This is a genomic window from Cutibacterium namnetense (assembly GCF_001642025.1).
GTDB lineage: Bacteria > Actinomycetota > Actinomycetes > Propionibacteriales > Propionibacteriaceae > Cutibacterium > Cutibacterium namnetense.
Window position 1 is genome coordinate 57,672 of the sequence record NZ_LWHO01000009.1, and the last position, 51,484, is coordinate 109,155.

The 51,484-nt window shown below is 61.5% G+C and carries 38 protein-coding genes, 4 tRNA genes and 6 pseudogenes (1 of these 48 running past the window's edge); 18 read left to right on the top strand and 30 right to left on the bottom strand.

Going from position 1 to position 51,484, the window contains the following annotated elements:
* Nucleotides 1-411: the final stretch of an isochorismate synthase gene (locus A5483_RS09245; protein WP_063811691.1), read on the top strand. The gene continues 753 nt to the left of window position 1, outside the view; only the last 411 of its 1,164 coding nucleotides appear in the window; the start codon falls outside the window, past its left edge; the stop codon is at nt 409-411.
* Between the two features lie 64 nt (nt 412-475).
* Here A5483_RS09245 and A5483_RS09250 read toward each other — a convergent pair whose 3' ends face one another.
* The gene (locus tag A5483_RS09250) at nt 476-2,212 is read right to left on the bottom strand and encodes a DUF6297 family protein (RefSeq protein WP_063811666.1); all 1,737 of its coding nucleotides are present in this window, start codon (nt 2,210-2,212) and stop codon (nt 476-478) included.
* Nucleotides 2,209-2,862 carry an ABC transporter ATP-binding protein gene (locus A5483_RS09255; protein WP_002519588.1) on the bottom strand — a complete coding sequence of 218 codons (654 nt, stop codon included), beginning with the start codon at nt 2,860-2,862 and terminating at the stop codon, nt 2,209-2,211. Before A5483_RS09255 ends, A5483_RS09250 begins: the two co-directional genes overlap by 4 nt.
* Nucleotides 2,863-2,962: 100 nt before the next feature.
* Here A5483_RS09255 and A5483_RS09260 point away from each other — a divergent pair, with 100 nt between their 5' ends.
* The 3 genes and pseudogenes from A5483_RS09260 to A5483_RS09270 all read left to right on the top strand — a co-directional run bounded on the left by A5483_RS09260 (nt 2,963) and on the right by A5483_RS09270 (nt 7,363).
* Nucleotides 2,963-3,682: a demethylmenaquinone methyltransferase gene (locus A5483_RS09260; protein ID WP_002515408.1), complete on the top strand. Its 720-nt coding sequence runs from the start codon at nt 2,963-2,965 to the stop codon at nt 3,680-3,682.
* A gap of 1 nt (nt 3,683) precedes the next feature.
* The gene (locus tag A5483_RS09265; RefSeq protein ID WP_002514942.1) at nt 3,684-5,432 is read left to right on the top strand and encodes a TM0106 family RecB-like putative nuclease; all 1,749 of its coding nucleotides are present in this window, start codon (nt 3,684-3,686) and stop codon (nt 5,430-5,432) included.
* A gap of 143 nt (nt 5,433-5,575) precedes the next feature.
* Nucleotides 5,576-7,363, top strand: a pseudogene (locus A5483_RS09270) (ABC transporter ATP-binding protein).
* Between the two features lie 102 nt (nt 7,364-7,465).
* Here the strand turns inward: A5483_RS09270 and A5483_RS09275 are convergent.
* The 4 genes from A5483_RS09275 to A5483_RS09285 all read right to left on the bottom strand — a co-directional run bounded on the left by A5483_RS09275 (nt 7,466) and on the right by A5483_RS09285 (nt 11,766).
* Nucleotides 7,466-9,751 (bottom strand): ABC transporter permease family protein, encoded by a 2,286-nt coding sequence (locus A5483_RS09275; protein WP_063811667.1) that lies wholly within the window; start codon nt 9,749-9,751, stop codon nt 7,466-7,468.
* Nucleotide 9,752: 1 nt separating this feature from the next.
* Nucleotides 9,753-10,451 (bottom strand): ABC transporter ATP-binding protein, encoded by a 699-nt coding sequence (locus A5483_RS09280; RefSeq protein ID WP_002549026.1) that lies wholly within the window; start codon nt 10,449-10,451, stop codon nt 9,753-9,755.
* Nucleotides 10,445-10,747 carry a hypothetical protein gene (locus A5483_RS11540; protein WP_082864042.1) on the bottom strand — a complete coding sequence of 101 codons (303 nt, stop codon included), beginning with the start codon at nt 10,745-10,747 and terminating at the stop codon, nt 10,445-10,447. Before A5483_RS11540 ends, A5483_RS09280 begins: the two co-directional genes overlap by 7 nt.
* Before the next feature lie 131 nt (nt 10,748-10,878).
* Nucleotides 10,879-11,766 (bottom strand): 1,4-dihydroxy-2-naphthoate polyprenyltransferase, encoded by an 888-nt coding sequence (locus tag A5483_RS09285; RefSeq protein ID WP_002515366.1) that lies wholly within the window; start codon nt 11,764-11,766, stop codon nt 10,879-10,881.
* Between the two features lie 204 nt (nt 11,767-11,970).
* On the opposite strand from A5483_RS09285, the gene A5483_RS09290 reads away from it, so the two are divergent.
* The 4 genes from A5483_RS09290 to dhaM all read left to right on the top strand — a co-directional run bounded on the left by A5483_RS09290 (nt 11,971) and on the right by dhaM (nt 15,402).
* Nucleotides 11,971-13,248, top strand: a complete 1,278-nt coding sequence (locus A5483_RS09290; RefSeq protein ID WP_063811668.1) for an MFS transporter — start codon at nt 11,971-11,973, stop codon at nt 13,246-13,248.
* Between the two features lie 90 nt (nt 13,249-13,338).
* Complete coding sequence (gene dhaK, locus A5483_RS09295; RefSeq protein ID WP_063811669.1) at nt 13,339-14,340, top strand: dihydroxyacetone kinase subunit DhaK; 1,002 nt, start codon at nt 13,339-13,341, stop codon at nt 14,338-14,340.
* Nucleotides 14,328-14,984 (top strand): dihydroxyacetone kinase subunit DhaL, encoded by a 657-nt coding sequence (gene dhaL, locus A5483_RS09300; protein ID WP_063811670.1) that lies wholly within the window; start codon nt 14,328-14,330, stop codon nt 14,982-14,984. Before dhaK ends, dhaL begins: the two co-directional genes overlap by 13 nt.
* Nucleotides 14,977-15,402, top strand: a complete 426-nt coding sequence (dhaM, locus tag A5483_RS09305; RefSeq protein ID WP_063811671.1) for a dihydroxyacetone kinase phosphoryl donor subunit DhaM — start codon at nt 14,977-14,979, stop codon at nt 15,400-15,402. Before dhaL ends, dhaM begins: the two co-directional genes overlap by 8 nt.
* Before the next feature lie 92 nt (nt 15,403-15,494).
* Here the strand turns inward: dhaM and A5483_RS09310 are convergent, their stop codons facing one another.
* The 3 genes from A5483_RS09310 to A5483_RS09320 form a co-directional block, all read right to left on the bottom strand.
* Complete coding sequence (locus A5483_RS09310; protein WP_063811672.1) at nt 15,495-15,953, bottom strand: deoxycytidylate deaminase; 459 nt, start codon at nt 15,951-15,953, stop codon at nt 15,495-15,497.
* Between the two features lie 85 nt (nt 15,954-16,038).
* Entirely contained in the window at nt 16,039-17,022 is a 984-nt protein-coding gene (locus tag A5483_RS09315; protein WP_193790471.1) for a cation diffusion facilitator family transporter, read from the bottom strand.
* Nucleotides 17,019-17,216 carry a hypothetical protein gene (locus A5483_RS09320; RefSeq protein WP_063811692.1) on the bottom strand — a complete coding sequence of 66 codons (198 nt, stop codon included), beginning with the start codon at nt 17,214-17,216 and terminating at the stop codon, nt 17,019-17,021. The genes A5483_RS09315 and A5483_RS09320 overlap by 4 nt, the downstream gene beginning before the upstream one ends.
* On the opposite strand from A5483_RS09320, the gene A5483_RS09325 reads away from it, so the two are divergent.
* Nucleotides 17,199-18,164 carry an L-lactate dehydrogenase gene (locus A5483_RS09325; RefSeq protein WP_002549828.1) on the top strand — a complete coding sequence of 322 codons (966 nt, stop codon included), beginning with the start codon at nt 17,199-17,201 and terminating at the stop codon, nt 18,162-18,164. The two genes, A5483_RS09320 and A5483_RS09325, sit on opposite strands and share 18 nt — an antisense overlap.
* A gap of 32 nt (nt 18,165-18,196) precedes the next feature.
* A complete protein-coding gene (locus tag A5483_RS09330) occupies nt 18,197-19,699 on the top strand; it encodes a patatin-like phospholipase family protein (RefSeq protein WP_063811674.1) in 1,503 nt (500 codons plus the stop codon).
* A gap of 78 nt (nt 19,700-19,777) precedes the next feature.
* Here A5483_RS09330 and A5483_RS09335 read toward each other — a convergent pair whose 3' ends face one another.
* Nucleotides 19,778-20,557, bottom strand: a complete 780-nt coding sequence (locus A5483_RS09335) for an HAD-IIA family hydrolase (RefSeq protein WP_063811675.1) — start codon at nt 20,555-20,557, stop codon at nt 19,778-19,780.
* 138 nt (nt 20,558-20,695) lie between these two features.
* Nucleotides 20,696-20,769: transfer RNA gene (locus A5483_RS09340), tRNA-Lys, on the bottom strand.
* Between the two features lie 525 nt (nt 20,770-21,294).
* Here A5483_RS09340 and A5483_RS12710 point away from each other — a divergent pair.
* The 5 genes and pseudogenes from A5483_RS12710 to A5483_RS09360 form a co-directional block, all read left to right on the top strand.
* A pseudogene (locus A5483_RS12710) lies at nt 21,295-21,684 on the top strand (SH3 domain-containing protein); the annotation flags it as partial.
* A gap of 189 nt (nt 21,685-21,873) precedes the next feature.
* Nucleotides 21,874-22,419, top strand: a pseudogene (locus A5483_RS12715) (C40 family peptidase); the annotation flags it as partial.
* A 196-nt stretch (nt 22,420-22,615) separates the two neighbouring features.
* Nucleotides 22,616-22,688: transfer RNA gene (locus A5483_RS09350), tRNA-Glu, on the top strand.
* 427 nt (nt 22,689-23,115) lie between these two features.
* A tRNA-Asp gene (locus A5483_RS09355) sits at nt 23,116-23,189 on the top strand.
* A gap of 62 nt (nt 23,190-23,251) precedes the next feature.
* Nucleotides 23,252-23,325: transfer RNA gene (locus A5483_RS09360), tRNA-Phe, on the top strand.
* Between the two features lie 110 nt (nt 23,326-23,435).
* On the opposite strand, the pseudogene A5483_RS12720 reads toward A5483_RS09360, so the two are convergent.
* The 11 genes and pseudogenes from A5483_RS12720 to A5483_RS09410 all read right to left on the bottom strand — a co-directional run.
* A pseudogene (locus A5483_RS12720) lies at nt 23,436-23,539 on the bottom strand (carbohydrate ABC transporter permease); the annotation flags it as partial.
* A pseudogene (locus A5483_RS11550) lies at nt 23,532-23,773 on the bottom strand (sugar ABC transporter permease); the annotation flags it as partial. The pseudogenes A5483_RS11550 and A5483_RS12720, both read right to left, overlap by 8 nt.
* A 154-nt stretch (nt 23,774-23,927) precedes the next feature.
* Nucleotides 23,928-24,884, bottom strand: coding sequence for an alpha/beta hydrolase (locus A5483_RS09370; RefSeq protein WP_002549840.1), 957 nt, complete (start codon nt 24,882-24,884; stop codon nt 23,928-23,930).
* A gap of 15 nt (nt 24,885-24,899) precedes the next feature.
* Entirely contained in the window at nt 24,900-25,103 is a 204-nt protein-coding gene (locus tag A5483_RS09375; RefSeq protein WP_002527944.1) for a DUF3073 domain-containing protein, read from the bottom strand.
* 135 nt (nt 25,104-25,238) lie between these two features.
* Complete coding sequence (gene purM, locus A5483_RS09380) at nt 25,239-26,306, bottom strand: phosphoribosylformylglycinamidine cyclo-ligase (RefSeq protein WP_063811677.1); 1,068 nt, start codon at nt 26,304-26,306, stop codon at nt 25,239-25,241.
* Nucleotides 26,303-27,790, bottom strand: coding sequence for an amidophosphoribosyltransferase (purF, locus tag A5483_RS09385; protein ID WP_063811678.1), 1,488 nt, complete (start codon nt 27,788-27,790; stop codon nt 26,303-26,305). The genes purM and purF overlap by 4 nt, the downstream gene beginning before the upstream one ends.
* 71 nt (nt 27,791-27,861) lie before the next feature.
* Nucleotides 27,862-29,109 (bottom strand): MFS transporter, encoded by a 1,248-nt coding sequence (locus A5483_RS09390; protein ID WP_063811679.1) that lies wholly within the window; start codon nt 29,107-29,109, stop codon nt 27,862-27,864.
* A 184-nt stretch (nt 29,110-29,293) separates the two neighbouring features.
* On the bottom strand, nt 29,294-30,637 hold the full coding sequence (locus A5483_RS09395; protein WP_063811693.1) for a dipeptidase: 1,344 nt from the start codon (nt 30,635-30,637) through the stop codon (nt 29,294-29,296).
* 139 nt (nt 30,638-30,776) lie between these two features.
* Complete coding sequence (locus tag A5483_RS09400) at nt 30,777-31,544, bottom strand: slipin family protein (RefSeq protein ID WP_063811680.1); 768 nt, start codon at nt 31,542-31,544, stop codon at nt 30,777-30,779.
* Nucleotides 31,541-32,338: a hypothetical protein gene (locus A5483_RS09405; RefSeq protein ID WP_063811681.1), complete on the bottom strand. Its 798-nt coding sequence runs from the start codon at nt 32,336-32,338 to the stop codon at nt 31,541-31,543. Before A5483_RS09405 ends, A5483_RS09400 begins: the two co-directional genes overlap by 4 nt.
* Entirely contained in the window at nt 32,335-34,674 is a 2,340-nt protein-coding gene (locus A5483_RS09410) for a nitric-oxide reductase large subunit (protein WP_063811682.1), read from the bottom strand. Before A5483_RS09410 ends, A5483_RS09405 begins: the two co-directional genes overlap by 4 nt.
* Nucleotides 34,675-34,829: 155 nt before the next feature.
* Between A5483_RS09410 and pabB the strand changes: the two genes are divergently transcribed.
* Nucleotides 34,830-36,926 carry an aminodeoxychorismate synthase component I gene (gene pabB, locus A5483_RS09415; protein WP_063811683.1) on the top strand — a complete coding sequence of 699 codons (2,097 nt, stop codon included), beginning with the start codon at nt 34,830-34,832 and terminating at the stop codon, nt 36,924-36,926.
* A gap of 64 nt (nt 36,927-36,990) precedes the next feature.
* Here pabB and purL read toward each other — a convergent pair whose 3' ends face one another.
* Nucleotides 36,991-39,243: a phosphoribosylformylglycinamidine synthase subunit PurL gene (purL, locus tag A5483_RS09420; protein WP_063811684.1), complete on the bottom strand. Its 2,253-nt coding sequence runs from the start codon at nt 39,241-39,243 to the stop codon at nt 36,991-36,993.
* 140 nt (nt 39,244-39,383) lie between these two features.
* Here purL and A5483_RS09425 point away from each other — a divergent pair, with 140 nt between their 5' ends.
* A complete protein-coding gene (locus tag A5483_RS09425; protein WP_063811694.1) occupies nt 39,384-40,682 on the top strand; it encodes an MFS transporter in 1,299 nt (432 codons plus the stop codon).
* Between the two features lie 15 nt (nt 40,683-40,697).
* Here A5483_RS09425 and pepN read toward each other — a convergent pair whose 3' ends face one another.
* The 5 genes from pepN to A5483_RS09450 form a co-directional block, all read right to left on the bottom strand.
* Nucleotides 40,698-43,241, bottom strand: a complete 2,544-nt coding sequence (pepN, locus tag A5483_RS09430) for an aminopeptidase N (RefSeq protein WP_193790472.1) — start codon at nt 43,239-43,241, stop codon at nt 40,698-40,700.
* A 139-nt stretch (nt 43,242-43,380) separates the two neighbouring features.
* Nucleotides 43,381-43,818, bottom strand: a complete 438-nt coding sequence (locus A5483_RS09435; protein ID WP_063811685.1) for a hypothetical protein — start codon at nt 43,816-43,818, stop codon at nt 43,381-43,383.
* Between the two features lie 267 nt (nt 43,819-44,085).
* On the bottom strand, nt 44,086-44,523 hold the full coding sequence (locus A5483_RS09440) for a hypothetical protein (protein ID WP_063811686.1): 438 nt from the start codon (nt 44,521-44,523) through the stop codon (nt 44,086-44,088).
* The gene (locus A5483_RS09445) at nt 44,520-45,209 is read right to left on the bottom strand and encodes a hypothetical protein (RefSeq protein WP_193790473.1); all 690 of its coding nucleotides are present in this window, start codon (nt 45,207-45,209) and stop codon (nt 44,520-44,522) included. Before A5483_RS09445 ends, A5483_RS09440 begins: the two co-directional genes overlap by 4 nt.
* A gap of 13 nt (nt 45,210-45,222) precedes the next feature.
* A complete protein-coding gene (locus A5483_RS09450) occupies nt 45,223-47,601 on the bottom strand; it encodes a glycoside hydrolase domain-containing protein (protein ID WP_063811687.1) in 2,379 nt (792 codons plus the stop codon).
* Between the two features lie 544 nt (nt 47,602-48,145).
* On the opposite strand from A5483_RS09450, the gene A5483_RS09455 reads away from it, so the two are divergent.
* Nucleotides 48,146-49,507 carry a dihydrolipoyl dehydrogenase family protein gene (locus A5483_RS09455; protein ID WP_063811688.1) on the top strand — a complete coding sequence of 454 codons (1,362 nt, stop codon included), beginning with the start codon at nt 48,146-48,148 and terminating at the stop codon, nt 49,505-49,507.
* A gap of 72 nt (nt 49,508-49,579) precedes the next feature.
* On the opposite strand, the gene A5483_RS09460 is transcribed toward A5483_RS09455, so the two are convergent.
* Nucleotides 49,580-51,055 (bottom strand): phosphatase PAP2 family protein, encoded by a 1,476-nt coding sequence (locus tag A5483_RS09460; protein ID WP_002549830.1) that lies wholly within the window; start codon nt 51,053-51,055, stop codon nt 49,580-49,582.
* A gap of 235 nt (nt 51,056-51,290) precedes the next feature.
* Nucleotides 51,291-51,484, bottom strand: a pseudogene (locus A5483_RS12725) (hypothetical protein); the annotation flags it as partial.

Here is a 51,484-nt window from a genome sequence, read left to right on the forward strand (position 1 = left end):
ACGGTCCATGTTCCTGACTGTCCGGGATGCGTCTACAGCGACGCTTCAAACTACCTTGTCACCGACGTCACTGGTATCCACTCCCCCGCCCAGGGGTCCTGTCTCGCCCTCGTGCAGGCTCTGTGCCCGCCAGCTTTTGTCACCGGGCTGCCACCGCATTGCGCCAGGTCCGTGCTGGCCGAGGTTGAGCACGTCGACCGGGGCCGCGTCTCCGGCCCTACCGGCTGGGTCGATTCTTTGGGCAATGGCCAGTGGGTTACTGACTGCCGTGGCGGTCAGATCGACGCCACCGACCCCTCACTGGTCCATGTGTTCTCTGGCCACCCTGTCGGCCACGACGACGACACGGACGTCTTATCGGCCGAGGCGGAGCATCGCATCGATGCGCTGCGAGACCTCTTCTTGGCGTGAGTTGAGGCCTTGTCGTACAAAACGGCGAGACACGCCATCAGGCGACGCCGAGCCCGCCCACCAATCACCGCCGTTTGCGCTCGATGACCTTCTTCTCGGCATTGCCGCCCCGAGCTTCCTGACGAGCCTCGGCCAGTTGACGCTGCGACTCCTCACGCATTTCAGCCAAGTCCTGCTGATTCATACCGCCCATCCGCAGGAATCCGAATACCACCACGGCGATGAACACCGACACCCATGGCGACCACCCCAACACTAACGGGATGGTGATAAGAGCAACCATGTCGAGCCCGCGGATGAGGTTGAACATCAATCCGGGGGGCATTGAGCCGGCCTGAGTTGCCACCATCGGCGAGGAGTAATCGGCCGGTTTTGCACTGACCCACCGAATCGCACCAGCAAGACCGCCAGCAGCCGCCACCAAGCCATACATGATGGCCTGCTCCCACGGCCTTGATATCGCCGAGCCGACGCCGTGGAAGGCTGGGATGACGGCAATCGCCCACAACGCTGCTGCCACCGCAGGCACCACGGAGGCGGCCGAAATCACCTGGCTGGTCGTGAAAGGCAAACAGCGCACCAGCCCCTTGCTACGGGTGAGTACTCGCAAGCTGGTAAAGAAGGGAACCAAAGCCGCGATGAGCACCAAGGCCGACACCGGGACTGTCAGGGCACCGAATCCCAAGGCAGAGACGGCGTAGGGCACCACAGCCGTCACGATGAGGGTGAGCAGCGGCTTCGGGGACCGCATGACACGCTGCACATCGCGCCACACCAAAGCCCTCAAGCCCTCGCCCCGTCCGCGAGTGGGGCGCACCTGGCCGCGTTCGATGGCTTCTCGTTCCTGAAGAATGTCGCGTATGAGGGCGAAGTCGAGGGCGAAGGCGGCACCCTGCATACCGGAAGCCAGTGAACCCCCGGCCATGAGTCGGGCGCGTCGGATCTGGTTCAGGCGCAGTCGTGCTAGCAGAAAAGTGACGACAAGCAGTACCGCTCCAGCTCCGGCAACCACCCAAGCAGAAGTGAGGTTAGTGTCACTCGACATCGGCACTGCGTACCACCCTGACGCCGTCGATATGACTCCCAGCAGTACTACCAGACCAGCCAATCCGGCCAGCGTTTCGACCGCCTTCACCGACCACGTACGTTCGGCCCCCTGTTCAGCACTCGCAAAAGAGACAACTCCGGCAGCACCCAGGGCGCTCGCCAGGGTCCAGGCGACGACGGCCTTCCCAGCGCCCCCAGTAAGGGCAGCCACCAAGGCCCCCAGGACGGCACCACCGATCACCGAAACGAGCACCGCAGCTCGTAGCCGTTTGGCGAGAAACTTGGCCCGGTCAATCGGAGCGTCCATGAGCCAGAATCCCTCAGCTGCCGAGGCAAGTACCGGCCCAAACACCCGGGCCGCGGCCAGGGCAAAGGCCAACACTCCTGACAATGCCGCCCACGGCAGCAGACCGCGCGCCGTCCGGCATCCCGTCGAGGTGCAGCCCGAGGCCTGCCCTTGGGCCTGCACGATGAGGCTGATGACCATGGCAAGGACGACAACCAACGAAAAGACGAGCACGTAAGCGTCGCCAATGGCCTGCCAGATATTGCGGGTAGTACGGCCTTTACGCCAGTCGCCCATCAGTAGGGAGAGCTGACGTTCGTCAGCCTGACCGCCGAAGAACTCGTCGGGGCGGTGAGCGATGACCAGCTCAGGGTCGGGGACGACCGCCGCCTCCGTCCTGGCATTCTGCGATTCGGACGGGGACGCCTTAGAGCGAGACTTGGAGTGCTTACTGTTGCGCCGACTCATCCGCGCGGGCCTCCCAACTCGACAGTTCGGGCTCCCAGGGTCTCGACAAGGGCTGGCTCGTGGCTGGCCATCACAATTGCCAGGCCGTGATTCATCTCTTCGCGCAGCCTCTTACCAAGCCATGCGACACCTTCGACGTCAAGGCGGGCCTCGGGCTCATCCAAGACGAGGAGTTTGCGGGGGCGCACGAGGGCCGTTGCCAAGCCCAGTCGGCGCCGCTGACCGGAGGAGAGAGTGCCGGGAAGCTGACCGGACTGTGGGACGAGCTGGACTTCCTCGAGCACCTCGTCAACGAGAGCGTCCGCGTCGACCAGCCCGTGAGCGCGGGCAAGTAAATCGAGGTGTTCTACCACCGACAGATCGGGGAAGAAGTCAAGGTCGTCAATGACCGTAGCAACGTTGCGACGAAACTCCGGATTCGTCTCGGAAACCTTTTTACCAAGCACCTCGATCGTTCCAGAGCTTGGGCGGTCGGCTCCCACCAGCATTCTCAACACCGTTGACTTACCGGCTCCGTTGCGGCCAGTAAGAGCGACGGCTTCCCCCTCATGAACGGTGAGGGAGAGGTGATCAATAATGATTCGGTCACCATAAGACTTCGAGATGTCCTTAGCGATGAGGACAGTAGAGCGGGATGCCATGCTGGCCATTCTCCCGCACTTGCAAGACCCACCTCAACCGGCATTGACTCATGGACCAACCTGCCCGAGGGGGTCAAGGGGGAGTCGCCTCCCCCTTACAATAAAACCCGTGTTGACAACCCGAGCCACCCTGGACAAACACCACACTGACGTCGCATCGATGTTCGACGGGGTGGCGAAACGCTATGACCTCATGAACCAGATCATGACGCTCGGGGCGATCGACACTTGGCGCGACCTCGTCGTCGCTGCGGTAGAGCCGGAACCCGGCCAGACCATCCTGGATCTGGCGGCTGGAACCGGCACCTCCTCAGCTACGTTTGCCGCCCGGGGCGCGCAGGTCTATCCCACCGATATTTCCACCGGGATGCTGGCGGTGGGTAAGCAGCGCCAGCCGCATCTGCACTTCGTCGCCGGGGACGCCACCTGCCTGCCCTACGCCGACAACTCCTTCGACGCCGTGACGATCTCCTACGGTCTGCGCAACGTCGAGGACCCACAAAAGGCACTGCGCGAGATGCTGCGCGTCACCAAGCCTGGCGGCCGGGTCGTCATCTGCGAGTTCTCCTACCCCACCTGGGCACCGTTCCGCCACGTCTACACCAAGTACCTGCTGGCGGCGATCCCGGCCATGGCCAAGCTGGCCTCCTCGAACCGGGATGCCTATGACTACCTGGCCGAGTCGATCCTCGCCTGGCCCGACCAGCCTCATCTGGCAGACATGATGGCCGAGGCCGGCTGGCAGGCCATTGCGTGGCGCAATGTCTGTGGCGGCGTCGTCGCCTTGCATCGTGGTTGGAAGGGCAGTGACGAGAAGGAGATGGCCTGAGGTGAAAGGTCCCTCCTCCCCGATCCTCCTCGACGCCTGGGCAGCTCGCAGCTGCCCGGTCAAGACCCAGAACGCCTATGACCCCACCCTGTCAGAACCGGTCGGCGATCCGCGTGACGACGAGCTCTTCGCAGGGGCGGAGGCCCACCTGACGGTCATCTGTGACGCCCTGGCAGCCGTCACGGACGCCGTCGATCTGCGCTCGGTCACCTTGAGCGTGGCCGGTCGCCGGGTCGCCACCCGCAGGGCCATCGAGGCCGGTGCACCCGTCATCGTCTGCCCTGAGTTGCCGTCGTCCCCGCAGGAGCACCGCACCGGCTCCCCCAACGCCTTGGTGCTGGCCGGCAAGCGTGCCGACGGCGGGCCTGGATATTTGCCGGTCATCGTCAAGGACTACCTGGTGCTGGAGAGCCACCACACCCTGGCGGAATTCACCTGGGTGTCCCCCCTGAATGATCCGGATCCTCGCCACGCACGGATGTCACTGGACCAGACCTTCCGCGCCGGCCGGGAACGCGCCCTCATCCAGGCCGCCCATCACTGGAGGCTCCTCGAGGGCCTGGGCCTGGTCGCCACCCCTGACGAGTGCCCCAGCCATCGACGTCTCGTGGGGCTGGTCGGCCACGACGAGATTGGGATCCTCGACGACAACTTGGCCGTCTCCTGGCTCGATCTCGACCACAAGTTCATTCGCACCTTCTCGCGCTCGTCCGCCTCGGGATGGCGTCGCCGCAGCGTGCTGGACCGATACGACCACGAGCACACCTTCCGGGTGTCGGTGGCCGAGCACGCCATCGCCGGCGGCGAGCCGATGGTCGCCCCGATCGTCGTGCGTGAGTGCGAGTCCTGTCAGTGGTGGGCCATCTGTGAGCCACGTCTCGACGATGCCGATCTCTCCCTGCGCATCTCCAAGGCTCCCCTGGACGTCCGGGAGATCTCGACCCTGCGTCGTCTCGGGGTTTCCACCGTCGACGACCTGGCCGACGCCGACCTGGACGAGCTGCTGCCGGTCTACCTGCCTGAGGTTCAACACCGTCCCCGACCCGAACAACGACTCCGGGCGGCCGCCCGTCGCGCGCGCCTCATCCGTCAGGGAGTCCTGCTGGAGCGCAACGATGAGGGACCCATCGAGGTGGCCTCGTCCCGACTGGAACTCGACTTCGACATCGAGACCTCTCCGGATGGCCGGGTCTATCTGTGGGGTTTCGAGGTCAGTGATCCTGAACGCCTGCTCGACTCGACGACCGGTGACGTGCCCTATTACGTCGCCTTCAGCGAGTTCGCTGACATGGGCGACGACGATGAGAACGCACTGGCCGCCCGCGCCATCGCCTGGCTCGACGAGATCCTCTCGGCCCACCCGGAGACGATCGTGGTCCACTACTCCGACTACGAGATCGTCCATCTGCGTCATTTCGGCCACGTCTGCCAGGACGTGGAGACTCGTCAAGCGGTACGTCGGCTGCTGGACTCCGGCTGTTTCGTTGACCTCTTCACCACCATCAAGGCGCACTTCTTCGGGGTCAACGGGATTGGTCTGAAGGTCGTTGCCAACGCCGGCGCCGGGTTCTCCTGGCGTGACCCGGACCCGGGTGGCCTCAACTCCCAGACCTGGTGGGACCTCGCCGTCCATGACCCCGATCCGCAGGTCCGCGAGTCCTCCAGAACCCGAGTCATGGAATACAACGAGGACGACGTGAAGGCTACCCTCGCTGTTCGCCGTTGGCTTGCCGAGAGGCCCTCCGAGTAATCCTGGGACGCCTGGTCACGACGTTTCGCCGTGACGGGTGTCGCCATCGGCATGAGGTCAGGCAAAGATGATCCTGGCATGGCAAAGGTATACGGTTTTGTTGACACGTCCCTGACGATCCCTATCCGCTCATCTGGAGACCCATGCGTTCCTTGACACGAATCCTTCGATTCACCTCGCAGCTGTGGAAGTTCTACCTCGGGGTCGTCATCTCGGCTGTCATCGTCGCAATCACTCAGCTGGCCGTACCCTTCGTCATCGCCCGGGCCACCGACCTCGCCGTGGCAGGCGTGCGCGGCAACGACCACCACATCCGCGACATCATGCTTCTCGCGGTGGTCATCCTCGTCCTCGACGTCGTCAACTCCCTGCTCACCAACGTCAACGGATGGCTGGGCGACATCATGAGCGCCAAGATGCGCCAGATCCTGTCGACCCGGTACTTCAGCAAGCTGCTGGAGCTGCCGCAGTCCTGGTTCGACGAGGAGCTCACCGGATCGATCACCTCCAAGCTCACCCGATCGATCACCAATGTCACCGACTTCGCCAAGGCCTTCTCGAACAACTTCTTCACCCTGCTGCTGACGACGTTCGCCGTCCTCATCATTTCGGCCATCTACTCCTGGCCGCTGGCCCTGCTGTTGGCGATCGTCTTCCCGATCTACGTCTGGTTGACGGCCTTGACGTCACGCAACTGGCAGACCCATCGGGACGTCATCAACCACCACATCGACACCGCCGGCGGGCGGTTCCAAGAGGTCGTCTCGTAGATTCGCGTCGTCAAGTCCTACGTCACCGAGGCCAGCGAGCAGAAACAATTCAACAACCACTACGACGCCACCGTCGACGCCACCCGCTAGCAGTCCAACCACTGGCACCTCATGGACACCGTGCGGAGGGTGGTCCTCAACGTCATCTTCTTCGGTATCTACGCCATCATCTTCGTCCGAACGGCCAAGGGATACTTCGGCGTCGGGGACATGATCCTGCTCATCCAGCTCATGACGATGGCTCGCCAGCCGGTGCAGATGATGAGTTACATCATCGACGTCGCCCAGCGCGCCGTGGCCGGGTCCAAGGACTACTTCTCCGTCATGGAGACCCGTCCGGCCCACGTACCGCAGACCGCCACGACGACCATCCGCGAGCCCGAGCCGGGCGTCCCGATGATCTCCTTCAACGACACCGTCTTCAGCTACGACGGCACCAATCGGGTCATCGACCATGTCACCTTCGACGTCAGTCCCGGCGAGAAGGTGGCACTTGTGGGCGAATCCGGGGGCGGAAAGTCCACCTTGGTGAACCTGCTGCTCGGCCTCTACCCGGTCACCGAGGGCGCCATCATGGTGGCCGGCAACGATATCTCTCAGGTGACCCCGGATGCCTTGCGACGCCGTATCGGAGTGGTCTTCCAGGATCCGGCACTGTTCTCCGGATCGATCCGGGAGAACATCGCCTACGGCACCGAGGCCACCGACGCGCAGATCCGCGACGCTGCTCACCGCGCCTACGCCGACCGCTTCATCAAGCGGTTCTCCCAGCAGTACGACACCCTCGTCGGGGAGCGCGCTATCAAGCTCTCCGGTGGCCAGAAGCAGCGCATCTCGATTGCCAGGGCCCTGCTCAAGGACGCCCCGATCCTCGTTCTCGACGAGGCCACCTCAGCCCTGGACACCAAGTCCGAGCGGTGGGTGCAGGCCGGTCTGGAATCCCTCATGGCCGACCGCACCAGCCTCATCATCGCCCACCGCCTCTCGACGATCTCCAGCGTCGACCGGATCGTCACCCTGGACGCCGGTCGCGTCGACGAGATCGGCACCCCGGCCGAGCTGGCCGCCTCCGGAGGTATCTACGCCGAGTTGTTGGCCCTGCAGGCATCCAGCTCGAAGGCCGACCGCAAGAAGCTGGAGCGATTCGGCATCAAACTGTAATGAGGACCGCGCCGACGATGGCACCGACGCAGCCGCGTCACGAACGGCGAATCGTCCCGACGCGTTTTGGGCCGGGCCGCAGCGGTGTCACGGGGTCGTGGATCAGGTAGCTCTCATGTCGAAGTGGTAACGGCGATGGATGGCGGCCCCCAGCAAGGATCCACCGAACATCCCGGCGGCCAACGCACCGAAGACCCACCACGCGGCCCCAAGCAGGTCCAAGGCTCCCGACAGGATCCTGCCTGTGAGCCACACCGCGACAACCGAGGAGATCACCCCGCATATCAGGGCGGCCAGCATTGTGGTAGCCACCTCCACAAGGATGACCTGGTCCACCCAACGCCTGCCCAATCCGATGCGTTTGAGGCTGGTCACCAGATCACTGTTGGCGGCTCTCTCCTCCTTCGCCAACAGGCCCGCCATGATGGCCGACAACACGATGAAGGTGACGGTCGCGACGATGGTGATCGTTGGCAGCGGGACATCACCGAGGATTCGGGGGGCCATGACATAAAATTCCCCCAACCCGTGCGCCTGCGTCCACTCGTTGGTCAGTCGATCCTGATCGGGGGTCAGCCCTGTGAACAGAATCGCCGATCCAGCGCCTCGTGGTATTCCTGCTTTCGGACGCACGGAGATGCGCTTGACCCAGCTCAGATCATCCGTCAGCCCGACGGTGTGTGCCGGGTCGGCCCTGGAGGGATCATTGGTCAAGTACCCGCCTGATACAAGGACGTCACGTTGGGCGTCGTCAAGCTTTGTGACGACCGCAACATCGTCAACCTTGGAGAAATACCACCACGATCCGCTGATGTTGGCGTCATCGACCTGGTGGACGGTGATGTTTTTGGCGCCTTCCAGGGCATCGGAAAACTGCTTGACCTGAGCCGACTCCAGGGCGGGCACACCCTCCATCGAGACATGGAGCAAGGCCATCCCCGGGGGCATACCGGTGCTCGTCTGCGCGTTGGCCTGGGAGAACAACGCTGAAACGATGAGAAGCCCGGTAGCGGTTGCGGTGACCAGACCCGCCGCCACACCTGCGAAGACGCAATGCCACCCGCCCCGGCTGGAAAGAGCTCGATGAGCAGCAAGAGCCCGACCTACGGGGCGATGTGTCCGGACCAGACGAGAGAGCACGAAGGGTGCCCCCAAACCACCGGCCACTGCACACATCCCAGCGACCACAGCGACCGCGGTGAAGGTTGCGTCAGCCCCCAGGAGACCCCACAGGCACACTGCGCAGCCCAGTACCAGAGCCGCCCACCCCAGCCGACGAGCCGTGTTCATGTTGATCCCTCGCCGCTTCACGGTCTTACGACGGGAGGGAACCATGTTCACCATGGCCGCAGGAAGTACCCCGATGACCAATGCCATCACCAACGGGACCGTGGGGAATCGCCAAGGCCCCAACGGAGCAGAAGCCCTGGGGGCCATGTACCACCGCGCCGCAGCGACCACCGCCTGGCCCAGGGCCACAGACATCAGCGAGACGGTTTCTGCAACGAGGAGGGCCACCGTCTTACTCATGGCCGATACCGATCGACGGCGTACCCCGATAGCCAGAAGGGGGGATGCGATGCGTCTGAGTAGGGCCGTCAGTGCCGCGCCGGACACGACTGCCCCCAGCAGGCCAAACACCAGCCATGCCAGATTCTGATCCACGAATGCCTTCGGCGTCAGCCCGTGAGCTTCGCTGGCAGAACGGGTCTGTGTGGTATCGCAGTCACCTGCAAGCTTCAGGGTCTCGGCGAGGAGACTGCATACGTCACCGGGCTCCTGGGAGGTGAACCCAATTTGCCCATTGCCCCTGATACCGGCACGTCCAGCGTCATCGCGGGAAATCCGCCATGACTGCCATGTGCCTGGAGCCGCAAGAACCAAGGTCGCAGCCCGATCGTAGACGGCTTCGACATGGCCGGTGACCGTGAGGTGGAGATCACCTGCCTTGGCAGACAACCGCGATCCATCATCAGCGCCAAGAGTACTGGTGGCCAGAACCTCCCCGGCCTTCGCCGGCCAGCGACCCGAGGTCAGCCGATAGCGACCTTGCGTGGCCGAACCGGCCATGGGCATCTCTTGGTAGGCGACGTCATCGTACTGTACAAGGTTGATATTGCTGTAGAGCTGGGGAAAGGGCGCCGATGCCTGCAACGTGTTATTACGGGGTATCGGTACGGGGGTACCTGGAGGCACGTCTTCCTGCAGCGAGAAGAGACCGCTGGTAGAGCCGTAGCTCGCGATGTTCTTCTGTTCATCGGACAGTTGCCGAGCATTGGTGATGCCGCTGGAGACAGTCAGAGCTACAACGACCAGAGCCAGCGGAATGACGCGAAGCCACGTCCGCCAGTTCGACACGACGAGCCGGGTGACGTGGACGACCCACATCTCATACCTCCTCGAGAACCCCGTCCTCCATGTCGAGAACCCGGTCGACATAGTCGCAGGCTCGCGGATCATGGGAGGACAGCAGGACTGCACGATCAGCACCGTCGGTGACGATGTGACGCAAGACCTTGAAGATCATGTCAGTATTGGCCCGGTCGAGCTGGCCAGTCGGTTCATCGGCGAGCACGATTCGATGACCGCCAGCAATCGCACGGGCGATCCCCACCCGCTGAGCCTGACCCCCAGACATCTCAGCAGGGCGTCGATCTGCCAATTCAGCGACCCCCACCTCTTTGAGAGCATCCATGGCAATGGCCGCAGAATTTTTAATTTCACGCGCCCGCAGGACAAGCTCAATATTCTCACGGGACGTAAAATCGGGGACGAGCCCATGATGCTGAAAAACCATCCCCATTTCATGAAGACGAATGGCGTCCCGTCGTGATTCTGAGATTTTCGTGATGTCCACTCCGTTGATGCACACCGTCCCGCGCAATGGAGACAGGAGCCCAGAGAGCACATTGAGCAGGGTTGTCTTTCCGGAACCACTCACTCCGCGAACGAGTATCAGCTCACCGGTGTGCAGCACAAGATCGACACCTTTGAGTACCTCGTCACCCTTAACATAGGAAACATGGAGATCACTGGCCTTGAGGGGGTGAGCCACCCCCTCAAGGCCTTGTCGTTGCGATGTCAGCACCGATGACCCAATCCATAGGATGAGGCTTCATCATGATCTTTCCACCAGAACGACGAATCATTCGTCCACGGCTTATAATCCCAGCAATGCCCCTTCCGGTTTACATCATACCAAAATGCGGCACCATAAGGAGTCTGATTTTTTACAGAACTGAGAGAATCATTCTGATTTTTGTTGAAGTTATAGTAACCTACCTTAGTCTGTTTCGCAATGAGACCATGGAAATTCGAGTCGGCATACATTTCCAACGCAGCCTTCGACGGCGCCGGCGCTGCCGCCAAAACAGTGGCACCCATACACGCCGCCACGACCCCCCAACTATTTTCCTATTAACGGGCATGGCTAAAGCCCCCATTCTTGATCGCCCGCTGCTCTGCGGCGTATGGTACTTAGGTTACCTAACCTAAGACAGCCTGTCAAGAGTGGGTCACAACGGCCGATCCAGCATCGCCCCGACCAGAAATCCCACAGCGCACAGCAACTCCGCCAGCCCGGTGTTCTTGAGGACCGGCACCAGGGCCATCCCGGTGGCCTTCGTGGCCAAGGCCTTCACCGGGGAGACGAGCAGAATGACCATGAGCAGGCCCAGAAGGACCCACCAGGTCGACAGGGCCGCGACGACGATGACACCGACGCAGGCCAGGGCCACCAGCACGAGGTACAAGATCCGCGTCCCCTGATGGCCCAGCTTGGTGGCCACGGTGTGCTTGCCACTGACGCGATCACCGTCGATGTCGCGCAGATTGTTGGCCACCAGCACCGCACAGGCCATCGCACCGATGACACAGGCCGTCACCCAGCCAGCCGTGCCGACGTGATCGGCCTGGACGTACACCGTGCCGCCGACGGCGACCAGCCCGAAGAAGATGAAGACGAAGGTCTCCCCCAGCCCGGCATAGCCGTAGGGGTGTGAACCACCGGTGTAGAACCAGGCCGCAAGGATGCAGGCCAGGCCCACGATGATGAACCACCAGTGTCCAGTCATGATGGTGATGATGAGTCCGGCCACCGCCGAGACCCCGAAGCACGCGAAGGCAGCAGCTTCGACGTGCGAGGGTTCAGCGACTCCTGACCCGACAAGCCGCAGCGGACCAACCCGGTCCTCCCCGTCGGAGCCGCGAATACCGTCGGAGTAATCATTGGCGAAATTCACCCCGACGACGAGCCCCAACGCCACCACGAGGCACAGGGTGGCCAGTTCCCACCGCGCACCACCGTCGGCAATGGCGATCGCGGTACCCGCCACCACCGGAGCAATCGCGGTGGGGAGGGTACGGGGACGAGCCCCCTCTAGCCATTCGGCTGCAGTGGCCATGGACAACTCCCTGAGTCAGTGGTGGAGACGCGGATCGTGCGTCAGGCGGGCACCACACCGAAGGACTTCTCGGAACGTGCACCAGTGGCGACCATATCGCCGCTGCATGTCCAACCCGTATCTGCACCAGTGACAGAAACGATGGATAATCACAGATGCCCGATACCTCACTCGAGTTCGGCAGGAGTCGTCACCGTGAGAACCATGTTCGCCAGCCTGAGCATTCCGAATTATCGGATCTACTTCTCCGGCACTCTCCTGACGAACATGGGGCAGTGGATGGCCCGTACCGCCCAGTCGTGGCTGGTGCTCGTCATTTTGACCCACGGCAATGCGGCGGTGCTCGGTTGGGTGATGGCGGTGAACTTCGCGCCCATCCTGCTCGTCACGCCGTGGGCTGGCGCTTTGGCTGACCGAATGTCCAAGCGTCGCATCATGGTGACGGCGCAGATCGTTCTGGCGATTGACGCCGCGATTCTTTCCACCCTCGTCCTCACCGGGGCGGTGCGCCTGTGGATGGTATTCGTCATCGCAGCCATGGATGGCCTCGCCGGCGCGTTCTACAGCCCGGCCACCCAGGCCTTCGTCTCCGAGCTCGTCCCACTGAAGAACCTGCCCAACGCCGTGAGCCTCAACTCTGCCTCCTTCAACGGCGCCCGCCTGCTCGGCCCTGGCGTCGGTGGCCTGCTCATCGCCGCCGTGGGAGTCGGCTGGGTGATGGCCATCAACGTCCTCTGCTTCATCGGGTTCATCACAACCCTGTTGTTCATCAGGGCTGACCGTCTCTACGTGTCCCCACCCTCAGCCGAGAAGGCACGGGTGCGCGACGGCGTCCGGTACGTCAAGCGTCGCCCCGACCTCGTCATCCTGCTGGCGATCGGGTTCATGATGGGCACCTTCGGTTTCAACTTCAACATCTCCGATGCGGTCATGGCGACTCAGGCCTTTGGCAAGGGATCTGGCGAGTACGGTCTGCTCGGTTCGCTCATGGGTATCGGCTCGATGGTTGCCGCTCTGGGAGCGGCTCGACGCAGGCCGCGGCTGCGCTGGGTCGAGCTGGCCCTGCTGGTCTACAGCGTCAGCATGGGTTTGTCGGCCCTGGCCCCGAATTACGGCATCTTCGCCGTGCTCAAGATGTTCGTCGGTTGGGGAGCCATCTCGACCCTCATCACCGCCAACGCCATGGTGCAGACCTCGGTTACTCCGCACATGCGTGGCCGGGTCATGAGCCTGTGGGCAACACTAGTCATGGGCGGCACCCCGCTCGTCTCCCCGGTCATCGGGTGGATCGGCAATGGCATCGGACCGCGCGCCACGGTCGCCTGGGGAGCCATCAGCCTAGGCATCACCTTTGTGGTCATCACCGCCGTCATCATGCACAACGACCGCATCCGGGTCGTGTTCGATCCCTCCAAGCGGGCACCGTGGCTGCGCCAGGTACGTGGCAAGGTGACCATCGACTACGTCCAGCAGACGAAGTGAGCGATCCACTTGTGCAACAGAAGGTGAATGTGGTGCCCGATTTGATCGGGCCCCTCTGGAAAACCAAGGCCAAGATGGTTCACTGGTGGCATGAAGAAACTCATCAACGCTGTCGAGGATGTCGTCGTTGATTCCCTGCGCGGTGTAGCGGCCGCCCACCCTAACTCCCTGAAGGTCGATCTAGAGCACCGCATCGTGTTGCGCGCTGGTGGTCCGGTCAGCGGAAAGGTTGGTCTGGTCTCTGGTGGCGGTTCCGGCCACGAGCCGCTGCACTCAGGCTACGTGGGGCGAGGCATGCTCGACGCCGCATGCTGCGGTGAGGTCTTCACCTCCCCCGTGCCGGACCAGATCACCGAGGCCACCAAAGCCGTTGACGGTGGGGCCGGTGTACTGCACATCGTCAAGAACTACACCGGTGACGTCATGAACTTCGACATGGCTGCCGAGATGGCCTCTATGGAGGCTGGCACCCGCGTCGAGTCCGTCGTTATCGCCGACGATGTTGCCGTGCAGGACTCCTTGTACACCGCTGGGCGTCGCGGGGTCGGCTTGACGGTGCTGGCCGAGAAGATCCTCGGCGCAGCGGCCGAGGAGAAGCGCGATATCGACGCCCTGCTCGAGCTCGCTAAGCGCATCAATGACGGTGGTCGCTCCTTTGGAGTAGCCCTCACCTCCTGCACAGTTCCGGCAGCCGGCAAGCCCACTTTCGACCTCGGCGAGAACGAGATGGAGTTGGGCGTCGGCATCCATGGTGAGCCCGGCCGCGAAACGACCGTGTTGGGCGCTGCCGCCGAGGTTGCCGCTCAGATCGTCGAACCCATCCTGGCTGACCATGACTTCACCACAGCCCCGGTCATCGCGATGCTTAACGGCCTGGGCGGCACCCCTCTCATGGAGCAGTACCTCGTGTGGGGGGAAGTCGCCAAGATTCTGGAAGGCAAGGGCGTCAAGGTTGCCCGCACCTTGGTCGGCAATCACATTACGAGCCTGGAGATGGCAGGATGTTCCTTGACCTTGCTCTCCGCTGACGGCGATCTCCTGACGCTGTGGGATGCCCCAGTGGAGACTCCTGGACTTCGATGGGGATGCTGATGTCTGAAATTTCTGCCGCAACCGTTTCCGAGTGGCTCAAGGACTACTCGGCGGTCATCTCGGAACACGCGAATGAACTGACTGACCTGGATCGCCAGATCGGTGATGCTGACCACGGCTCGAATATGGCTCGCGGGATGACCGCCGTGGCGGCCCTTGACCCGGGATCCTTCACCTCTGCCGCTGAGCTCCTCAAAAAGGCGGGGATGACGCTGGTGAGCACCGTTGGTGGCGCTTCGGGTCCTCTCTACGGCACTTTCTTCTTGCGTCTGTCGACGATTATCAAGGTCGACGGTGAGCCCACTGCCCAGCTGCTCGCTGATGCCCTCGACGCTGGTTTGGCTGGCATCGTGGCCCGCGGCAAGGCAGCAGTCGGCGATAAGACTCTGGTAGACGCCCTGTCCCCCGCCGTAGACGCTGCCAAGCAGGTTGCTGCTGACGGTGGTTCTGCCGCCGAGGCGCTCGCTAAGGCAGCCGAAGCCGCTCACGAGGGCCGTGATGCGACCATCCACATGGTGGCTCGTCGCGGCAGGGCGTCGTATCTTGGGGAACGAAGCAAGGGACACCAGGACCCAGGTGCCACCTCGATGGCCCTGCTCGTGGCGTCCGCAGCGCGTTGCCTGTCAGGAGCCAATCATGAGTGATCAAGGCGTTGGAATCGTCATCGTCTCCCATAGCCGCCCACTGGGCCAAGCTGCGGCCGATCTGGCCTCCCAGATGCTGCCCGGCCCGGAGACTCCACCCATCGAAATTGCCGCTGGTCTTGATGACACCACTTTGGGTACCGACGCCACTGCGGTGAGCGCGGCGATCGAGAAGGTTGGTGGTTGTGACGGGATCCTCGTTCTCGTTGACCTCGGATCGGCAATCCTGTCGGCCGAGATGGCCCTGGACTTCCTCGATGCCGACATCGCTAGCAAAGTCAAGATCTCCACTGCCCCACTGGTTGAGGGGGCTGTGGTCGCGGCCGTCATGGCATCGACGGGCGCCGCGTTAGAGGTCGTCGCTGCCGAGGCAGAAAAGGCCCTGGAGCCGAAAATCTCCCAGCTCTCCGACGACTGAACCTGCTAGACGGTGGTGCCCGGTTGGCCCAGGCACCACCGTTTCGCAGGTTCAGGCTGGCTTCCTGATGAGGGCCGCAACTGGTAACGCTGTCACAGCTGCCAGTTGACCAGGTCGTCTTCACCAAACTCGCCGTCGGGCCACACTGCCCGCACGACGCCAGCTGCCGCCAGCGCCTTGCGGCAGCCAGAGCACGGCTTATCCGTCACGTAGGCCGTGGAACCGGCAGTATCTCGGGTGGCGAAGAGTAACGCGTTCATCTCGGCGTGAATGGCGATGCAGAACCCGGGGGAACCAGGCACGTCGTAGTCGGAGAACGCCGGCACCTCGCCATACCCCAGCTGCCCGCGCGGACAAGCCCCCTCCAGACAGTCCGGACGGCCGGGAGCAGCTCCGTTGTACCCCGTGGCGATAATGCGATGTTCGTGGACGAGCAAGGCCCCCACTCGACGACGGGTGCATTTGGCGCGCGCCGAGACAGCTTCCGCTATGCCCAGGAAATACGTGTCCCAATCGGGCACTGTTACGACCTTGCCGTTCACCTCGGCCATCTTGGGCTCCTCTCGCTCATCTCCATGCGTTCACGTCTGCAAGACGCTGCATCGGCTGAATAACCATGTTCGACCTTAACCCCGGTCAAACGTCAATATCCTCGTAAGAACGCGGGTCCTCGATGGGTTCCAAGTGGCCACTCACCCTCATCTCAGGCCATTTGTCAAGAATCTCATCGATGAGGTCTTCCATAGCGTCGTGGCCCTGCTTGACTGTCCAGAACCCCGGAACAAGCATGTGGAACTCGAGGAATTGTCGGTACCCGGCCTCTCGGGTGCGCACCGCGTGAAACCTCATGTGGTCATTAGAGTGAGCGTCAAGGAAGTCCCGGATAGCCGCGTTTTCTTCTTTGGGCAAAGAGACATCGAGCAGGGCGGTGCCAGACTGTTCGACGAGTTTAGCCCCGGTGATAAGGATGTTGATCCCGACCGCGAAGGCGACGATCGGGTCGAGGCGCTGCCACCCCGTTAGCCAGACCAGTCCGACTCCCACCAGGACGCCCACGGAGGTCCACACATCGGTGAGGAGGTGCTTGCCGTCGGCGATAAGGGTCATCGATCGACGTTTGCGGCCGTTTCTAAGTAAAACCCACGCCACTGCCCCGTTTATGACCGAGGCCAGCACCGAGACCAACAGACCGATGCCGACGTCCTCAATGGATTGCGGATGGAAAAATCGCTGAATCGCGGTGTATATGATGACTGCGGCGGCGATGAAGATCATCATCCCCTCAGCACCAGCCGAAAAATATTCGGCCTTGGAATGGCCAAATTGATGGTTCTTGTCCGGCGGGCGGATCGACACCTTGAGAGCGACGAGGGCGATGACGGCTGCGACGAGGTTCACGAGGGATTCTGCGGCGTCTGAGAGTAATCCCACCGATCCGGTAATCCACCAGGCGAGGGCCTTCAACAGGATCGTTGCGGTGGCCGCTGCGATCGACAGCCATGCAAAACGACTAAGGTCCTCCGGCGGCTGGTGGCGCGGGGTAACTGCGGAAGTGTCAGGAATCGTCGTCACCCAAGCATTGTCCCAGCCCAATCTGTGCTCCCCAAACAGGAGGGTCAATCGTCCTCCGGCGACGCAGCATCTTCATCGTGGACGGATAACAGGGAAGGGTGCGCGCACCACACGGCGCGATAGCTGCGGCGCAGGGATGTCACGAAGCTGAAACCTGTGGGGTGAATGATGGGAATGCAAGCATGTACTGCGAAGGTACTTCGTGACGACTGTAGGAGGTTACTATGCCCATCAAGCCACACAAACTCGGGATTATCGGGGTCGGTCGAGTCGGTGACGCTGTGCTCTCTGACGCCATGATGAGCGGTCTGTTCGGTGAGATTTGCGTCATCGACGTCAATGAGAAGTTGGCTGCCGGGCAGGCCCTCGATCAGCATCACGCCACCGCACTGCCCAACGTCACCAATGTCGCCGTGTACGCCGGTGACTACGGCGACTTGTCTGACGCCGATGTCATCATCGTGACTGCCGGCCCGTCTATCGACGCGTCCAACGGCCCAGCAACCGGTGCTGCACGGCGTGAATTGGCTGCCACTAACGGCAAGATCATCCGCTCCACCATGACGGAGATCACCAGCCGCAACCACGAGGCAGCCATCATCATATGCTCCAACCCCCTTGATGCCTTGGTCCATATCGCCAGCACCGAGTTCGATCATCCGCAGGGGTTGGTGCTCGGTACCGGAACGATCCTTGATTCGGCCCGCATGTGTCGCGTGGTCGCCGATCGTCTCGGAGTCGACCCAGATTATGTGCGTGGTTACATGATCGGCGAGCACGGCCCGTCCGGATTCCCGATGTTCACTGGAGTCAATGTCGGCGGCGTCGGCTTCGACGGCCTGGCCGAGCTCTTCGATACGGACCCGATGGACCGCGACGAGCTGACCACGCGCATTAACGATGCCGGTACTGCCGTATTCAACTTAAAGGGCTGGACGAGCGCTGGCATCGGCCAATCGGCCGTCACCATTGCGCGCTCTATCCTCCTCAATGAACACGCCGTCTACCCGGTTTGTACCACCTTGCACGGCCAGTACGGCCACGACGGCGACGTGTCTATGGGCGTGCCGTGCGTTATCGGCGCCGCGGGTGTCGAACGCATCCTCGAGGTGCCGCTGGATGACTGGGAGCAAGAGCACCTGGCCAGTACCATCAAAGCCATCCAGGAGACCGTCGAGGCGGCTTCCTGAACGCGCTTCGACGAAGCTCGTAGGATCGAGCCATGGAACTCCCCTCATGGCTCGGTATCCCTACCCTCGCATTCGGATTGGGGAGCCGAACCCCCCAGCAGGGTCTCGTCCTTGCCGGGGGAGGGTCCAGAGCCTCCTTCCAGATGGGTGCACTGCGGCACCTTTACGACGTTGTCGGGATTGCCCCCACTTCGATGGTGGCCACTTCAGCCGGGTCGATCGTGGCCTGCACCCTGGCCCAATGGACCGATCCAGCCAAGCAATCGGCGGCACTGCGTCAGCTAGAGGCGATGTGGCTCGAGATGACCGATCAGTCCGACATGTTCACGCCGCGGGCATGGTTTTCTCGGTTGCTCGAAATAGGCCCGGAATGGATGTCATTGCTCAACCGGGAAGCCGCTAAAACAAAGAGCCAACGTCCCTGGCTGAGCTTGCCATTCCATCGCGGCCCGGAGCAGACGAAAATCCCTGACCCCGCAGAACCTGTCGCTGGCCGTGACGACGACCGCCTCACCGGTCAGGCAAAGACCTTGGAAATCGCCACTCGTGACGACCCCATTACAGGTGGTTCCTGGACCCCAGGTGTCATCTTGCAGCTGCTATCAGCCCTGTCCCGATTAAGTCGCGACGGCGGTGATATTTCGACGATCGTGCGAGGAGCTGAGACCTCGGCGTCAACTTATCGTGCCGGACCTATCTTGGCGAAACTGCTCGATCGTGGCTTCTTCAAATCCGAATTATTAGCAACCTCGGGAATGTCAGTACGTATTGCCACAGTCGCCCTAGAATCCGGAGAGTTGCGGTACATGACCGAATCAGGGGTGCTCGTCGACCGCGACAATCAGCCGCTCGGCTCCTCAACCTTCGATGTCTCTCGCGGGGTACTCGCTTCCTGCTCCATTCCCGGGGTGTTCCGTCCCGTTGACCTCGACGGCGAGCACTACGTCGACGGTGGCCTGCGAGAAAATGTGCCCGCCGAAATGGCCATTGGGCACCTCGGCGTCACGAACCCCTATGTCATCACCTGTTCGCCACCGGGAGCCCAGCGAGAGTCCGACTTCGGCTCTCGCAATATGCTCGATCTGGTGATGAGGTCGGTGTCGATCCTGACCGACGAGACCGAGCGGGATGAGGTGGCCTACGCCCGCAACGCTGGAGCCGTCGTCATCGGCCCGGAGATTTCAGTGCACGACTCCATGACGGTCGACCCTGGCCTGCTGCGAATCAACCGCGACTACGGCTGGATGCGCTCAGCGGAGAAACACGTCAAGTCCGGTCTCGAGGACCACGAGCTTGTCAAGGATGCTGTGCGCACTCGAATGCGCGGTTGGGAGCTGGAACAAGCCTGGCTCAAGGACGAAGCCTCCCGCGACGACATGGACGAAATGCAACACGTCAAGGACCATTTGCGTGACGTCGCCGCCCGACTACCCCTCGATCTGGCTCCTGACGGGGTTAAGACGTGGGGGCGGGTTCTCGAAGGACATGGCCACCCGCAGGCACCCGAGGATGTCGTCATCCCCTGGCAAGTGTAAAAGTCCCAGGAACGTCCGGATACGACACGACGGCGGCGAACGTCACGTTTACCGCCGTCGCAGCATTTCGTCGATGTTTCAGATGAGCTCGTTGAGGTCGGCTACCGAATCAAGAATGATGTTGGGACGGTAGGGGTACTGTTCGACTTCTTCACGCTTGGTGATACCCGAGAGCACCAGGACAGTCAGCAACCCAGCTTCCATACCAGCAACCATGTCGGTATCCATCCGATCACCGATCATGGCCGTGGTCTCGGAGTGAGCCTCGATGCGATTCAAAGCCGAGCGGAACATCATCGGGTTCGGCTTTCCAACAATGTACGGCTTGTGCTTCGAGGCAGCCTCGATCATCGCAGCGACGGCACCGGTGGCGGGCAACGGGCCCTCCTTGCTGGGGCCAGTCGCGTCGGGGTTAGTGCAGATAAACCTGGCACCGTCGACGATAAACCGGACGGCCCGGGTAATGGCCTCGAAAGAGTAGGTACGTGTTTCTCCGAGGACGACGTAGTCAGGGTCGATGTCGGTGAGGATAAACCCGGCTTCGTGCAGAGCCGTCGTCAGGCCAGCCTCGCCAATAACGTAAAGGCGCGCGCCGGGCTGCTGATCGGCTAGGAAGTGGGCGGTGGCCAGAGCCGAGGTCCAGATATTGTCCTCCGGCACCGTCAGACCAGAACCCTGCATCCGGGCAGCCAGGTCACGTGGGGTGAAGATGGAGTTGTTGGTCAGCACCAGGAATCGCTTCGAAGTGTCGACCCAACGATTAATGAGATCGCTGGCGCCAGGCACCTCATGGTTCTCGTGGACGAGCACGCCGTCCATGTCGGTCAGCCAGCACTCGATGTCTGCGGGATCTCTCATGGCTCCAAGCCTATCGAGATGCGGACATACGCAAGAAGAATGCGCACTAATCGGAACTCCCGTGCATCTGGGTGCTAGGAGTGCGGCACGATGCCCAGGTCATCTGTTCCCCGGCTTCAATGAGCCATGGCGATGAGGTGCCCCCACTGGGACTCGAACCCAGGACCCGCGGATTAAAAGTCCGCTGCTCTAACCATCTGAGCTACGGGGGCTCCCCCAGTGTAGCGAGGTCCTGATAGCCATGCGAAACGACCCGGCATCTATCAGTTGATCCTCGACCCCACCGCGATGGGACTTGGCGATACCTACTCAAAAGCGTCAACCCGTACTTCAGAGTTGGCATGAAATCTTTAGACTCGCCACCGCGATGGCAGCTATCGGGAGCATCGTCTTCCGTACCGCTGGCATCGCCCCTAGCCATCGCTGATTAGAAGCCCCTTACCGGACCCTAAACAACATCTTTGAGGTTCTCAGTCTTTTCTCGGCGTGTCGTCTTGCGGACGTCGAAAAAACTCTTCGTTGCGAGTGGACGAAACTGGTTTTGACGCCTTGAATTGCCTTGTCACGCGAGATGTTCCTGGTTGGGTCGGTGGACGGATCCGGGGAAGAGCCAGGGGCGCCTCATACGGAGGCGGGTCCACACGCCGGAAGGAGTCAGATCCATGGGTGTAGTGCGCCCACTTTGGGCCGGGGTCGCAACCCTGGCCACCGCCGGTCTCGCCATCGGCAGCAGTCAGATGTTCGTCCCCCAGGCGCAAGCCTCCAACAGTTCAGTAAAGGCCCGAGTGTCCGCTCGCACCGCCGTTAACGTCAGGGCCAAGGCGAGCACAACCGGAAAGATTCTGGGCGTGCTTGATAGGGGCCAGCAGCTCAATCAGACTGGCATCCCGGTCAACGGCTGGGTCCCCGTTGCCTACCGCGGCCACACCGCTTTCATTGACCACCACTACCTGTCGTCGGTCGCCTGGCGCCCATCCGCCCCCAGTCCCTCCGCCTCCAACTCGCCAGTCGGAATCGCCCAGGCGACCACGTACGTCAATGTTCGCGCTGGGCATTCTATGCAGGCTGCCAAGGTAGGGATGCTCTCCCCCGGTGAGAGGGTCGGGTTGACCGGACGCTCCTCGCAAGGGTTTAGCGAGGTCATCTACAACGGCGTTCACCGTTGGGTGGGCTCCCGCTACCTCAGCGCCCCCAATAAGCCCACGCCAGCTCCCAAGCCCACGCCAGCTCCCAAGCCCACGCCGAGGCCAGCACCGGCCCCAGCCCCAAGGCCGGCACCGGCTAAGACCGTCTACACAACAACCAGCCTCAACCTACGAAACAGCGCCTCCACAAGCGCCCCCGTCTACACCTCAGTCCCACGCGGCACCGCCCTGGTAACCACCGGCCAAACCACCTCCGGATGGACTCAAATCACCTACCACCGCCGCACCCTATGGGCCGCCAGCAAGTACCTCACCACCAACGCACAACCCACACCGGCACCCAAACGCCCGGTGTCACCCAGAGGCGCTCGAGCCGCCATTGTGAACTACGCCACGGCTCAAATTGGCAAGGTCTACATCTGGGGCGGAGAAGGCCCCGACGGCTTCGACTGCTCCGGCCTCGTGTTGAAGGCATACCAGCAGGCGGGAATTAACCTGCCCCATTACTCGGGGTCACAGATCGAACGCGGCCATCGTATTTCCCTCGACCAGATCCAGCCGGGCGACCTCTTCGCTGCCTCGGGTGGCGGTCACGTCGGCATCTACGTCGGCAACGGGCAAATGGTGGAGGCAGCCAATCCCCGTGCCGGGGTGCGGCTGAGCCCTATTCGTTCCTCGATGTACCCACTTCGCATCAATTCAGACATCCTGGACTGAACCAGCACGACGTCGGCAATCCTCACCGGTTGCCGACGTCTGCATTGCCACAGAAGACGTTGTGGACACGCTGGCAGGCGCTCGTTCGCCCCGACAGTCAGTAGTGACTCTGCGCGACGATTTTTCGCCAGCGATACGACCTGGGTATGATGGCCCAGTTCGACGATTGGTGTTGCATTGATCACGCATCCGTCGAGTCCCGGTCGTCCAGAGGCCTAGGACACCGCCCTTTCAAGGCGGCAACGCGGGTTCGAATCCCGTCCGGGATACTTCGGGGGGTCTTGCATCGACACGATGCAAGGCCCCTTTGTTACGTCCACACTTGATCGGTTTGTCAGCCAGCCCACCGCACCATGGCGACCCTCGGCCACCGTTCGTCCCCGCCAAGAAATGCCGATAGTGGCGTTGCCATCGCCGATTCGAGACGCTTTAACAGAAGCGGACACTCCCCTGAACACCCCTCAACACCGGCCCCTGACCTGGTAACGCACACATTCCGTCCGCGGCACCGAAACTTTTCACCATGTTCGCTTACAGTGAACTCATCACGCCCGCGCGACAGCCCCATCGGCACATACAAATCCCCTAGTCACAGCCGTTTTCAGTCAGCACCCGCGACTCGATTTCCCTTCGAGGCAACATCCTTGCTATATTTTTCGAGCTGCCTGAGGCAGCGGTCAGGCTCGAAAGAGTCAAGGCCCCGTAGCGCAGTTGGTTAGCGCGCCGCCCTGTCACGGCGGAGGTCGTGGGTTCAAGTCCCATCGGGGTCGCTGAAGCGGTGATGAGTTCATCACCGCTTTCGTGTTCATGAGACCTTTACGTGAACACACTTGGCCGGGTAGCTCAGTTGGTAGTAGCGTTCGCCTGAAAAGTGAAAGGTCACCGGTTCGACCCCGGTCCCGGCCACCTCACGGAATATTTTCCATCACCTCGAACTTCAGCCTGGTATCGACACCACTTCGCGTAACCTTCCGGAACCCTCACGTGGCGTGACGGAAAGCTGCCGACGAACGTGGCAGCGCGGCCAGCACGAGAGAACGCCCTAGGGCTGGTGCCAGGGCCTCCCAGACGGCCTGCCAGCCTCCAAGCGACCTGTTCCCTGGAGCTTCCACGCCGTCGCTTTGGTTATTGAGCTGGAACGTTTGAGTCCACATCAACATGGCGAGGACCGCAGCGGCGTAGGAACTCTGCCCAGCGATCGCGTAGATGAGGCCGAGCACCTTCATCGACATGTGGCCAGCAATGACGAGAGCGCTCAACGCGATCGGTGAAAGCTGCGCAGACCCGCCAAGAACGGAGTCGTAACGTACCCCGAGAACTGCCAAATAGCCGGGATGGCCATAACCGCCATGGAGACGGCCATCGGGAGCCTTAATGCGTCCCGACGTGGTTTTACCCGCGACCCCATGCCGCACCGTCAATCTGCACCTGCTAGGCGACGGTGCCCAGCACGCGAAGTGTGCCATAAAAAGTGTTAACGACGCCCAAAACGCGTCAGATGTGAGCTATTACGTCAAATAGGCGCCAACCCAGCGCTCCATTTCAGCGAAAACACTGGCCCGCACCGACGGAGCGGAGAGCACCAAGTCGTGGAGTCCACCCCGGACACGGACCAGGGTGAGATGGCGGCCAAGATTGACTGCTGCACGTGCCAACCGATCGACGTCGAGGACGGTATCGGCGGTCTTCATCGACGGCTTCCACGTCGCTGAGAGGTCGCTGCGAGCGGACATAAGCACCAACAGCGGGACGTCGATGTGTAGCCCCTGAGCCACCTTCTGATGGCCATCAAGGATGGCTGCCAGCCACCCAGCACGAGTGACGAAAGGAGCCCACGACGGGTCCTTGACCTCGGGGACGTCCCATTCCCCGCCAAACTCGCGTCGGATTGAGCGCCCGAAATTATCCCGGGACGGAATAGGCAGCACGGTCGTCGGTTCTGCGACGCGGACTGACCGAGCTAGCGGTCCGGCTAGGGCTCGGGTAAGGAACGACCCCTGAAGGTCGATCCACGGCGAGTTGAGAATGACCCCGTCGACCTGACCCGGATCACGCGCCACCCACAACGGGACAATGAGTCCCCCGGTGGAATGGCCCATGATCGTCACCGAATCGTGGTCGGCGCGCAGCAAGGACACCGCAGCGCCGAGTTCTTCGTCGTATTCGGCCAGGTCACGAACCCAACCAGCCATCTGACCTGGGACGAGATTTCGCCCGTACCGACGCAGATCGAGCCCGAGGAAGTCATACCCCCAACTCTCTACCGCCTCAGCTAGGTGGGCTTGGTAGAAGCAGTCCGACCAGCCGTGGACGTAGAGCATGGCGCGGCCATGACGGGGCTCACCACGACGCACCACACTCGCAGTCAAGAGCCCATCGGGATCTCCAACAGCCTTAGCTGCATGCGGGAGCCCGATTCGGGCGTACTCAAACCCATCGAGCAGGGGGTCGTTCAGCCACCTCATGGCCGCATTACCGGCTCAGTCATCCTCGCCGTAGTGGGCGTACTTCTCAGCCAAATCTGCGTACTCATCCGACAGGCCATCCTCGTCATGAGGATCCTCCTGCTGATGGTTGTCGCCTCTCAGCTCTCGCTCCAGTGACTCGAGATCCATGTTCACCGAGCGATACTTCAAATCGCGGGCAACCTTGGTCTGTTTCGCCTTTGCACGGCCGCGCCCCATGTGGGTCGACCCCCTCGCTTCATCAATAGCGGCTTTGCCGCCCAAAATCATCAACTGTCGTGGGGCACAGGCTACCCGAGCGATGACCCACGTACCAAAGTGGGCCACCACAAGATGTGTTTACGGACGAACGGTCTAGCAACAAGGATGGTTTGAAACCAGCACCGCCCCCGGCTCATTCGTCGCGTCACGATGGGAAACACGGCCACACCGCCAAGCGGAAAGACCACGCTCGGCAAGCAGATCGATGGCTGTGGAGATGTTCGCGTCAGGCATGACGAGGACCATCCCGACTCCCATGTTGAGAGTCGCCTCAATGTCAGGCTGTGAGACGTTGCCCACCTGCTGGACGAGATTAAAGATCGGCGCTGGCGTCCACGTGGAACGGTCGACGGTGGCAACGAGGTCGTCGGGGAGGACTCGGGCTAGGTTGTTAGCTAGTCCCCCACCAGTGACGTGGCTCATCGCGTGCACGTCGACCTGGCGGATGAGGGCCAGCACATCAGCTGCATAGACCGTAGTTGGCTCCAGCAGCTCCTCACCGAGAGTGCGGCCCAACTCGTCGACGTGACGCTCCAGAGCCCAACCAGCATCAGCCAGCAGCACCTTGCGGACCAAAGAATAACCGTTCGAGTGCAACCCCGAGGAAGCCACCGCTAGCAAGGCGTCACCCTCCTGCACTCGCTGCGGGCCGAAGATGGCGTCGTACTCGACGGCACCCGTAGTAGCACCGGCGACGTCGTACTCGTCGTCGGCCAGCAGACCCGGATGCTCAGCCGTCTCTCCGCCTAGCAGAGAACAGCCAGCCTTAACGCAGGCTGCGGCGATGCCCTTGACGACATTGGCAATCCGGTCAGGATCGACGTGGCCGCACGCAATGTAGTCAGTGACGAACCACGGCTCGGCACCCACGACGACGAGGTCATCGACGAGCATGCCAACGAGGTCAAAACCGATAGTGTCGTGAACGTCCATGGCTTGAGCGATGGCTACCTTGGTTCCAACCCCATCAGTCGAGGTGGCCAGCACCGGATGGCGGTACTTACCCAGGGCAGCTGCATCGAAAAAGCCAGCGAAACCGCCCAGGCCGCCGAGGACCTCTGGACGACGGGTAGCGGACACGTGGGCCTTCATAAGGTCGACGGCGCGCTCACCAGCCTCAATGTCAACTCCGGCACGGGCGTAGGCGGACTCGTTGCTCACTGCTGCTCCTGGTTGGGGTCGGTGTTAGTGGCGTCAGCTAGCACGTCTCGCGCCGAGACGGGCACTTGTACGGGATAGACGCCGTCAAAGCAGGCCCGACAGAGGTTGTCGGCGTCGACGTGGGTAGCACGAACGAGGCCGCCAAGGCTGACGTAGCCAAGTGAATCAGCGCCGATAGATCGGCAGATGTCCTCGATCTCAAGGCCTGGGGCGATGAGCTGGGCGCGCGTAGCGAAGTCGATGCCATAGAAGCACGGCCACTGCACCGGCGGAGAAGAGATGCGCACATGCACCTCGGCCGCACCAGCCTCGCGCAGCATTCGGACAAGCTGACGCTGAGTATTGCCGCGCACGATGGAGTCATCGACGACGACGATGCGTCGTCCTTCGATGACGTCGCGCAGCGGATTGAGCTTGAGTCGGATACCCAGATTACGCAGAGTTTGAGAAGGCTGGATGAACGTCCGGCCCACATAAGAATTCTTGACCAGGCCCATGCCGTAGGGAATGCCGGACTCGTCGGCATAGCCGATGGCCGCCGGGGTGCCAGATTCTGGCACCGGAATGACGAGATCGGCATCGGCGGGGTGTTCCTGGGCCAGAATCTTACCGATCTTGACGCGAACGTTGTGGATGCGTCGTCCGGCGATAACGGTGTCAGGGCGAGCCAGGTAAACGTACTCGAAGATGCACCCCTTGGGGTGAGCCTCAGCGAAACGGCTAGTGCGTAACCCAGCCGCGTCAATGGCGATCATCTCGCCGGGATCGATCTCGCGAACGAAGGTGCCACCGACGATGTCGATAGCCGCAGTCTCGGAGGCGACCACCCACCCACTAGAAAGACGCCCCAGCACCAGCGGCCGGATGCCCTGCGGGTCACGAGCAGCACACAGGGTGTGGTCGTCCATGAAGACGAGGCTAAAGGCACCCTGGAGGTGGGGCAGGACCTGGGTGGCGACCTCCTCAAGGGTGCCGTCATAGGTCGTCATGAGGGCGGTCACCAGCGAGGTGTCGTTGCTTGAGTCCATCCGGTCCTTGTGGGGAACCTCGGTGTCCGGGGCGCGCTCAGCGATGAGAGCTTCAAGCGCGTCGGTGTTGGTGAGGTTGCCGTTGTGGGCCAGGGCCAGTCCACCACCACCGTGACGCGACCTGAATGTCGGCTGGGCGTTATCCCAGATACTCGCACCAGTCGTCGAATATCGGGTATGCCCGACTGCCATATGCCCCTGGAGGGAGTTAAGGGTGGTCTCGTCGAAAACCTGGGACACCAGCCCCATGTCCTTGAAGACCATCATTCGGCGACCGTCTGACACCGCCATGCCAGCTGATTCCTGGCCACGGTGTTGTAGGGCGTACATGCCGAAGTAGGTGAGTTTGGAGACCTCCTCACCGGGGGCGTAGATCCCGATGACGCCACAAGCGTCCTGGGGTCCGTGGTTCTGGGGGTCGAGGTCTGCGGTAAGCCTTCCGTCTGCGCGCGGCACGAAACCACGGTACCGCAGACCGGCCGACGACGCCCATGGATCCGGTTGGTGATGGTTAAAAGGCCGGCCTGTCAGCCCCTAGGCGGGATCACTTTCCGAGCCACTGGAACAGCCAACAGAATCGCAGCCACGCCGACACCAAAGGTCACCGCGTAGGCTGGGGTCGCGCCGCCCCAGTCGGCTAGACGCCCAGCCAGGGCCGTCCCGAAGGCATACCCGAGGCTGTTCATGGCTGCTAGCAGAGTCATGACGGTGCCGATCCGCCCAGCCGAGGCCGAGCGCTCTGCAACGCTGTACAGGGTGATCATGTACGGGGCTGCCGCCATACCGAGGATGATAAGGACCGGGACCAACGCCCCTAAATGATTGATCAACAGCAAAGGGGCTGCAAAGAGGGCCAGCCCAGCAGCGAAAAGACGCCACCTGGCCGCCAAGTCCAGACGATGAGCCAACCTTGGCAGGGCCAGCCCGGCAGCAGCGCTGCCCACCGAGAGCAGAGCGTGGAACAACCCCGCCAAACCTGGACGTCCAGCCTCGGCAGCAAGGCTGGTCGTGCCGGTCTGCACAGACCCGAACACCATGCCCATAAAGATCATGCCGACGCAGGTGGCTGCGACGCCAGAGGTCAATAGCGGGCCGGGGCCACGACGATCTGACGGAGTGGCGACTGCGGCACGAGTCGTTCGGTCGGGAGGAGTCTCAAGGAGATTCGACGTCGGATCAAGGGCAAACCAGCTCCCCAGCACCAACAGCATGGCACCGGCGACGATAAGGCCCGGCACGGGACCGGCCAGCACAGCGAGGACGCCGACCGTGGCCGGGCCAAAAGCGAAGGAGGCTTCGTCAATGGCACCCTCCCAGGCAAAGGACGTTTCGAGGATGCCCGCCTCCATGGTGGGATTCGCCGCACCCATGGCACGCCAGCGGACCCTCGCCATCGTGCCAATCTGCGGCAGGAAGAATCCCGCTAAACCACCGATAGCAGCCACCACTGGCCAGCCTGCACCTATAACCGCAGCCAGCCCCTCACCGATCAAGGCTGCGCCACCGACAAGGGACTGTACAAGCAGGACCATGCGCTGACCGTGACGGTCCGTCAGAGCGCCAAAAAACGGGGAGCCAATAGCGATAGCCATGGCAACCATGCCAGCAGCCAGGCCACCAGGACCTAGCCGTCCCGATACCTGCGGGCTGGACACCAGCAACAGAGTGCCCAACTGGCTCATAGCTAGGGGTAGACGAGCCAGGGCGGAGACCATGACGAATGCCCTGCCAGGCAGCGAGAACAGGGTTCGGTAGCTCACGGAACCGGAGGACATGAGGCGGACCTCTCGATGATGGGGACAACGTGCTGTCCGCGTCTGCCCACCCTTCTGACGCGAATCCCGGTGATCGTCAAGTACACGGGGTAGCCCCCCGCTAGACGTCCCAGGCCCTGCCTATCGGCTCGGCCGACGGCAGGGCTATCCTACGCAGGAACGCCGCGCAGTGGAACTTCGCCGCTCACTGGGCTAAGCCGGCAAGCATGAGGGCTTCAGTGAGGATCGCTCGACGAAAATCGCCCAGGTGCAGGGACTCGTCGATGCCATGCATACGCGAATCAGGGTCAGTAACAGCAGTCACCAACACCGTCGCCTGGGGGAAGGCATGCTGCAGGTCGGTCACCAGCGGGATAGCGCCACCAGTGCCCATCTCGACCGGCTCCTGGCCCCACGCCAACTTGAAGGCCTCCTTGGCGACCTCAGCCCTGTCCCCCGTAAAGGGGACGACGCCCGGCTGTCCCAACTGGCCACGGGTCACCTGGATGTGAGCGCCAAACTCGACACGGGACTCCAGATGCTTGACCAACGCCTCCATAGCCTCGCCGGCATCTTGCCCGGGAGCGACACGCAGACTGATCTTGGCCCGAGCGCTGGCAGGAAGGATGTTAATAGCGTCCTTGACCGGGGTGGCGTCAATAGCGATGACGGTGACCGAAGGCTTAGTCCACATCTTTTCGACGGCACGCCCTTGCCCAACCCACTGAACACCGTCGAGGACACCGGTCTCTTCACGTAGACGGTCCTCCGGGTAGTCCAGTTCGGGGCCCGCGAACCCTTGCAACCCGTCGACGGTGACCTCACCGGTCTCGTCGTGGAGGGTGGCGATAAGTCGGCACAGAGTAGTCAAGGCGTCGGGCACGATGCCGCCGAACTGGCCAGAATGCAGGGCGTGGTCGAGGGTAGAGACCTCCACCACACAGTCGACGACGCCACGCAGGGTGGTCGTCACGGAGGGGACGCCCTGCTCCCAGTTGACCGAATCGGCGACGACAATGACGTCAGCGGCCAGTGCGTCCTTGTGCTTGGCGATGATGGCCTCCATCGATGCCGAGCCGATCTCCTCCTCGCCCTCAACGAAGAGGGTGACGCCCACTGGAGGCTTGCCGTCAAAGGCACGAATAGCTGCCAAGTGGGCGGCAACGCCACCCTTGTCGTCGGCAGTGCCACGACCGTAAAGCCGCTCGCCCTTCGTGGTGGCGACGAAGGGTTCGGTGTGCCACTCGTCAAGGTTGCCGGTGGGTTGCACATCACCGTGAGAGTACAGCAGGACGGTGGGCATACCCTCAGGTGCCGGCCAATGAGCGATGACGGCGGGCAGACCCTCGTTCTCGGTGACGAGGGTGACGTCGGCAGCACCAGCCTCCTTGGCAGCGGCCGCAACGAACTCTGCCCCGGACCTCACATCGTCGGGCCGCTGAGAACTGACTGACTGGACTGCCACGTGACGCATGAGTTGCTCAACGGCGTCGTCGAAACCCGAATCAACCTTGGCAGACAAGTTCTTGAGAGCATGAGAAAGATCCATGATCAAAGTGTAGAGCCGCCGCCGTGACGGAGCGCCGGATCGTGAGGCAGTCGCATGCCCGGCTCCTCCATACCTCGGGCAGCCGGGGTGCTCACCGAGGCAGGTTGGGCCCAACCCCCGAGGGTTAGGCCCTCATCGGTCAATTCCCGTGACCTTGGCCAATGAGGGGGGCAAGGACGTCCATGGGCAGCGGAAACACAACCGTCGAATTCTGATCGGCTCCGAGCTCGAGAAGCGTCTGCAAGTATCGCAGCTGCAGCGAGGCCGGGCTCTTCGACAGTTCGTCGGCGGCCTGCCGTAACTCACTTGACGCTTGCATCTCGCCGCGCGCGTTAATGACCTTCGCTCGCCGTTCCCGCTCCGCCTCCGCCTCACGGGCCATGGCCCGCTGCATCGCCTCCGGGATCTCCACGTCCTTGATCTCCACGACGGACACATCAACACCCCACGGGTGCGTCTGCACCTCGATGATCTCACGCAGATCTGTGTTGAGATCCTCCCGATGGGCGAGGAGCGTGTCGAGATCCGCTCGACCCAGGACGCTTCGCAACGTCGTCTGAGCAATCTGACTCGTCGCAATCGCGTAGTTCTCCACGTTCATAACGGCGCTCATGGGATCGGTCACATTGAACAGGACGACGGCATTGACACGTGCCGGCACGTTGTCCCGGGTGATGATCTCCTGGGGCGGGATCGTCAGAGTCACGGTGCGTTGGTCGACCCTGTGCAGCTTGTCGAGGCCAGGAAAAATGAACACGAGCCCGGACCCGTGCAAACCCCGCAGTTTGCCGAACCGGAAGACGACGCCGCGCTCATATTCTGGGATGATCTTGAAGCTCGACACCAAAAACCCGATGACGAAGATGACGATCGCGATCGTCGTGAAGATCCATTCGATATTACTCATGTTCTGCTCCTGCCGGCGTCGACGTCGTCGGTACCTCGGTAGTATCTGCGCCGGTCAAACGCGCTCCGTGCCTCGGCCTCGGCCACCGCTGCCTGCTCGACCGAGCGATACCGGGTCCGATCAGACCTCCAGCGGGCTCCGTACCGGGCAATGAGGCGATCGGCTTCGTCACCTGCCCGGTCGGTCGTCGCCTGCCCATGAACGCCCAGCACCCGGACACGACCATCGTCGTGCGTCGTCCCGGCATCCGATACCGATGCCTCCAGTGGCAGCCCTTCCGGGATGTCCACCGGACGATGGCGCATGGACGCAGCGGTGGGAACAAGAGCCAGTCCGACGATGGCGATGGTCACCACTAGAGCGAGCACCTCCGCCACTGATCGTGCCACAAAGAACATGCCGACCGGCAGGGCCAGCGCCGCAACCATGACGCATACCGTCATGCCGCGATGGAACAGCCCGGCCTCGGAGTACGGCCACGGGTCGACGGGCATAGTCACCTCACGTGCCGACATCGTCGGCGAGCAGGTGTCCTTAATGGGGCACCGACCGCAGATTTCGTGTTGACCGCGGTACCTCACGACCCGCTTCTGCGGATCAAAGCTCGCAGGCCACAGCCAGTGATCCTCATGACACTTCCATCCGTCCCGATCGTCGTGGTAGATGAAGTTCGTCGTCTTCCACTCTCGACTCATCCGGGCACCGTGGCGCCCCAGGACATCGAGCAACCAGGCCACCACAAGCAAGACAAGGGAATAGGAACAGGCAAGCACCACCTGGAGGGAGGAGCTCACCTCGACACCTCCGGCAACCGGTCGCGTCCTTGCTCATCCGGGGCTTCCTCGACAAAGAGCCGCTCCACCGGCAGCTCATCAACGGTCCTCCCCTGCCGGTGGTGCATCAATCCCTGGAATGCCATCCACAAGAACGGCAATACCCCGCCGATGATGAAGACGAGGTCCCCCGGCATGCGGAGCCACTCGAGGACGACGTTGCGATGCTCGGTGATGTAGTTGAGCTGCCGAGCCTCGAAATAGCCAGCGTCAACCGAGTGGTATAGCTGCAGGATGCCGAGCGGCAGGAGGGTGACGAAGACCATCCAGGCGAGTCCGATGTTCGTACACCAGAACGAGATCTTCGCCAGCTTGTCGCTCCATTTGTCTTCGGGAATGAGGTACCTCAGCGCGAACATCGCCAACGCCATAGCCATCATCCCGTAGACGCCCATCATCGCCCCATGCGCATGGTTGGCAGTGAGGGCGGTGCCAATCTCGTAGTAGGACACAATCGGCAGGTTAATGAGGAATCCGAAGACACCGGCACCGACGAAATTCCAAAACCCGACCGCGACTAGGAACATCACTGTCCAGCGATGCGGGAACGGCGTCGACGACCGCGATTCGCGCCGGGCTCCGAGCTGCATGAATCCCCACGCCTCAACCGTGAGGAATGTCAGCGGGATAACCTCCGCAGCCGAGAAGAAGGCGCCAATGGCCATGTGTGCGCTCGGGGTGCCCGAGAAATACAGGTGGTGCATGGTGCCGAGCACCCCACCAGCCGAATAGAGGATGACGTCCATGTAGATGACGCCCAATGCCACCTTCTCACGGACGACACCGAGCATGACGAAGATGTACGCCACCATGACGGTGGTGAAGAGCTCAAGGAAGTCCTCTACCCAAAGGTGGACCACCCAGAAGCGCCAGAACTCGGCCACCGACAGCTGGGTGTGCGTCCCGGCGAGGAGACCCACGGCATAGAACATTGGGATCGACAGGGCCGAGAAGAAAAACACCCACGGCATATTGCCGACCGATTCGGTTCTCATCCGGGTATGCATGGCACGCCAAATGATGAACACCCACAGGAACATGCCGAGGGTGAGGAGGAGCTGAAACAGCTTCGGCAGGTCGATGTACTCCCACTGCTCGCCAAAGACCGGACCCTTGGCCCACGAGACTCCGTAGACCGACAACGCCTCACTTATGAGGGAGCCGAACACGACAAACGCCACTGCCCCAAGCAGCACGTAAGTCAGCACGTGCTGCTTCTTGGGCTCCTTACCCGAGACGAACGGAGCCAGAAAGACTCCGCCGGCAAGGAAGGCTGCCGCCGTCCAAAACAACGCCAACTGGACATGCCAGGTTCGGGCAAGGTTATAGGGCAGCCAGGTCGCGAGATCGAACCCGAAGAAGCTCGAGATATCAGCGCGGTAGTGCTCTGCTGCGGCACCGACAAGAGTCTGGACGAGGAAGAGCGCGGCGATGACGAAGAAGAACCATGCCGTGGCGCGTTGTGACTTGGTGAGCCCAACCTGGCTGGGACGGATGAAGCTCAGTGACGGAGTCTCCGACTCGTGCCAGCCGATGTTCTTGCTCCAGCGCCCATATATTGCGAACATGACTCCAGTACCGCCGATGAGGACGATGAGGGAGAGCCCCGACCAGACGACCATGTCGGCTGTGGGATGATTCGCCACGGTCGGGTCCGCCGGCCAATTGTTCGTGTACGAATAACTGTGCCCGGGCCGATCTGCGGCTGAGCCCCATGCGGTCCACGCGAAGAAGTCGGTCAATTGCCTAGCTTGCGCCGGGTCCTTGACGTCGTGGGCCAGGAGACCGAGGTTGTGCGAGTTGCTCCCGAAATATGTCGTGTAGTGGGAGACGAGATGACGGTACGCGGCAGTCTGCTGGCTTGACAGCACGAGCACACCGGTGCGGGAATCGTAGCGATTTGTACGCCAGTCCTTGATATTGGCCTGATGCGGCTGACTCTCCCCGGCTTTGATTCGAGTGTCCAAGGTAAACGTCGCGGCACGACGCAGGTAGTCAGCGGTGAAGTCGGGGCCAAGATACCCACCGTGACCGACGATGGAGCCATACTCCATGAGGCCTCGATTATTGAACGTTTCCTGCCCGGCAACGATGTCGTCATGAGTGAACAGCACCTCACCGGTAGTGGAAACCACCTTGTCAGGTATGGGTATGGAGTCGTTGTAGGTGTGATACGCGAGGATTCCCATCACCGTAAACCCGAGGACCATCACAAGGGCGATGCCTTGGACCCACCCCTTGCTGACGACCATCGGTCGACGACGAGTCGCCTCTGGTTTCTTGTCTCCATTGCCCATGGCGCAAGCCTATCGTTATTAACGATATAATCATCAATAAAGGATGAGCGTGTCCTCCCAGCCAGGGCACGATTTCAGGACAGCCCGTCTCGCAGCGCGGCCCTATCCTTGTGCTAGCGCTTGAGCACTGCAGTGGATGTCACCGAGGAGGGCCTGTGATCCTACTGGTGGACAACCACGACTCCTTCACCTTCAACCTTGCACACCTGCTGGCCGAAGCCAGCGGAATCGCGCCGGTGGTAGTCCGCCCCGAGGAGGTCGAGCGTGAGGGGATCCTTCGCCGATTGGCTGACGGCGAATTCGATCACGTGGTCATCGGACCCGGCCCTGGCACCCCGTGCAGCGACGAGGATTTCGAGATCGCTGATGAGGTGATCGATGCCTCCAGCGAGCTCCCGCTACTCGGGGTATGCCTGGGCCACCAAGGCCTCGGGCTGCGGCACGGTGCCCAGTTACAGACCATTCAGCCCCACCACGGCATCGTGAGCCGGATCCATCACTCCGGGCACGGGATCTTCGCCGGATTGCCGCAGGGTTTCGAGGCGACCCGGTATCACTCGCTGTGCCTGACCATGTTGGGGGATCAGGTCGTCGAGCACGCTCGTGCCGACGACGGCACCATCATGGCGTTCAAGGTTGCCGACCGGCCACATTGGGGTGTGCAGTTCCACCCAGAATCGGTGATGACGCAGGTCGGACGTCAGTTGGCCACAAACTTCCTCGCGACTGGCAGCCAGCCCCGGCGTAGCGCAGTGCACAAAAAACGCGAACCAGGCAACTCCCAGTCACGGGAAGGTCTTCAAACTACGACACGGTGGAAAATCCACCACCGAGCGGTGGAGATCGACCTCGACGAAGAAGCCACCTTCGGCCACCTAGCTGGCGACGGTGACGCCTTCTGGTTAGATTCGGCCGCCACACATGGCGACACCGGCCGCTGGAGTGTCATGGGCACAGCGCTAGGGACGGCGTCCGAACTGGTCAGTTACGACGTCACCACAAACACCCTGACGGTCAACGGGCGAACCCAGCCCGGAGATGTGCTGAACTTCCTGGAACACCGCCTTGCGGATGGGACGTTACAAAGGGATCCCGGACTGGGTGATATCCCATTCGTAGGTGGCTACGTCGGCTTCCTGGGCTATGAATGCAAGGCGCTGACCTTAGGTCCGAATGCCCACTGCAGCGAGCTGCCCGACGCCATGTGGCTGCGCCCGGCCAGCTGGATTGCATACGACCACTACCGGCACCACGCTCACCTCCTAGCCTTGGTAGATCGCGACACACTAGGCGGCGACGAAGCCGCTGATCTGTTGGACGCACTAGCGGCGACGCTGGTGGTGCGCCCAGGGGACAGCGAAAGCCCCACACCGCGGACCGCTCCCGTGGAAGGATCGTGGCGGCTCAGTCAAGGGGATTACCAGGATCGTATCCTTGCAATCCAGCGGGCGCTGGCGCGGGGCGACTCGTACGAGGCCTGTCTCACCGACACGTGGACTACTCAGTGCGACGTGGACGGCTGGCGGCTGTACCGCACGCTGCGGCGTCGAAACCCAGCCCCCTACGGGGCGTATCTTCGGTTCACCGACCCGCGGGTGGAGGTGTGCTCTTCATCCCCGGAACGGTTCCTGCGAGTCCGCGACGGCATCGCCGAGTCCAAGCCGATCAAGGGGACGATCGCCCGCTGTGATGATCCGGTGGAAGACGCCCGGCGAGTCGTCGAGCTACAAACTGACGCGAAAAACCGTGCCGAAAACCTTATGATTGCCGATCTGGTGCGCAACGACCTGTCGCGCGTGTGCCAACCAGGCACGGTGGAGGTACCACGTCTGATGGCAATCGAGACATATGAGACGGTGCACCAAATGGTGACCACGGTGCGCGGGCGACTACGCGCAGACGCCAGACTGGTCGACGTACTGCGAGCGACCTTCCCTGGCGGATCAATGACCGGGGCGCCCAAGGAACGATCTGTGGAGATTCTGGACAGCCTGGAAGCCGGCTCACGGGGAATCTACTCGGGAATACTGGGATACCTCGGACTCGATCGCACTGCCGACCTCAGCATCGTGATCCGGACGTTGGTTCGAGCAGGGAAGCAGGTAACGGTCGGTGCCGGCGGCGCAATCGTCGCAGCCTCCCAGCCCGACGCGGAGTGGCGCGAGAAAAACCTCAAAGCCGCGGCGCCGCTAGCTGCGCTGACGGAGGCGATGCAAGCGTTCCACCAGCCTGAAGATGACCCAGCGACGTAGCCGTTCCCGTACGCGAAAACCGCTTTTACCGCATACGTGTGATCGCCCCGAACCTGAGCTCCCGTCACTCCCCCATAGCGGCCGGGATCGGCTTGCGCCAGGCGCGCTCGATCTCGTCAAGGGAGAGGCTGAACAGTCCGTTGACCTCGAGCTCGCCGTGATCAATAACCTCGCCGATACGCGCAGTCGGCACGCCGTGATCCTGGCACAGCGCCTTGAACTCGCGGTAGCCGCTACCGCACAGTGAGACGACCGCCCGAGCCGGGGTCTCAGAGAACAACATCACCGACGGCTCACCTTCAGGCAGGCTCACCGAAACACCAAGACCCCCCTGCAGGCAGCTCTCCACAAGCGCCTGGGCCAGGCCACCGTCGGACAAGTCGTGAGCGCTAGACAGCAGACCGCGTTTCGACGCCTCCACCATCACTGCGGCCAGAGCCTTCTCGGCATCCAGATCGGGCATCGGAGGCATACCACCCAGGTGGCCAGCGTGGATGACGTCCTCGTAGACTGACCCACCGAACTCGCACTTGGTCGTTCCCAGCAGCAAGACGGCGTCGCCGACGTGGGCGAAGGCCAACGGGATGCGACGATGCACGTCATCAATAACGCCCAGCACACCGACTAGCGGAGTAGGCCGAATCGACTCATCTCCGGTGCGATTGTGCAGGGAAACATTGCCGCCGGTAACCGGCACGCCAAGCTCGCGGCAGCCGTCAACCAGACCAAGGATGGTCTCGTCGAATTGCCACATGACGTCAGGATCGTACGGAGAGCCGTAGTTGAGACAATCGGTGACGGCCACTGGAGTCGCGCCAGAGACAGCCACGTTCCGATACGCCTCGCAGAGAGCCAACTGGGCACCAAGGTACGGGTTAAGGGTGGTCTGCCGCCCGTTAGCGTCCAAAGACAGCGCGATGCCGAGGTTGTCGTCAATGCCGATCATGCCGGCGTCGTTCGGCTGAGCGAGCACAGTGTTGCCGCGCACGAATCGGTCGTACTGATCAGTGATCCAGGAACGGTCACACAAGTGAGCTGAGCCGACGAGCGCAAGCAGGGCCCCTGCAAGACCCTCACCAGAGTTGTCACGCGGCAACGCGTTGGCGTCATCCTCATTGAACTCATCTATCCACCACGGACGAGCGGCTGGCATATCGAGTACCGGCCCGTCGTGAGCAACGGTCCGCGGATCGACGTCGACAATCCGCTCGCCGTGCCAATCAATGTGCAGGCGACCGGTGTCGGTAACCTCACCGATGACAGTGGCAGCAACACCCCAGTGGGCGCAGATCTCCATGAAACGGTCGAGCTGGTCGGGGCGCACCACCGCGGCCATCCGCTCCTGAGACTCGCTCATGAGGATCTCTTCAGGGGCAAGGTTCGGGTCGCGCAGCGGGACGCGGTCGAGCTCAACGTGCATGCCACCGTCGCCAGCACTGGCCAGCTCAGAGGTGGCACAGGAGATTCCGGCGGCACCGAAATCCTGCAGGGCCTCAACCACCCCAGCGTTAAAGAGGTCAAGGGTGCACTCGATGAGCAGCTTCTCCATGAAGGGGTCGCCCACCTGGACGCTAGGCCGCTTCGACTCACCCTCTGCGGCGAAGGACTCCGAGGCGAGGATCGACGCGCCACCGATACCGTCACCACCGGTGGCCGCACCAAAGAGAATGACAAGGTTGCCCACACCCGAGGCCTTGGCGAACTGTAGATCCTCATGGCGCAGCACCCCGACGCACAGGGCATTGACGAGCGGATTGCCGTAATAGGTGGGGTCGAAGAGGGTCTGGCCGCCGATCGTCGGCAGGCCCAGGCAGTTGCCATAGTCGGCGATCCCGGAGACAACACCGGGCAGCACACGTGCGGTATCTGGAGCGTCCAGCGGGCCGAAAGCCAAGGCATTCATGACGCCAACCGGGCGGGCGCCCATCGCCATGATGTCGCGAACGATGCCACCAACCCCGGTAGCTGCACCCTGGTGGGGCTCGACGTAGGACGGATGGTTGTGAGACTCCGCCTTAAAAGTGACGGCCAGTCCGTTGCCGATGTCGACAACGCCGGCGTTGTCCCCGATGCCGGCAAGCAATGGGCCGAGCGGCGTCTGCTGGGGCAAGTCACCGAATCGACGCAGGTACTTCTTTGATGATTTGTACGAGCAGTGCTCCGACCACATCACCGAATACATAGCGAGTTCGCCGCCGGTTGGGCGGCGTCCCAGGATCTCCCGGATGCGCTGATATTCGTCGGCGGACAACCCCAACTCTGCCCAGGGCTGCTCAACGTCGGGGGTGCTGACGGCGTTCTCCACTGTGTCTGCCACAGGACAAATCTAGCCGGTGAGCAACATCATTGCCGCCCCGACCACAGATGTGCCCTCACTCAAGGCACATAGGAATGATGGAACGTCTTACCATGATCCAAGTGAGTACCCCCACATTGAGCCCTCGTCGTCGCGTCGCCATGACATGGGTGGTGTGGATTACAGCCGTAATCGCGTACGGGTTCGCGGTCATGCAACGAACCTCGCTAGGCGTCATGGGGCTGACGGCAGCCGCCCATTTCAACGCCCCGGCCTCCGTCGTCGCCACCTTCATGGTGCTGCAGCTAGCGATCTACGCCGTACTCCAGATTCCAGCCGGTATCACCGTCGACCGATTAGGGTCGAGGGTCGTCATCACCGCTGGATCGACCGTCATGGCCATCGGACAGGTCGTCATGGCACTCGCCGGGAGTGTCGGCGGAGCAGTACTAGCTCGCCTTCTCGTCGGATGCGGCGACGCTTTCATTTTCGGTGCCGCAATACGGTTGGTGCCAGCTTGGTTCCCCCCTAAGCAAACCCCCCTAGTAACCCAACTCACCGGTTTGCTGGGCCAGTTCGGACAAGTCGCCTCAGCCGTTGGCCTGGTGGCCATGGTGAACAGCAACGGGTGGCGTTCCACCTATCTCCTGGCAGCCGGTGGTGCTGCGGCAGCGGCTGTGCTGGCAGTTCTCCTCATCCGTGACGCCCCGCCCGCAGTGGAGCCACAACGTACTGACACCAACGTCAAACAGCTCCCCCATCAGGTCGCCGAGGTCGTCAAACATCCCTCGACGCGGCTGGCTTTTTGGGCACACATGTCGTCGAATTTCGCCGGAATCGTGTTTTCGCTGATGTGGGGCATGCCCTACCTCACCCACGCTGAGGGGCGCTCAGCGGCCACCGCCTCGACGCTTATGACGGTCTACGTCATCGCCAATGCCATCGCCGGACCGACCGCCGGCATCCTCACCAGTCGGCACCCCATTCGTCGCGGCACCCTCATCGAGGCCATGATCACCGCCTCCGCGCTGGCGTGGCTGGTCGTTCTAGTGTGGCCGGGGCCCGCCCCGTTGTGGATGCTTTTCCTCCTCACCATCTGTCTAGGCATCTCCCTGCCAGGCGGAAATGTCGGCTTCGACGTGGCGCGCACCTTCCAGCCAGGCAACCGGTTAGCCACCGCCACTGGTGTAGCGATTACGGGCGGCTTCTTCTTCGGCCTCTTGGAGATCGAAATCATCGGTTTACTACTCGACATACTGTGCCCTGGCGGCCGCTACACCCTCAGCGGATTCCGCTGGGCGATGTCAACCCAGCTCTTCTTCTTTGCCATCGGATTGATCGGGTTGGAGATCAACCAGCGTCGGCTCTACCGGATCATGGCCGACAACGGCGTAACCGTACCTACCTGGCGCGAGGCCGTGGAGCGGCAGTGGCGGGTCGTCAAGCAGCGTCGCCGCTAAACAACCCGCCGTTACTCAGCTATTGAAGTCACGGGCGGTTTCGGCACGAGATGCGGCGTCGCGACGCTCCCTAACCATCCGGGTCAGACCACCAGAGGCCAACTGGTGACTCGCCAACCAACGGTCAGCAGTCTCGGCGACATCGCCGTCAGGGAACAATCCGACGACTAGACGCTGGGCCATCTCAATCGGGAACTCCTGCCAGATCTGCTCAAGATCATCGAAATAAGAGCTATTAAGACCGGCAAAGGCCTCTGCTCCCAGCGGGGTACGCAATCCCTCGATGAGGGCCAGACAGTGCTCATTGGACAGCTCCCCCGGGGTGCGCAGGCGACGATAGGCCTCCTGTTTTGCGGCATCGTCGGGACAGGCGGTGAGGGCAGCGAGGTGATGGGCGACACCGGTCTTGGTGTGGTCACGCTCTAGCTCAGCATCTAGATCTTCGACGCTGGCCTGGCCCAGACCCGCCAAGGCCATCCAGGACTGCCACCTCATCTCCGGATCGACGACCAGGCCGGTGACATCACCGTCAAGCAAGCCACGGACCCGTCCAGCCGACTGCGGATCGGCAGCTGACAACGCCAGAGCGTGACGAGCCCACATGCGCTGTAGATCGCTACCTGGCTCGGAGCCATCGAGTCCGAGCCAAGCCCGGGCTGCCTCCGCGCGACGTGCACTCTCGCGAGCAAAATCAGGCAGATAGTTCTCGACGGCCATTCGTGACTGCTGCAAAACGGTGGCAAGGATGGCCGGTTCGGTCTCCTTGGGGCCATGCAGGGCAGCAGCATCGAGGTAGTCCTGCACCTTGAGCTTGGCGTCGCGCACGGCATTCCACAGCATCGACCAGACCAGCGCGCGAGCCAATGGGTCAGTCAGGCCCGACAGGTGGGCAAGGACGGTCTTCGTACCGGTGGCGCCGAGACGCACCTTGGCGTAGGTGAGGTCATCATCGTTGATAAGGATGAGGTCGGGAGCCGGCCTGCCCGCAGCCTCAGGAACCGGAGTGCGCGGGGAAGAGATAGCGAGATCAATGAGGTTAGTGCGCACCAGGTCTTCGCCACGCAGGGAGTACAGCCCGACACGCAAAGTGTGGGGACGATTAACGCCGCGGCCAGTGCGGACGTCGACCGAATCACGCACTACAGCCAGCTCGGAAACTACACCGTCACGAATGGTGAGCTCTGGCAGCAGAACGTCGGGACCAGTGGTCTTGAGCCAAGCGTTGACCCAGACGCTCAGATCGCGTCCGCAGGCCTTTTCGAGGTGACGAATGAGGTCGTCGAGGGTGGCTGACGAGAAAGCCAATTCGCGGAAGTAGTGGCGGGCCGCGCCAAAGAACCGCTCAACACCGACATGGGCCACCAGCTGTTTGAGCACCGAGGCGCCTTTGGCATAGGTGATGCCGTCAAAGTTTTGACGGGCAGCCTCCAGATCGACGATGTCAGCGACGATTGGATGAGTTGTCGACTGCTGATCGGCGGTGTAGGCCCAGGCTTTGCGCCCGACGGCGAAGTTCGTCCAAGCCTCGCGGTATTCGGTGCCGGCGACCGAGGCGTGAGCGCCCATGTACTCGGCGAAAGACTCCTTGAGCCACAAATCGTCCCACCACTTCGGGGTGACGAGATCGCCAAACCACATGTGGGCCATCTCGTGGAGAATGGTGTTGGTACGCCCTGCGAGCTCAGATCGAGTAGCCGGGCCGCGATGGATGTACTTCTCGGTGAAGGTCACCAGACCCGGATTCTCCATAGCGCCAAGGTTGTATTCCGGCACGAAGATCTGGTCGTACTTGCCCCACGGGTAGGGGTAGCCGAAGGCGTCGTGGTAGAAGGCCAGGCCCTGCTTGGTGATCTTGAAGATCTCCTCATGATCCACGTACTCGGCCAAGGATGCGCGAGCGAGAATGCCCAGCGGGATGGACTCCGAGCCGTCGCGGGAGTGCCATTCGTCCTCGAATCGGACGTACGGGCCAGCGGCGATGGCGGTGAGGTAGGTCGACATCCTCGGGGTGAGTGCGAAATCGTGTAGAAGGCCATTTTCCTCCTCCCGAATGTCCTCGTGGACCTGGTTGGAGGCGACCCGCCAGTCGCTCGGGGCGATGACGTCAAAGTCGACGTGGGCTTTGAGGTCAGGCTGCTCGAACACTGAGTACATCCGGCGAGAGTCCGCCGCCTCAAAGTGGGTGTAGAGGTAAACCTTGCCGTCGGCGGGATCGACGAAGCGGTGCAAGCCCTGGCCAGTGTGTTGGTAGGGCAGCTTGGCGGTGACGACGACGAGATTCTTACGATGAGTATGGAGTCCGTGAAGCTGGATACGAGAGCCGTCATACTCCGGCTCGACCTCCTCATCGTTGACGATGACCGACTCAATCTCGCCGTCGAGCAAGTCCAGGAAGGTGTCGGGCTCCTTGGTCGAGAATCGCACCCTGGTGCTGGAGGTGAAGTGGGTGGCCCCATCAGCGTCTGCACCGCGCACGTCGATGCGGACGTGGTATCTCTCGACAGTGATGATCTCGGACCGGTGACGGGCTTCTTCGCGGGTCAGATTCTTCGTACTCACACCACCAGAGTATGGCAGTGGCGCGTGCCATGGGCGTCTAGACCGAGCAGTTCCTCTGGATGAAGCTGTACCTCGAACCGATCAGGGTGTCTCATGTCCGCTGTTGACGGGTACGAGCCGGCGGGCAAGGGCAGCCGTGTCAGGGTAGGTCATCCAGCGATTCCTTTGGACAATCGACCTGCTGGACCGTCACCCCATGGGCCACGTCGTAAACCCGACACGCGACCGAGGATGCCGATTTGCCCCCGTCAGGTGGCAACAGAGAGCCTGACTCCATATGCCTGTATAAGTCGACACGAAACCGGGTCCCCTCACGACTACGCACAACCCACCGGTCGACGACGTTAACATCCGGCGGGTTGGTCTCGTTGAACCATGTCTGCGCGGCGTCCGCACGTTCAGCCGGGGAGGTGAGCCCATGCGAGTCCAACTCCTTGCGCAACGCGTCGGGCAGGTCGTAGTCAGCTCGCCCAGCAACATCCTCATCTGTCTCAGACTGGATCGTGCTGCAACCCGCCACACCGAAGCAGAACAGCACACACGCAGTCATGACGACCACGAACCGAGGACTCCTCATCGGCGCCCCCTCAGTTCTCGCCGAGCAACCGCACACCGCTCCGGCAGATACGCATCTATGGTACCAGCACCCCTGGCACATCCACATCACACAGTCACGATTGCGACTAAGACGCGAAGTTCTAGCAAGAAAGGCAGGGCGTCATCACTGCGCTTGGTGAGGAGCTTGCCGAGTCAACCGATGGTGATCAAACGCTGTCCCTCGAACCAATCGGATGTCTCATCTTCACTGTTAACGAGTACGAGCCGGCGGGCAAGGGCAGCCGTGTCAGGGTAGGTCATCCAGCGATTCCTTTGGACAATCGACCTGCTGGACCGTCACCCCATGGGCCACGTCGTAAACCCGACACGCGACCGAGGATGCCGATTTCCCCCCGTCAGGTGGCAACAGAGAGCCTGACTCCACACGGACGTAGAAGTCGACACGCAACCGGGTCCCCTCACGACTACGCACCACCCAATGGCCACCAAGAGAGATGTCTATCGGCCTGGTCTCGTTAAACCACACCTGCGCGGCGTCCGCACGCTCAGCCGGGGAGGCAAGCCCCCGCGAGTCCAACTCTTTGCGCAGCGCACGGGGCACGGCAACGTCGGCGCTATCCGCTGCTTGCACATCCGCCTCAGATTGGATCGTGCTGCAACCCGCCACACCGAAGCAGAACAGCACACACGCAGTCATGACGACCACGAACCGAGGACCCCTCATCGGCGCCCCCTCAGTTCTCGCCGAGCAACCGCACACCGCTCCGGCAGATACGCATCTATGGTACCAGCGCCCCCTGACGCATCCACGTGATCGACCACGTCGAAATGGCTCTGCAACCGTCCCACCTCAGGTGAAGTCGAACCTTTCGCGAGGTAGATCAAGGACTGGTCAGGCACCCTGAGATGCCCACCCCAAGCCAGGACTCCTCGCGACTCAGCAACGATATCCTCCAGCACAACAACCTCATCGGGGAAAAGATTACCCGTTGACCCGTACGGGAGAAAACTCTCACGAAAAAGGAAGGCTGTCCCGGACAGAAGGTTGGACCGTTGCGGTGAGGCAACATTCCGGTCATGCTGGAGCCCTGCCACGTCACCGGGACGCAATGAGACAAGTTCGTAGTTGATGCGCCTCAAGGCATGCAGCAGCACGACCGACGGTGCACCGGTCGTCAGAGTCACGTCGATCCCTGCACCCTCGACCGTCTGCGCAGCAGCAGCGGCACCGATCGGCCAGTCGTTAGCGCTGCGCATCCCAGACCATCGTTGCACGCGAGAAGGCTGGATGGGCGACAACGGAACCGGGGGCAGGGCGGCGGCCTCAGAAGCCAGAACGGCCGTCAGCCCGCTTGCGGCCATACCGCTCAGCAAGGCACGACGGGGAATCTTGTAGGAATTGTGTGTCATCGCCGCGTTCCTTTCACGCGCTTTCCGCCAGCTGACTGACAATCTTGGCGAAACCTTCAAAAAATGGGGACAATTTCTCCGACGGCAGTACTTCCGGCAACAGAGCTTTATCTCTGATCTGCATCTCCACCGCTGCTACTTGCAATTTGTGCAGCACAGAATCGGATGAATCGAAAAACATAGCCCGAGCCGATTTCTCAACAGAATCGGACGACGAGTTAAACCGCAGCCGATAGAAGTCGCGGAAGCGGGTCGTAATCGCCTGGCCAGTCAGGTAATCCCTCAGCACCGTCTTGAAGGGCACGCCAGCACGGATCGCCCGGCCCAGAAGATATCCATCCACATCTTCGATCATGTCCGAGAAACCGAAGGACGACTCGACACCGCGATGAGCAAGCCGATCCATACAAAACGCGTACCCCGACGCATAACTCCTCTCATTGTTCATCCAGTCGGCATAGAAGGTCGAGAGGTCACCACCCCAGCCCCCGAAATCGCCTCGGTTCGCATTTTTCCCGTCGCCCCAGCCCATAAGCATGACGGCGTTGGCAGTCGCGGCGAGATGATCCATTGATACGGTCTCATTGTAAATGGGATCCTCGAACGTGAGCATAAGCGAGCCAAGTTCGCTCGTAGCTGCCGTGAGCCAGTCCTCATCGGGAGCCCCGAGCAAGATCCTCCAACCTGCGTAGACGTGGGTGTACTTCGGGTGTCGAAGGAACTCCAGCACCCGTTTGTTGATAAGGGCGACGTCACTGGTGCCCCCACCGAATTTCGCCGCCATGTCATGGACCTGGTCAACTTTAGCCAAGGTGTCCTCCAACTTTGACGGTGTATGCCCACCCACTCCATCCGGGCCAATCCCCGGATCAATTTTCGTACGGTGCACATCGCGGTCCAAATCAATTTCCTTGCCAGAATCAGCAGAGTAACGAACCTCCTGAATCTGGTTGAACGACCAATTATACGGAAGAGGGAACCCGAGATTGCCGGAGAAGCCCCACGACATTCCTGAGACAAATGAACTTACCGTGTAAGTCTGCTCTGAGACGCGCGAGCAGACATTACGACAACCGTAGACGCCAGCGCGATAGGCATGACCTCGGCTAGCCAAGGCCGCCTGAACTCCCCGAAAATAAGGAATAATATTGCTGTCAATTTCAGGATCGGTTGCGTCATGGTCCACCGAGAAGTAGACAATGGCGCCTGGATTGAAACCGTAATAGACCATGCGGTCATGTGCCTTATTTCCGTGTTCCCATCCAGATTCAAAGGAGAAATCAATCAGGTCACGTGCATTGTACTGCCAAATGGGGAACACTCTCATGTTGCCAGCAAAAATAGCATGGAGTTCACCATCTTTGAGTTTTTTATCCAGCTTGCCGCCGGGGGGTTCATCAAGATACCTACCTACGACCCTATAACCCGATCTGACCAGCGAATGCGCAAGCGACTCCGTGATCGTGAAACGAGTATCACACGCATGCGCCGCGCGATTTGGGTCACCTGTGGATACCAATAATTGACACCACGTTGCGTAGTCCACACGATTGGTAACTGGTAGCAAACTGAATGCTTGAAATGCCTGAATATACTTGGCCAACTTGTCATCAAACGTAGACTTGAACATTGTATGAACCATGCCTTCACCTCTTGGAACAGCACCGTTGAAGACACAAGCCGCAGACAGCAACTCGACAAGAACACCACTATCACCAGGCTTCAAAATATGGGCTGCCAGCTGCCGTTGGGTCGCCGGCCCGAAATTCCCATTCACCGAGGCGTCCGCTATCCCAAACTCAGACTGGAGGGCCTTCATTAGTAATTTCTGAACGTCACGTGAATAATGTCCCTCCGTAGGGATAAGCGTTGCAAAACTACGCCGCCAATAACGGCCATTCAACCACTGCTGGATCTTACGAACTTCCGGATCACCTCCGGCGACTAGGACGTAAGCATCCATCGTGAGCAAGGCCTTGAACAGTTTAGCATTCAGTCTCTCCTGCTTCCCAATACCCATGTTGTCGGTCATGGCATACAAGGAACCCGCCACTGCATCCTGCTGCGGCCCAAAAGGAGGTGAACTTCTCCAGATCCCGTCGAGATCCCCACCGGGATAACCTTTACAGTAAAAGGCGCACTTAATGATGTTGACAATATTCTTGTTCTGTTCGCCCGGCCCGACACCACCACGGGCGTCCACCTTGGACATTGTGGTCGGACCGAACGCATGCGACAGTTCCTGGATCCCCAACTCGTGCTGCAAGCCTTGCGTGAGCGAGTACATCGTCGCCCAATTCGTTTTGCCATTCTCCGGGCAACGGTCATAGCCAGCAATGCCCGAATACGTCGCGTTGACCCACCTCTGGGCATCCAGCACCCGCTCATCCATGAATAAACCCCTATCTGCGCTGCAAGCCACGTGCTTTTAGTTATCACGATTATCGTGTTTCTGTATTATCCGCACGAACGCGGATAGTACACAAAACACTCGGCTCCCAAGCTAGGGGATAGCATCCGTGCCTAGCCCGCAGGCAGCCACCCCCAACCTTCCCTCGTCCAAAACTTACGCACAACGATTCTCCGAGGCCAAAGGCCGCTCTCATTGCTGGAAGCCCAAAGGTCATCTGGAGTCCAAATCACTCGCGGTTGCAAAACACATCGCCATCGCCACGGCACAAACCCAGATGGGCACTTCTCCGATCGATTTCCCAATTCGAGGGAGCAAAGATCATCCGCGTCATTTCTATTACCTGAGAAAACACGTCACCATGGCCATCAGAAAAAGAAGCCGATATTCATACCAGCACGCATCGGCATCCATGCGCGCTACGCGAAAAGCGGCTGACCGGGCCGAGCACCGTGACATGATGGCATTAGTCGGCGATGCGATGGGCCACCGACCACTAATCGCGTACACACCGTAAGGAGTACCAGTGTCGAACACAGAGCTCACGGTCGATGTTCTGGTCATCGGATGGGGCAACGCCGGCAAAACGATCGCCGGACGCCTGGCGGCGGAGGGACGCAAAGTCGCCCTCGTCGAGAGATCAGCACAGATGTACGGCGGCACTTGCATCAACATTGCATGCGTACCTACCAAGGACCTCATCGACTCGGCATCCAAACGGGACGGTCGCGACCCTGTTTCCTACTTCACCTCAGCTGTTGCCGACCGAGACGCCCTCATCGCGACATTGAACCACGCGAATCATGCCATGTTGGAGGGCAAGGTGCTCCTCCTCGACGGGATAGCCAGCTTCACCGGGCCGCACACTGTCAAGGTGGCCGGTGGAGACGATGAGATCGCCGTGCATGCGGAGACGATTATCGTCAACACGGGATCTCACCCGGCCACCCTTCCAATTCCGGGAGCCGATGGTCCACGGGTCCATGACTCCACCACGATCCAGCACGTCGATCCCCTGCCGTCGCGACTCGTCATCGTAGGCGGCGGCTTCATCGGGCTGGAGTTCGCTCAGATGTTCGCCCGATTCGGCTCCCAGGTGATCCTGCTTGAGGCCGGCGAGACTTTCGCCCCAGCCCTAGATTCGGACATCGCGACCCGGGTGCGCGGCATGCTTGAGGGCGAGGGGATCACCGTCGTCACCGGAGCACAGGTGACCTCTTTCGATGACGCAGGCGATCATGTCGACATTGTCACCGGCGATCGGACATTCGCCGCCGATGCGGTGCTGGTGGCAGCGGGCAGACGCCCAGCGACCGAAGACCTCAATCTGGCCGCCGCCGGGGTGGCCACTGATGAGCGGGGTTACATCATCGTCGACGATCAGCTGCGCACCAACGTTGAGGGGGTGTACGCGGTCGGTGACGTCAACGGTGGACCGCAGTTCACCTATGTCTCCCTTGACGACAACCGCGTGCTGTGGGACACCCTGCATGACGGGCCCCGCCGCCGTGACGATCGGGTGGGGGTCCCAGCGACGACCTTCCTCGAGCCGCCGCTATCCCAGGTCGGCATGACGATGCGCCAGGCCCGGGAGTCCGGTCGCTCGGTACTCGTGGCGACCAAGGATGTCGCCGCGATCGCCGCCATGCCGCGACCCAAGATTGTCGGCCAAACCGAGGGTGTCATTCGAGTCTTCGTCGACGCCGACGACCACACCATCCTGGGCGCGACTCTGTGGTGCATTGATTCGCAGGAACTGGTCAACCTTGTCTCACTAGCCATGCGGTTGGGAGCGCGCTACGAGACGTTGCGTGACGGGATCTGGACACACCCGTCCTCGACCGAAGCTTTCAATGAGGTACTCGCGGCGCTCGAACCCCTCCGCTGAGGAATGAACGAAGTCCAGTCATTTTGACCGTGACTACTCGGTCAAAATGACTGGACTTCGAACGGTTTGGCCTCAAGAAGCCTTGGGAGCCGAGACGACTTCGGGTTTAAGGTCTCCGGTCTCAACCTTGACAACGCGTCCGGCCTTGTCGACAGTTACCTTGGCGCTCATGGCTGCGGCCAGATTGAGGCGCTGCCATCCACCCGAGGAGGAGTCGAGAGCGTATCCGGCATCAATCTCGGTGGCCGCCAGCACCTGACGGCGCTGGGCATCGGAGAGAGTTGGGAAAGCAGTGTCCAACAGATTCTCAGCACCAGCCGGAACGACCGGAGCGGTAGCGCTGGGGGCCGGGCCGCCATAGGCGGAAGCCTTGTCAAAACCGTAAGTCATGCGGGCACGATAGGCCTTGAGTGCTGAGGCGCGATCAACTACCGGTGCCGTTGACACCGAGTCGGTGAAGGTGTTGTAGTAACCCTTCTTGTCGTTAGCCCCTACGTTTCCAATGCATGCCTGCAAAGTGTCACCGTGACCGTCGGCTTCACAACGGTGAGTGAGGTATGCCGTGAGCTCGGTGCGGGCGGCCTTGAGGGAGGCAACGTACAACCTATCTGTGGTCAGCGCACCGGACACGTTGCTGTGACCCTCGATGCGCCCACCCATGATGTCCATCGGGTAGTGCACGCCGAGCACGACGCGATTGTTGCCGGCCTCGGATGCTCGGGCGAGGATCTCGGGACCCAGCTCGGGCAAAACCTCAGCCAAGGCCAGACCATAGGCATAGGCAGCGGTGGTGTGCCCGGACGGGAAGGCCTGGCTGACAGTCAGATTGGTGCCTGAAGCGCCGTTCATCAGGTCGTAGCCGGCGGTGAGGAGAGCCCGGCCGCCCCTCTTGTGATCCACATCAATTCGGCTCGGCACACGCTCGATATCGAGGTTCTTTTTGAGGCCGTGAAGGTCGTTCGGGTTCCCGGAATCGGCGAAGCTACGATCAGTAAGATATGGGCGCGGGTAGTTGAAGTATTTCTTCGCGGGTCCGGTACCCTTCGTCATCACTTCCTGGAAGCCTGTCGACCAGATAAACCGGGCAACGTGGTTAAGGCTGCAGGAATGAAGGTTCACGGGGGTACACCGGGCAAGTCCCTCGGCCACGTATTTACCGAGGACCGGGCCGAGGGAATCGTTGTCTTCTTGCAGCGGATCGGTAAACATCGTGGCATCGCGTAGGGCACGCCACTGTTGGGATCGGCCCTGCCGGTCAGCAGCTTGCTGCGCTTGATCAAAGCCAGCCTTGTTGATCTGCTCGACACCTTCGTCGTTGCGAGTCAGGAGCTTCGAACCCTGGGCCGTGACGTCACCGCGGAAAGCAGTGTGGAAGTCCTTCTTGTCAAAAGGCTTGGGGCTCCAGTAGCGGTTGTATTCGCTCAAGAGGGCGACGTGCGGATCTGCGGATTCATCAGTTTGGGCCGCCTGGGCGGGGCTCACCCCCACAGTGCTGACGAGCGCCGTCGCACAGGCAAGGCCCAGGACAGAGGTACGAAGGATTTTCACCAGTTGACTCCTAGCGTGGTAATGGGCTGCTCAGACGTAGCCACATGACTGTCACGAATTGACGGTATGGGGACGAAGTGACGGGCAGTGGTCCAGAAGGTGACGAATTACCCACACTCGTCGGATGGTGGCTGCCCCCACGCCAAGGCGCGTTTCCCATGGTTGGACTTTCGAATGTACGTCGTATGTTCAGATCCTCGTGAAATAACAACCCCGACGTAAAACCTAAGGCTTCTCAGGCGAGCTCAGGGGCTGCCCGGTCGATGTCGGGGTGACCTTGGTGGGGGTACTGTGTTCGCTGTCGGCCCAATGGGTGGGTTGATGCCCAGGTGGTGTGGGGAAGCTGGCGGGACTCCGGCACTGTCGCGCAACCGTGACCACCATTTTGTGTGTGGGAGTCGGGATACCAGATCACGTCGGGGGTGGTGT

Bases quoted from the DNA above. Each gene is read 5' to 3' on its own strand.
- A5483_RS09250 (WP_063811666.1), bottom strand. From the start codon at position 2,212: ATGAGTCGGCGCAACAGTAAGCACTCCAAGTCTCGCTCTAAGGCGTCC.
- A5483_RS09255 (WP_002519588.1), bottom strand. From the start codon at position 2,862: ATGGCCAGCATGGCATCCCGCTCTACTGTCCTCATCGCTAAGGACATC.
- A5483_RS09275 (WP_063811667.1), bottom strand. From the start codon at position 9,751: ATGTGGGTCGTCCACGTCACCCGGCTCGTCGTGTCGAACTGGCGGACG.
- A5483_RS11540 (WP_082864042.1), bottom strand. From the start codon at position 10,747: ATGGGTGCCACTGTTTTGGCGGCAGCGCCGGCGCCGTCGAAGGCTGCG.
- A5483_RS09285 (WP_002515366.1), bottom strand. From the start codon at position 11,766: ATGGCCACTGCAGCCGAATGGCTAGAGGGGGCTCGTCCCCGTACCCTC.
- A5483_RS09290 (WP_063811668.1), top strand. From the start codon at position 11,971: ATGTTCGCCAGCCTGAGCATTCCGAATTATCGGATCTACTTCTCCGGC.
- dhaK (WP_063811669.1), top strand. From the start codon at position 13,339: ATGAAGAAACTCATCAACGCTGTCGAGGATGTCGTCGTTGATTCCCTG.
- dhaL (WP_063811670.1), top strand. From the start codon at position 14,328: ATGGGGATGCTGATGTCTGAAATTTCTGCCGCAACCGTTTCCGAGTGG.
- dhaM (WP_063811671.1), top strand. From the start codon at position 14,977: ATGAGTGATCAAGGCGTTGGAATCGTCATCGTCTCCCATAGCCGCCCA.
- A5483_RS09310 (WP_063811672.1), bottom strand. From the start codon at position 15,953: ATGGCCGAGGTGAACGGCAAGGTCGTAACAGTGCCCGATTGGGACACG.
- A5483_RS09325 (WP_002549828.1), top strand. From the start codon at position 17,199: ATGCCCATCAAGCCACACAAACTCGGGATTATCGGGGTCGGTCGAGTC.
- A5483_RS09330 (WP_063811674.1), top strand. From the start codon at position 18,197: ATGGAACTCCCCTCATGGCTCGGTATCCCTACCCTCGCATTCGGATTG.
- A5483_RS09335 (WP_063811675.1), bottom strand. From the start codon at position 20,557: ATGAGAGATCCCGCAGACATCGAGTGCTGGCTGACCGACATGGACGGC.
- A5483_RS09370 (WP_002549840.1), bottom strand. From the start codon at position 24,884: ATGAGGTGGCTGAACGACCCCCTGCTCGATGGGTTTGAGTACGCCCGA.
- A5483_RS09375 (WP_002527944.1), bottom strand. From the start codon at position 25,103: ATGGGGCGCGGCCGTGCAAAGGCGAAACAGACCAAGGTTGCCCGCGAT.
- A5483_RS09390 (WP_063811679.1), bottom strand. From the start codon at position 29,109: ATGTCCTCCGGTTCCGTGAGCTACCGAACCCTGTTCTCGCTGCCTGGC.
- A5483_RS09395 (WP_063811693.1), bottom strand. From the start codon at position 30,637: ATGGATCTTTCTCATGCTCTCAAGAACTTGTCTGCCAAGGTTGATTCG.
- A5483_RS09400 (WP_063811680.1), bottom strand. From the start codon at position 31,544: ATGAGTAATATCGAATGGATCTTCACGACGATCGCGATCGTCATCTTC.
- A5483_RS09410 (WP_063811682.1), bottom strand. From the start codon at position 34,674: ATGGGCAATGGAGACAAGAAACCAGAGGCGACTCGTCGTCGACCGATG.
- A5483_RS09425 (WP_063811694.1), top strand. From the start codon at position 39,384: ATGACATGGGTGGTGTGGATTACAGCCGTAATCGCGTACGGGTTCGCG.
- A5483_RS09435 (WP_063811685.1), bottom strand. From the start codon at position 43,818: ATGAGGAGTCCTCGGTTCGTGGTCGTCATGACTGCGTGTGTGCTGTTC.
- A5483_RS09440 (WP_063811686.1), bottom strand. From the start codon at position 44,523: ATGAGGGGTCCTCGGTTCGTGGTCGTCATGACTGCGTGTGTGCTGTTC.
- A5483_RS09445 (WP_193790473.1), bottom strand. From the start codon at position 45,209: ATGACACACAATTCCTACAAGATTCCCCGTCGTGCCTTGCTGAGCGGT.
- A5483_RS09450 (WP_063811687.1), bottom strand. From the start codon at position 47,601: ATGGATGAGCGGGTGCTGGATGCCCAGAGGTGGGTCAACGCGACGTAT.